This is a genomic window from Acidovorax soli, assembly GCF_014207955.1.
Lineage (GTDB): Bacteria > Pseudomonadota > Gammaproteobacteria > Burkholderiales > Burkholderiaceae_C > Acidovorax > Acidovorax soli_A.
Map to the genome: position 1 here is coordinate 1 of NZ_JACHLK010000019.1, position 57671 is coordinate 57671.

Annotated in this window: 47 protein-coding genes; 19 read left to right on the forward strand and 28 right to left on the reverse strand. The window is 67.5% G+C overall.

The annotated features are described in order from the left end of the window. Positions 1-317 precede the first annotated feature (317 nt). Positions 318-1685 carry a sigma-54 dependent transcriptional regulator gene (locus HNP48_RS30300; protein WP_184864371.1) on the reverse strand — a complete coding sequence of 456 codons (1368 nt, stop codon included), beginning with the start codon at positions 1683-1685 and terminating at the stop codon, positions 318-320. Continuing rightward, complete coding sequence (locus HNP48_RS30305) at positions 1682-3529, reverse strand: ATP-binding protein (protein ID WP_184864373.1); 1848 nt, start codon at positions 3527-3529, stop codon at positions 1682-1684. The genes HNP48_RS30300 and HNP48_RS30305 overlap by 4 nt, the downstream gene beginning before the upstream one ends. A gap of 349 nt (positions 3530-3878) precedes the next feature. Here HNP48_RS30305 and HNP48_RS30310 point away from each other — a divergent pair, with 349 nt between their 5' ends. Then, positions 3879-4865, forward strand: a complete 987-nt coding sequence (locus tag HNP48_RS30310; protein WP_184864375.1) for a tripartite tricarboxylate transporter substrate binding protein BugE — start codon at positions 3879-3881, stop codon at positions 4863-4865. A gap of 55 nt (positions 4866-4920) precedes the next feature. Here the strand turns inward: HNP48_RS30310 and HNP48_RS30315 are convergent, their stop codons facing one another. Genes HNP48_RS30315 through HNP48_RS30325 form a run of 3 tightly spaced genes read right to left on the reverse strand, consistent with a single transcriptional unit; the run spans position 4921 to position 7270 of the window. Continuing rightward, the gene (locus tag HNP48_RS30315) at positions 4921-5256 is read right to left on the reverse strand and encodes a DUF3325 domain-containing protein (protein WP_184864377.1); all 336 of its coding nucleotides are present in this window, start codon (positions 5254-5256) and stop codon (positions 4921-4923) included. Further along, positions 5249-6919, reverse strand: coding sequence for a PepSY domain-containing protein (locus HNP48_RS30320; RefSeq protein ID WP_184864379.1), 1671 nt, complete (start codon positions 6917-6919; stop codon positions 5249-5251). Before HNP48_RS30320 ends, HNP48_RS30315 begins: the two co-directional genes overlap by 8 nt. Before the next feature lie 54 nt (positions 6920-6973). Continuing rightward, complete coding sequence (locus tag HNP48_RS30325; RefSeq protein WP_184864381.1) at positions 6974-7270, reverse strand: iron uptake protein; 297 nt, start codon at positions 7268-7270, stop codon at positions 6974-6976. 213 nt (positions 7271-7483) lie between these two features. On the opposite strand from HNP48_RS30325, the gene HNP48_RS30330 reads away from it, so the two are divergent. From HNP48_RS30330 to HNP48_RS30350, 5 genes are all read left to right on the forward strand, one after another. Continuing rightward, positions 7484-8836, forward strand: a complete 1353-nt coding sequence (locus tag HNP48_RS30330) for a GGDEF domain-containing protein (RefSeq protein ID WP_184864392.1) — start codon at positions 7484-7486, stop codon at positions 8834-8836. A 40-nt stretch (positions 8837-8876) separates the two neighbouring features. Beyond that, a complete protein-coding gene (locus HNP48_RS30335; protein WP_184864394.1) occupies positions 8877-9143 on the forward strand; it encodes a hypothetical protein in 267 nt (88 codons plus the stop codon). Beyond that, positions 9143-9667: a GrpB family protein gene (locus HNP48_RS30340; protein WP_184864396.1), complete on the forward strand. Its 525-nt coding sequence runs from the start codon at positions 9143-9145 to the stop codon at positions 9665-9667. Before HNP48_RS30335 ends, HNP48_RS30340 begins: the two co-directional genes overlap by 1 nt. Before the next feature lie 89 nt (positions 9668-9756). Further along, complete coding sequence (locus tag HNP48_RS30345) at positions 9757-10224, forward strand: CopD family protein (protein WP_184864589.1); 468 nt, start codon at positions 9757-9759, stop codon at positions 10222-10224. A gap of 9 nt (positions 10225-10233) precedes the next feature. Next, on the forward strand, positions 10234-10920 hold the full coding sequence (locus HNP48_RS30350) for a hypothetical protein (protein WP_184864398.1): 687 nt from the start codon (positions 10234-10236) through the stop codon (positions 10918-10920). A gap of 12 nt (positions 10921-10932) precedes the next feature. Here HNP48_RS30350 and HNP48_RS30355 read toward each other — a convergent pair whose 3' ends face one another. Beyond that, complete coding sequence (locus HNP48_RS30355; RefSeq protein ID WP_184864400.1) at positions 10933-12207, reverse strand: arsenic transporter; 1275 nt, start codon at positions 12205-12207, stop codon at positions 10933-10935. Positions 12208-12413: 206 nt separating this feature from the next. Here HNP48_RS30355 and HNP48_RS30360 point away from each other — a divergent pair, with 206 nt between their 5' ends. Beyond that, positions 12414-14273 (forward strand): ABC transporter ATP-binding protein, encoded by a 1860-nt coding sequence (locus tag HNP48_RS30360; RefSeq protein ID WP_184864403.1) that lies wholly within the window; start codon positions 12414-12416, stop codon positions 14271-14273. Between the two features lie 107 nt (positions 14274-14380). Beyond that, positions 14381-14707, forward strand: coding sequence for an EthD family reductase (locus HNP48_RS30365; RefSeq protein WP_184864405.1), 327 nt, complete (start codon positions 14381-14383; stop codon positions 14705-14707). A gap of 2 nt (positions 14708-14709) precedes the next feature. Here HNP48_RS30365 and HNP48_RS30370 read toward each other — a convergent pair whose 3' ends face one another. Both HNP48_RS30370 and HNP48_RS30375 read right to left on the reverse strand, forming a co-directional pair. Then, positions 14710-15996: a cytochrome c gene (locus tag HNP48_RS30370; protein ID WP_184864407.1), complete on the reverse strand. Its 1287-nt coding sequence runs from the start codon at positions 15994-15996 to the stop codon at positions 14710-14712. 10 nt (positions 15997-16006) lie between these two features. Further along, complete coding sequence (locus tag HNP48_RS30375) at positions 16007-16768, reverse strand: c-type cytochrome (RefSeq protein ID WP_184864409.1); 762 nt, start codon at positions 16766-16768, stop codon at positions 16007-16009. A 285-nt stretch (positions 16769-17053) separates the two neighbouring features. On the opposite strand from HNP48_RS30375, the gene HNP48_RS30380 reads away from it, so the two are divergent. Both HNP48_RS30380 and HNP48_RS30385 read left to right on the forward strand, forming a co-directional pair. After that, positions 17054-18487, forward strand: a complete 1434-nt coding sequence (locus HNP48_RS30380) for a PLP-dependent aminotransferase family protein (protein WP_184864411.1) — start codon at positions 17054-17056, stop codon at positions 18485-18487. 235 nt (positions 18488-18722) lie between these two features. Then, positions 18723-19073, forward strand: coding sequence for a hypothetical protein (locus HNP48_RS30385; protein ID WP_184864413.1), 351 nt, complete (start codon positions 18723-18725; stop codon positions 19071-19073). 60 nt (positions 19074-19133) lie between these two features. On the opposite strand, the gene HNP48_RS30390 is transcribed toward HNP48_RS30385, so the two are convergent. From HNP48_RS30390 to HNP48_RS30425, 8 genes are all read right to left on the reverse strand, one after another. Further along, entirely contained in the window at positions 19134-20684 is a 1551-nt protein-coding gene (locus HNP48_RS30390) for a methyl-accepting chemotaxis protein (protein WP_184864415.1), read from the reverse strand. Positions 20685-20811: 127 nt separating this feature from the next. Continuing rightward, the gene (locus HNP48_RS30395) at positions 20812-21372 is read right to left on the reverse strand and encodes a sugar O-acetyltransferase (protein ID WP_184864417.1); all 561 of its coding nucleotides are present in this window, start codon (positions 21370-21372) and stop codon (positions 20812-20814) included. A 22-nt stretch (positions 21373-21394) separates the two neighbouring features. Continuing rightward, positions 21395-22570, reverse strand: a complete 1176-nt coding sequence (locus tag HNP48_RS30400; RefSeq protein WP_184864419.1) for a Gfo/Idh/MocA family protein — start codon at positions 22568-22570, stop codon at positions 21395-21397. 174 nt (positions 22571-22744) lie between these two features. Then, positions 22745-23758 (reverse strand): sugar phosphate isomerase/epimerase, encoded by a 1014-nt coding sequence (locus HNP48_RS30405; RefSeq protein ID WP_184864421.1) that lies wholly within the window; start codon positions 23756-23758, stop codon positions 22745-22747. Between the two features lie 133 nt (positions 23759-23891). After that, complete coding sequence (locus HNP48_RS30410) at positions 23892-24875, reverse strand: substrate-binding domain-containing protein (protein WP_184864424.1); 984 nt, start codon at positions 24873-24875, stop codon at positions 23892-23894. 100 nt (positions 24876-24975) lie between these two features. Beyond that, the gene (locus HNP48_RS30415) at positions 24976-26004 is read right to left on the reverse strand and encodes an ABC transporter permease (RefSeq protein WP_184864426.1); all 1029 of its coding nucleotides are present in this window, start codon (positions 26002-26004) and stop codon (positions 24976-24978) included. Further along, on the reverse strand, positions 25985-27472 hold the full coding sequence (locus HNP48_RS30420; RefSeq protein ID WP_184864428.1) for a sugar ABC transporter ATP-binding protein: 1488 nt from the start codon (positions 27470-27472) through the stop codon (positions 25985-25987). The genes HNP48_RS30415 and HNP48_RS30420 overlap by 20 nt, the downstream gene beginning before the upstream one ends. Then, a complete protein-coding gene (locus HNP48_RS30425; protein ID WP_409362592.1) occupies positions 27469-28674 on the reverse strand; it encodes an ROK family transcriptional regulator in 1206 nt (401 codons plus the stop codon). The genes HNP48_RS30420 and HNP48_RS30425 overlap by 4 nt, the downstream gene beginning before the upstream one ends. A 216-nt stretch (positions 28675-28890) precedes the next feature. Between HNP48_RS30425 and HNP48_RS30430 the strand changes: the two genes are divergently transcribed. The 3 genes from HNP48_RS30430 (at position 28891) to HNP48_RS30440 (ending at position 32963) form a co-directional block, all read left to right on the forward strand. Next, complete coding sequence (locus tag HNP48_RS30430; RefSeq protein WP_184864430.1) at positions 28891-30738, forward strand: bifunctional UDP-sugar hydrolase/5'-nucleotidase; 1848 nt, start codon at positions 28891-28893, stop codon at positions 30736-30738. Continuing rightward, entirely contained in the window at positions 30711-31865 is a 1155-nt protein-coding gene (locus tag HNP48_RS30435) for a hypothetical protein (RefSeq protein ID WP_184864432.1), read from the forward strand. Before HNP48_RS30430 ends, HNP48_RS30435 begins: the two co-directional genes overlap by 28 nt. A gap of 93 nt (positions 31866-31958) precedes the next feature. Next, positions 31959-32963, forward strand: a complete 1005-nt coding sequence (locus HNP48_RS30440; protein ID WP_184864434.1) for an endonuclease/exonuclease/phosphatase family protein — start codon at positions 31959-31961, stop codon at positions 32961-32963. Here HNP48_RS30440 and HNP48_RS30445 read toward each other — a convergent pair. Next, complete coding sequence (locus HNP48_RS30445; RefSeq protein WP_260420435.1) at positions 32960-33445, reverse strand: DUF1801 domain-containing protein; 486 nt, start codon at positions 33443-33445, stop codon at positions 32960-32962. The two genes, HNP48_RS30440 and HNP48_RS30445, sit on opposite strands and share 4 nt — an antisense overlap. 365 nt (positions 33446-33810) lie before the next feature. Between HNP48_RS30445 and HNP48_RS30450 the strand changes: the two genes are divergently transcribed. Continuing rightward, positions 33811-35115 carry a sensor domain-containing diguanylate cyclase gene (locus HNP48_RS30450; protein WP_184864445.1) on the forward strand — a complete coding sequence of 435 codons (1305 nt, stop codon included), beginning with the start codon at positions 33811-33813 and terminating at the stop codon, positions 35113-35115. A gap of 16 nt (positions 35116-35131) precedes the next feature. Here the strand turns inward: HNP48_RS30450 and HNP48_RS30455 are convergent, their stop codons facing one another. Then, on the reverse strand, positions 35132-36097 hold the full coding sequence (locus HNP48_RS30455) for a DMT family transporter (protein WP_184864447.1): 966 nt from the start codon (positions 36095-36097) through the stop codon (positions 35132-35134). An 84-nt stretch (positions 36098-36181) separates the two neighbouring features. Between HNP48_RS30455 and HNP48_RS30460 the strand changes: the two genes are divergently transcribed. Both HNP48_RS30460 and HNP48_RS30465 read left to right on the forward strand, forming a co-directional pair. Next, entirely contained in the window at positions 36182-37048 is an 867-nt protein-coding gene (locus tag HNP48_RS30460) for a LysR family transcriptional regulator (RefSeq protein WP_184864449.1), read from the forward strand. 72 nt (positions 37049-37120) lie between these two features. Next, positions 37121-38257, forward strand: a complete 1137-nt coding sequence (locus HNP48_RS30465) for a zinc-binding dehydrogenase (RefSeq protein ID WP_184864451.1) — start codon at positions 37121-37123, stop codon at positions 38255-38257. A gap of 16 nt (positions 38258-38273) precedes the next feature. Here HNP48_RS30465 and HNP48_RS30470 read toward each other — a convergent pair whose 3' ends face one another. From HNP48_RS30470 to HNP48_RS30480, 3 genes are all read right to left on the reverse strand, one after another. Then, positions 38274-38924 (reverse strand): DsbA family protein, encoded by a 651-nt coding sequence (locus HNP48_RS30470; RefSeq protein ID WP_184864461.1) that lies wholly within the window; start codon positions 38922-38924, stop codon positions 38274-38276. Between the two features lie 367 nt (positions 38925-39291). Beyond that, positions 39292-39474, reverse strand: a complete 183-nt coding sequence (locus HNP48_RS30475; RefSeq protein WP_221480412.1) for a hypothetical protein — start codon at positions 39472-39474, stop codon at positions 39292-39294. 75 nt (positions 39475-39549) lie between these two features. Beyond that, on the reverse strand, positions 39550-40416 hold the full coding sequence (locus tag HNP48_RS30480; RefSeq protein WP_184864463.1) for an MBL fold metallo-hydrolase: 867 nt from the start codon (positions 40414-40416) through the stop codon (positions 39550-39552). A 106-nt stretch (positions 40417-40522) separates the two neighbouring features. On the opposite strand from HNP48_RS30480, the gene HNP48_RS30485 reads away from it, so the two are divergent. Further along, on the forward strand, positions 40523-41422 hold the full coding sequence (locus HNP48_RS30485; protein WP_184864465.1) for a LysR family transcriptional regulator: 900 nt from the start codon (positions 40523-40525) through the stop codon (positions 41420-41422). Positions 41423-41477: 55 nt separating this feature from the next. Here HNP48_RS30485 and HNP48_RS30490 read toward each other — a convergent pair whose 3' ends face one another. The 4 genes from HNP48_RS30490 to HNP48_RS30505 form a co-directional block, all read right to left on the reverse strand. Next, the gene (locus HNP48_RS30490) at positions 41478-43616 is read right to left on the reverse strand and encodes an alpha/beta hydrolase domain-containing protein (protein ID WP_184864467.1); all 2139 of its coding nucleotides are present in this window, start codon (positions 43614-43616) and stop codon (positions 41478-41480) included. A 228-nt stretch (positions 43617-43844) separates the two neighbouring features. Then, positions 43845-44837: a tripartite tricarboxylate transporter substrate binding protein gene (locus tag HNP48_RS30495; RefSeq protein WP_184864469.1), complete on the reverse strand. Its 993-nt coding sequence runs from the start codon at positions 44835-44837 to the stop codon at positions 43845-43847. A gap of 56 nt (positions 44838-44893) precedes the next feature. Then, on the reverse strand, positions 44894-45259 hold the full coding sequence (locus HNP48_RS30500; protein ID WP_184864472.1) for a hypothetical protein: 366 nt from the start codon (positions 45257-45259) through the stop codon (positions 44894-44896). Then, the gene (locus HNP48_RS30505) at positions 45256-46635 is read right to left on the reverse strand and encodes an acyclic terpene utilization AtuA family protein (protein ID WP_409362593.1); all 1380 of its coding nucleotides are present in this window, start codon (positions 46633-46635) and stop codon (positions 45256-45258) included. The genes HNP48_RS30500 and HNP48_RS30505 overlap by 4 nt, the downstream gene beginning before the upstream one ends. Positions 46636-46730: 95 nt before the next feature. On the opposite strand from HNP48_RS30505, the gene HNP48_RS30510 reads away from it, so the two are divergent. Continuing rightward, complete coding sequence (locus HNP48_RS30510; protein ID WP_184864476.1) at positions 46731-47636, forward strand: LysR family transcriptional regulator; 906 nt, start codon at positions 46731-46733, stop codon at positions 47634-47636. A gap of 123 nt (positions 47637-47759) precedes the next feature. Next, positions 47760-50393, forward strand: coding sequence for an ATP-binding protein (locus HNP48_RS30515; RefSeq protein ID WP_184864478.1), 2634 nt, complete (start codon positions 47760-47762; stop codon positions 50391-50393). 504 nt (positions 50394-50897) lie between these two features. Here HNP48_RS30515 and HNP48_RS30520 read toward each other — a convergent pair. The 3 genes from HNP48_RS30520 to HNP48_RS30530 form a co-directional block, all read right to left on the reverse strand. Then, entirely contained in the window at positions 50898-51203 is a 306-nt protein-coding gene (locus HNP48_RS30520) for a hypothetical protein (RefSeq protein WP_184864480.1), read from the reverse strand. A gap of 9 nt (positions 51204-51212) precedes the next feature. After that, positions 51213-55673, reverse strand: a complete 4461-nt coding sequence (locus HNP48_RS35730) for an RHS repeat-associated core domain-containing protein (RefSeq protein ID WP_221480411.1) — start codon at positions 55671-55673, stop codon at positions 51213-51215. Positions 55674-56320: 647 nt separating this feature from the next. Next, the gene (locus tag HNP48_RS30530; protein WP_184864484.1) at positions 56321-57496 is read right to left on the reverse strand and encodes an esterase-like activity of phytase family protein; all 1176 of its coding nucleotides are present in this window, start codon (positions 57494-57496) and stop codon (positions 56321-56323) included. Between the last annotated feature and the right edge of the window lie 175 nt (positions 57497-57671).

Here is a 57671-nt window from a genome sequence, read left to right on the forward strand (position 1 = left end):
TTTAAGTATCGTCAAACTTTTTTGAAGTTTTTGAAACCGCTCAGCGCTTTCAACCACCCCAACACACCTTCAAGCTCAACCACCTTTCGGCAACCCACTCTTGTCAGCGCAGCCTTAGATTGTATACCGAGAATCCGGTGACTTTTCTAAAACTTCGAAAGTTTTTTCAAACCTTCTTCTTCAACCACCCAGAACCCCCAACAAGGACCTCCGTGCAGCGAAGCCCTCAACTATAGCACCACTTGGAGGGCCTCGCAGGGAAAACCCGAAGAATTTCGCCCAAGGAGTTCTGTCGCCTCTGGGAGCATCCCCTGTCCTTATATAGAGGGGCTCCCTGCCCCAGGGCGCACCGCAAAGTCCCCGGGCGTCAGCCCATGGCGCTGCAGTTTGTCGTAGACCGTCTTGCGGGGCATCTGCAGCATCTCGGCCGCGCGCGCCACATTGCCCTGGGTGAGGCGCAGGGTGTCGCGCAGCAGCTTGCGCTCGAAGGCATCCACGCGGGCCGCAAGCGATGGGGCCGAGGCATCGCCCTCGCCCAGCGGCTCCGTGGGCAGGCCCAGGCACAGGCGCTCTGCGGCGTTGCGCAGTTCGCGCACGTTGCCGGGCCAGTCGTGCGCCAGCCAGGCGGCCAGGTCGCGGCCGGTCCAGGCAGGGGCCGACCGGCCATGGCGGGCTGCGGCCTGGGCGATGAAGTGGGCCATGAGCACGGGAATGTCCTGCGGGCGATCGCGCAGCGGCGGTATGGCAATGTGGGCCACATGCAGGCGGTAGTACAGGTCGGTGCGGAACCGCCCTTCTGCGGCCAGCGCCTTGAGGTCCACCTTGGAGGCAGCCACCACGCGGCAGGTGATGGGTACGCTCTGGTTGCTGCCCAGGCGCTCGAGCTCGCGCTCCTGCAGCACGCGCAGCAGGCGCATCTGCAGGGGCTGGGGCATGGACTCGATCTCGTCGAGCAACAGCGTGCCCTGGTTGGCATGCTCGATCTTGCCGATGCGCCGGCGCGTGGCACCCGTGAAGGCACCGGGCTCATGGCCAAAGAGTTCGCTCTCGATGATGCTTTCGGGCAGCGCGCCGCAGTTGATGGCCACGAAGGGGCCGCTGCGCCCGCTGGCCGCATGCAGCGCGCGCGCCACCACCTCCTTGCCGGCACCGGTCTCGCCGTGCAGCAGCACATCCACGCCAAGCGGCGCCAGGGCGGCCACCAGGCGGCGCACCTCGGCCATGCCGGGCGAAGGGCCGACCAGCGTGCCCAGCGCATCGCGGGGGTTGCGCTCGCGCAGCTGCCGCAACTCGTCGGCCAGGGCCCGGCGCTCCAGCGCGCGCCGCACGGTGGCCACCAGGTGTTCGGAGGAGAACGGCTTTTCGATGAAGTCGTAGGCGCCATCGCGCATCGCGTCCACGGCCAGGGCCACATCGCCATGGCCGGTGACCAGCACCACGGGCAGCTCGGCGTCCTGCGCGCGCAGCGTGCGCATCAGCTCCATGCCGTCCATGCCGGGCATCTGGATGTCGGTGACGAGCACGGCGGGCCGGTCCTGGCCGAAGGCATCGAGCGCGGCCTGCGCGTGGGCGAAGGCGCGCACCTCGATGTCGGCCAGCGACAGGGCCTGCCCATAGGCGCGGCGCACCATGGCGTCGTCCTCGACGAGGTAGACGGTCGGGTTGCCGCCTGGAGAGGGTGTCATGCTGTGTCCTGGTTCGCTGAAGTGGCTGTGGGACTTGGCGCACCGGGCAGGCCCACGGTGAATTCGGCGCCGCCTTGGGGCAGGTTGGCAGCCACCAGCGTGCCCCCCATGCCTTCCACGATGATGCGCGAAATGGCCAGTCCCAGGCCCAGGCCCTCGCCGGCCTTGGTGGTGTAGAACGGCTCGAACAGATGGGTCTGCACCTCGGGGTCCATGCCGCGGCCGGTATCGGCCACACGCAGCAGCACCTGGCCGCCGGCCTGTACCTCGGCGGCAAAGCGCACCTCGCGCACGGCCTGGTGCTGCACCGCATCGAGCCCATTGCGCAGCAGGTTGACCAGCACCTGCTCGAGCCGCGTGGCGTCGGCCAGCACGCACAGGCGCTCATCGAAGGCAGCGACGGCGATCCGCGCATCCACCGCCTGGCAGCGCGGGGCCAGCAGCAGCAGGGCATGGTCCAGGGCCTCGCGCACGCTGCAGGGGTGCAGGGCCGGCGGCTCCTTGCGCGCAAAGCTCTTGAGCTGGCGCACGATGCGGCCCATGCGCTCGGCCAGCTGGCTGATGAGGCGCAGGTTCTCGGCCACGTCCTCCCCGCGCTGGCGCTGGTGCAGGGCCATGGCATTGTCCGACAGGGTCTGCAGGGCCGCCAGGGGCTGGTTGAGCTCATGGCTCATGCCGGCCGCCATCTGGCCCAGCACCGCGAGCTTGCCGGCCTGCACGGCCGTGTCGCGCGTGCCGCGCACGATCTGCTCGGCCTGCTGCAGCGCCTGCACGCGCTCTTCGAGGGCCGTGTTGGCGGCCGTGATCTCGCGCGTGCGCTGGGCGATCTGCGCCTCCAGCATGCCATGCGCTTCGCGCAGCCGCTCGGCGCTGGCGGCACGCTCGGCGCGGCCCAGCCGGTCGATCCGGCGCAGCAGGGCCAGGCCCAGCACCAGGGCCGCGCACAGGCCACCGGCCAGGCCCGCGACCAGCGCCTCCTGCCGGGCCGGGCGCTGGTCGGCCAGCAGCAGCATCTGCCAGCCCAGCGGGCCGACCGTGCGCGCCGCCACGCTGAAGTCGCGCTGCTGGCCCGCCTGCTGCAGGCGCAGGGTGTCGCCATCGACGGGCCGGGGGCCGTGGCCTTGCAAGGGCGTCAGCGGGTAGTTGCCATACTGCTGCACGCCCTGCAGGCGGGTGCGCACCGGCGTGGGGATGGGGGCCAGCGTGCGGTAGCGCCAGGCGGGCTCGGTGCTCACGAAGACCACGCCCTCCCCATCCGCCAGCAGCACCGTGTCGCCGCCCTCGGCCAGCGCCGCCTCGAAGGCGTCGAGCGAGATCTTGACCGCCACCACGCCGGGCGCAGGCGCCTCGGGCGGCAGGGCCGAGGCCATGAAGTAGCCGGCGCGGCCGGTGGTCACCCCCACACCGAAGAAGCGGCCGATCTGCCCCTGCATGGCGGCCTCGAAATAGGGGCGAAAGCGGTAGTTCTGGCCGACGAAGCTGCTCGGCAGGTTCCAGTTGCTGGCCGCCAGGGTCAGGCCTTCGGTGTCCATCACATAGGCTGTGTCCACGCCGGCCAGCGCCACGGCCGAGGCCAGATAGGCATTGGCGGCCTGCAGGTTCTGCGGCGTGGGCTGCTGCAAGGCCAGGTTGGTCCGGCTGTTGAGCGCCAGCAGTGCGGGCAGGGCCTCGTTGCGCTGCAGCAGCGACTCCAGGCTTTGGGCGGCAAACGCCAGGCGCTGGCTGGCAGCGCGCTGCTGCGCGGCCAGTTGCGCATCGAGCGACCAGCGGTAGGTCAGCGCGCCAGCGAACACGCAGGCCAGGAGCGCGATGCCGGAGCTCAGGAGGGAACGGGTAGGTTTCAAACGGGGGAAGGGTTCAACAGCGCGGCCCCACGCGGGGCGGCCAGGGCCGCCATTGTGCGCGGGCGGCGGCATGCCGGCAGCGCGGCTATGCCCGCTTGACAGACGGGGCTGTCTGGAAATCCGCACAAAACGCCGGCTGGTGTGTGGAAATCCGCCGCTTTTCCGGTACCCGGGCGACCGTTTCGCAGGTCGTCCCGAGGCCACCCATCCAAGGCTGGCGCGGCCTGGCGGACGGTCCATGCCTTCTTTGCGCCGCCTGGCACGCAAGCTGCAAAACCGCAGCACGGGCATTGCGGCCAACGCGGCCCGGTTTTCTCTTTTCTCGACACAACCTCTCCCGGAGACAAGCATGACGACACCCCCTACCCTCAAGCTCTGCAGCGCCGTGGCCGTTGCCGCCGGCCTGCTGGCCGCAGCTGTGCCCGCCCAGGCCCAGGACTACCCCAACAAGCCCGTGCGCCTGATCGTGCCCTTTGCCCCCGGCGGCACCACCGACATCGTGGCCCGCGTGGTCAGCCAGTCCCTGGGCACGGCCCTGGGCCAGCCTGTGGTGGTGGACAACAAGGCCGGTGCTGGCGGCGTGGTCGGCGCGACCGAGATCGCGCGCTCTCCGGCCGACGGCTACACCCTGGGCGTGGCCACGGTGTCCAGCGTGGCCTCGGCCCCGGCCATCAACCCTGCGGTCAAGTACAACCCGCTCACGGACTTCACCTCCATCGTCAACATGGCCGCCACGCCCAATGTGCTGGCCGTGCACCCCAGCTTCGTGGGCAAGGACTTCAAGGGCTTCATGGCTGCGGTGAAGGCCAGCCCGGGCAAGTACGCGTTCGCCACCTCCGGCACGGGCGGCATCGGCCACCTGCAGATGGAGCTGTTCAAGTCGCTCTCGGGCCTGGAGCTCGAACACATCGGCTACAAGGGCGCGGGCCCGGCCCTCAATGACGCGGTGGCCGGCCAGGTGCCGATGATCTTCGACAACCTGCCCTCCGCCCTGCCCTTCATCAAGGAAAAGCGCCTGATCGCGATTGCCGTGGCCGCGCCGCAGCGCCTGCCCTCGCTGCCCGATGTGCCGACCTTCAAGGAAGTGGGCTTCGAGCCCGTGAACCGCATGGCCTTCTATGGCATCCACGGCCCCAAGAACCTGCCGCCCGCCGTGGTGGAGCGCATCTCGCAGGCCGTGCGCAAGACGCTGGAAGACCCGGCTGTGAAGAAGCGCATCGAAGACACCGGCTCGCTGGTGGTGGGCAACACCCCGCAGGAGTTCACGGCCCAGACCAAGGCCGAGTTCGAGCTCTACAAGGGCGTGGTGGCCAAGCAGAAGCTCAAGCTGGACTGATCGCCCGGCCTGCCAGAAAGAGCCCGCCCGCGCCGTCCCGGTGCGGGCGGGTTTGTCATTTCAGCGGAGAAGAGGTCGCCGGCACCCAGGCCACCAGGGGCGCCAGCAGCCGCGGCTTCCAGGCCAGGGTGAGGGCGATGGTCAGCGCCGAGCCGGCCAGCACCATGAACCAGACCAGCGAGGCCATGGAGCCGTGGTCCACCGACAGGCACACGGCCAGCGAGGCGACCACCACGGCGGCGCCCAGCCAGCGCAGCAGCACCACCGTGCCACGTGTCAGGGGCGCCGGGCCGCGCACCTGCTCCCAGTGCACGTCCATCGACAGCGCCAGCCAGGCCAGGCCGGTCACATTGGCCAGCAGGGCCACGACATAGAGCAGCGAGTCAGGCATTGGCCACCTCCGGCGACGAGCCACCCGCGGCCAGGGCTGTGGCGCCCGCCTCGCGGCGCCGCAGCCTGCGCGCGGCGACCACGGCCAGCGCGGCGGCGGCCAGCAGCGACAGGTCCACGCCGGCCACGGGCCAGTAGCCGTTGCCCAGGGTGCGCAGCAGGTGGTCGCCCGTGGTCACCCAGTTGAGCAGCACGGCCGCCACGGCCAGTACGGCAGCGGCCCAGCACTGCTCGGCCCAGGCGGGCGACATGCGCCCCTCGGCCATGGGCGCGGTGCGCCAGATGGCGTGCGCACAGGCCAGCACCCAGGCGCCCCAGAAGAGGTACTGCTCCACACTGCCGCGCGCCGGCAGGTCGGTGGGCAGCAGGCGGTTGCCGATGAGCATGGAGAAGGTGGCGACCAGCATGCCCGTGACGGTGGTGACCGCAAACGCATCCACCCAGCGCGCACCGCTCACACCCTGTTTGGCGTGGTTGCGCTTGCGCTTTTCCACAAAGAAGATGAAGCCCGTGGCAATGCACACGCAGCCCGAGAGGCCGCCCAGCACGTACAGCCAGCGCAGCAGCCAGTGGCGAAAGTGCTGCAGGTGCAGCCCGGTGAGGAAGTTGTTGATGCCGGCCACCACGGTGACGGGCAGGTCTTCGCGGATCAGTTCGCCCGTCGATCCCTTGAAGTGCATGCCCTCGCCCGTGAGCGTCACGCGGTCGGTGCCGGCGCGGTAGATGCTGACGTAGGCGTTGGTATCGCCCACGTGCTGCACGGCCAGAAAGCCCACATCGCCGGCCATGCCCTTGGCGGCCCAGCGGCGCTGCGCCTCGGCCACCATGGCGTCTACCGACGCCAGCGTGCCAGGCACGCCGGCCTTCTCGTGCGGCAGGCCGGTTTCCTTGGCTTCGTGCTTTTCGTGCAACTCGTGCAGCGGATCGAGCTGGGTGTGCGTGACCGGGAAATAAATGCCGCCGAAGATCACCAGCCCTGAGAGCGCGAAGATGAAGTGGAACGGCAGCGCCACCACGCCCGTGAGGTTGTGCAGGTCCAGCGCGCTGCGCTGGGTGTGCTTCTTGGGGCGGAAGGTGAACAGCTCGCGGAAGATCTTGCGGTGCATGACCACGCCACTGACCAGTGCCACCATCATGATGAGCGCGGCAAAGCCCACGATCCAGTAGCCCAGGTTCTTCCACTCCAGGTGCAGGCTGTAGTGCAGCGGGTAGAAGAAGCGGCTGCCGATCTTGAGGTGGTCGTCGGGCAGCGCGGCGCCGCTGCGCGGGTCGATGGTGCGGATGCCGAAGACCTCATCGTCCTTGGTCTTGGCATTGGGCAGCTCATGGCCCGAGAAGATGCCCAGCACCGGGTCGCGGTGGGTGGTGTACGCACCCCAGCGCTTGACCGGAAAGCTCTCGGCCATGGGGCCGTTGACGCGGCTGCGCGCCTGCTCGATGGCCTCGGGCGTGGGCTTCATGTCCTGGAACACGGGCAAGAGGATCTTGTCGAACGAGGGCATGGGCTGCGGCTCGAAACGCGTGCCGGGAATGGCCCAGCGGTCGATCTCCCGGTCGAAGACCGAGAGCGAGCCGAAGAAGAACACCACCATGAGCACAAAGCCCAGCACCAGGCCAAACCAGGTGTGCAGCCAGGCCATGGTCAGCCGGAAATTTTGGAACATCGACAGGTCTCCAGGTGGGCCACCCCTGCCCCGGGGCGGCGCGGCAACAAGGGATCAGAGCAGAGCGTGCTGGACCAGCGAGGCCGCTCCCGCCATCAGGGCACCGCCACCAGCCAGCACCAGCCACACGCGCCACAGGCTGGCAGAGCAGAAGGCCCACAGAAAGGCCACCAGCAGCACCAGAAAACCCAGGATATAGCTCAGCGCCTCGGCGTCATGGAAAGGCATGCCGGCCGCAAACATCGTGCCCACGACCAGCGCGATGAAGCCCCAGGTGAATGCATAGCTGCCCAGCGTGCCCGCGGCGATGCGCGAGACGAGGTGCAGGCGGGAAGCAGTGCTGGTGGCCATGGAATGCAGTACGGCAAATCAAGGAATGCGAGTGATTCGCGATTATGCAATGCAAGCGCGGGTAACCCCTTGGGGCGTAGGGACTGGCCTCCTCCTTCTCTCACCAGCCCGCAACACTTTGGAACTAACATTTGGTCACACATCACCCAATCCACGGCACAATGGTCGCAACGCAGCACCTGCGGCCCTGCCCCTGACGGCCGCCCCGCTTCCATGCACAGCATCTCCTCAGAGAAAGTCGTCGATCTGCTGCTCGACGCCATCTGCATCGTGGACCCCGACAGCCGGGTGCTGTTCGTGAGCCCGGCGTTCGAACGCATCTTCGGTTACCGGCCCGATGAAGCCGTGGGCCTGCGCATGCTGGACCTGGTGCACCCCGAGGACCGCGGCACCACCGAACGCCAGGCCCAGGCCATCATGCGGGGTGAGCTGCAGCTGCATTTCGAGAACCGCTACGTGCGCAAGGATGGCGGCATCGCACACATCCGCTGGACCGCCCGCTGGCTCGAAGAACGCCAGGTGCGCCTGGCCGTGGCCCATGACATCACCGAGCGCAAGAACACCGAGTCCATGCAGGCGGCCATCTACGCCATCTCGGAGGCGGCCCATACCGCCAAGGACCTCGGGGCGCTGTTCGAGCAGGTGCACCAGATCATCGGCCAGCTGCTGGCGGCAGCAAACTTCTCCGTGGTGCTGTACGACGCCGACACGCAGCAGCTGAGCTACCCCTACCACGTCGATGAACACCATCCCTGCCCGGGCACCCGGCCGCTCGCCGACGATGCGCTGTGCGCCCAGGTCGTCCGCACGGCACAGCCGCTGCTGCGCACGCCCAGCGCCGGTGCCCCGGACCATGTGGTCGGGCGCGTACCGCTGTACTGGCTGGGGGTGCCGCTGCTGGCCCGCGATGGCCCCATCGGTGCGCTGGTGTTGCAGGGCTATGCCGCGCACGCGCCCTACACCGACCGGGACAAGGAGCTGCTGCAGTTCGTCTCCACCCAGGTGGCGGCCGCCATCGAGCGCAAGCAGATGCACCAGCGGCTGGCCCACATGGCGCAGTACGACCAGCTCACCCAGTTGCCCAACCGCCAGTTGCTGCGCGACCGGCTCAAGACCGCGCTGGCCCGCGCCCGGCGCGAGCAGGGCCTGCTGGCCCTGCTGTTCATCGACCTGGACCGCTTCAAGGACGTGAACGACACCCTGGGCCATGCCATGGGCGACCTGCTGCTGCAGGCCGTGGCCCAGCGCCTGCTGCAGTGCGTGCGGGGATCAGACACGGTGGCGCGCATCGGCGGCGACGAGTTCGTGGTGCTGCTGGAGGGGTGCCAGGCACGGGAACATGCCTGCACGGTGGCCACCAAGATCCTCGCGGCCTTCGGCCCCGCGTTCGACCTGGCCGGCCTGCCGGTTCCCATGCAGCCGAGCATCGGCATGGCGCTCTACCCCGAGCATGGCGAGGCGGAAGACGTGCTGCTCGGCCACGCGGATGCGGCCATGTATGTCTCCAAGAAGAACGGCGGCAACCGGGTGCACACGGCAGCACCGCCGCAGGGCCCGGCCGGCTGACAGCCCTCCCCCTGGCGGCAGATCCTCCAGAATGGAGGGCATGCAGCCCCCCATCGAACGCCCGCCAACGCCACCGGCCAGACGCAACCCGGTACTGCGGCTGCTGGGCCATCTCGCCTGGGTGGTCCCTGCGGGGCCGGTGCTCACGCTGCTGCTGGACCCCTTCTGGAGCTGGCTGGAAACGGCCACGGGCTGGGAGTCCATCGGCCACTCGGGGCCTGCGGGATGGTGCTTTCTGGCGGTGTGGGCGGGCCTGCTGGCCCTGGCCGGGCTGCTGTCCCTGCTGGCGCACCGCGGGAAGGGCTGATGGCAAGCTCCCCCGCTCCATTGGCCGACGCATGGGTCGAGATCGTGGAATACGATCCCGGATGGCCTGCCCTTTTCGATGCCGAGCGCCTGCTGCTGCAAGCGGCCCTGGCGCCCTGGCTGGCGGGGCCGGTGGAGCACATCGGCAGCACGGCCGTGCCAGGGCTGCCCGCCAAGCCCGTCATCGACATCATGGCGCCGGTGCACTCGCTGACCGGGTCCATGCAAGCCATCTCCGCAGTGGCCCCATGGGACTACCTGTACGCCCCCTACAAGCCGGAGCAGATGCACTGGTTCTGCAAGCCCAGCCCGGCCCACCGCACGCACCACCTGCACCTGGTGCCGTTGGGCAGCGCCCTGTGGCACCAGCGCCTGGCCTTTCGCGACGCGCTGCGCGGCAGTGCCGAGCTGGCCGCCGGCTATGCGGCGCTCAAGCGCCAGCTGGCGCTGCGGTACCGGCATGACCGCGAGGCCTACACCGAGGCCAAGGGGCCATTCATCGCAGCGGTGCTGGCAAGGGCGTAATCCCCTCGGCCTGCATGGCCTGCAGGGAAGTCGCCGCACAATCGGACCACTACAACCAATCCCGGGGCCCCACGCCCTGTTCGTCCGCCATGCTCTACGCCGCGCTCAAGTTCGTCCATGTCCTGTCCCTCATCGTCTGGATCGGCGGCATGGTGTTTGCCCATTTCTTCCTGCGCCCGGCCACCCTGTCGCTGGAGCCTCCGCAGCGCCTCAAGCTGATGCACGACGTGCTGCAGCGCTTTTTTGCCGCCGTATCGGTGGCCGTGGTGCTGGTGCTGGGCTCGGGCCTGTGGATGATCGGCAATGTGGCCAAGGCCGCGGCCCAGTCGGGCGGGCGCTTTGCCATGCCGCTGTCGTGGACCCTGATGGCCACCATCGGCCTGGTGATGATGGCGATCTTCGGCCACATCCGCTTTGCGCTGTACAAGCGGCTGCGCGTGGCCGTGGCGGCCTCGGACTGGGCCGCGGGCGGCAAGGCGCTGGCGTCCATCCGCACCCTGGTGGGCGTGAACCTGGCGCTGGGCGTGCTGACCGTGGCGATCGTGTTCCTGCTGTAATCTGTACCCATGGTCCTGCCCCGCACCCTGCTGCGCGTCGCCCTCGCGTTCACCGTGGGCGGCCTGCTGGCGGCGGGCATCGTGGGGTGGATGGCACGCGAGCGGGTGGCCCTGCTGCAAAGCGAGGTCCGCACGCAAAGCCAGGAGCTCCTGGGCTACACGCGCTACACCAGCTACCTGACGGTGGGCAAGCAGTCGCTGGCCGAGCAGATGAAGCTGCTGTCGGCCACCGTGGTGCGCGAGGAAGGCAGCACGCAGATCATCGAGAAGTCGGTGCTGGGCCTGGCCTCCACCGGCGTGGTGGCCGTGACCTACACGGCCGAGTACGCCTTCGGCTTTGACCTGGCACCCGGCCAGTACGACCTCAAGGCGACGGACAAGGGCATCGAGGTGCACGTGAACCCGCCCCGGCTGGTGGCCACCCCGGCCGTCACGCAGTTGCGCCACCGCGTGGTCGCCGGCGGCCTGCTCACCGATGAGAAGGCTGCCATCATCCGCCTGCAGGAAGAAGCCGCCAGGCGCGCCCAGCAGCAAGGCCAGGCCATGGCCTCCGAGCCGGCGGTGATGGCGCTGTGCGAGAAGAGCCTGACGGCGTTTCTCTACGCCTTCCTGGAAAAGCAGCCCGGCGTCAAAAGCGTGCCGCGCATCACGGTGGTCTACCGCCAGCCGCCCAAGGCCGCCTCCACGGCGCAGTAGGCGGCTGCCCACTCAAGGGGCGAGCAGGTGCAGCGAATGCGCGGCCTGCAGCACCAGCAGGGCCGACAGCAGTGCGGGCGGCATCACGACCAGCCCGAGCTTGAGGAACTGCCAGGCCCCCACATGCAGGCCCTCGCGCCGCAGCGCCGACAGCCACAGGATGGTGGCCAGGGAGCCCGTGACCGAGAGGTTGGGCCCCAGGTCGATGCCGATCAGCGCTGCCGCGCGCACGGTGCCCGATGCAGCGGCGGCATCCAGCGAGGCCCCGGCCAGCAGGCCCGCCGGCAGGTTGTTGACCAGGTTGGTCGCCACGCCCAGCAGGGCCCCGAGCACAGTGCCGGCGCCTTGCGGCCAGGCGGCAGCGGCGCTGCGCAGGCTGGCGGCCAGCAGGCCCACCACTCCCGTGTGTTCCAGCGCCTGGACAAAGATGAACAGCCCCGCCACCAGCGGCAGCACATCCCAGGACACGGAACGCAGCGCCTGCCAGGGCGCCCGGCCGCAGGCAAAGGCCAGCAGCGCCAGCGTGCCCAGCGCTGCACCCAGCGTGGGCCAGCCCAGCGGGATGCGCAGCCAGGCGCAGCCCACCAGCACCAGCACCGACACCGCCAGCCCCCCGGCGGCCACGCGCCCGCCCAGGCCCAGCGGGTGCTCGGGCACCGTGCTGGCAATGGTCTCGGGGATGGTGCTGCGCAGGATGTAGCGCAAAGCCAGGTAGGTGGCAGCGATGGAAGCCAGCGAGGGCAGCGCGAACAGCGCCAGCCAGTGCGCGAGAGACGGCATGCCACTGCCCCAGACCACCAGGTTGGCCGGGTTGGAGATGGGCAGCACGAAGCTCGCCGCATTGGCGATGAAGGCGCAGATGAACAGATAAGGCAAGGGCGAGGCCCCGACCGCGCGCGCCACGGCAAACACGGCCGGGGTGAGCACCACGGCCGTGGCATCGTTGGACAGGAACACCGTGACCAGGGTGCCCACCGCATAGACCCAGGCGAACAGGCGCCGGCCCGAGCCCCGGGCCTGCTTCGCGGCCAGGGTGGCCAGCCAGTCGAACACGCCCTCGCGCCGCGCCAGCTCGGACAACAGCATCATGCCGGCCAGGAACAGGTAGACGTCGTGCCCGCGCATCACGCCTTCCCAGGCTTGCGCCGGGCTGATGAAGCCCAGGGCCAGCAGCGCCAGCGCGCCGGCCACGGCCCAGACCGCCTCGGGTAGGCGGAAGGGGCGCACGATCACGGCGGCGGTGGCCACGCCGATGATGGCCCAGGTCCAGGGGGCTGCGGCGGTCATGCGGCGGCGCGCCCGGCGGGGCAGGTCAGGTAACGGAAGATCGCAGCAGTTACGAAGCAGCATTGCATGGGGGCGGATTCTATGCAGTGCCGAGACGGGGTCGCCCCCCCTCAATGCCCCTCTTGGTGCGGCGGGTCACAAGGCGGGCTTACCATGTGGTCAAAAGGGCGCGCCCGCAAGCGCCTCCCTTTCTAGGAGCAATGACTTTGTTCGGATTTTTTGAGAAACGCGTCGCCCCCTACCCGGCCCCGGAACCCCATCTCCCGCCCAAAGGCTTTCTGGCCTTCGTGTGGCACTGCGCGCAAGGCATGCAGGGCTATGTGCTGGTCATGGCGGCGCTGTCGGCCGCCATCGCCATCTATGAGGCCCTGCTGTTCGCCGTGCTCGGCCATGTGGTGGACTGGCTGTCCAGCGTGCCGCCTGCCGCCCTGTGGGCCGAGCGCAAGGGCCAGATCGTGGGCATCACCGTGCTGCTGCTGGCCTCCATCGCGCTTGTGGCTGTGCAGACCAGCGTGAAGCACCAGGTGCTGGCCATCAATTTCCCGCTGCGCCTGCGCTGGAACTTCCACCGGCTGATGCTGGGCCAGAGCATGGCCTTCTATGCCGACGAGTTCGCGGGCCGCATCACCACCAAGATCATGCAGACCGCGCTGGCGGTGCGCGACATGATCTTCACCACCACCGACGTGGTGGTGGGCATGGGCGTGTACCTGGTGACCATTCTGGTGCTGCTGGCCGGGTTCGACGCACGCCTGCTGGCGCCCTTTGCGCTGTGGATGGTGGCCTACGGCCTGGCCTGCTGGTACTTTGTGCCGCGTCTGGGCAAGGTGGGCAAGGCGCAGGCGGACGCGCGCTCGGCCATGACCGGGCGCATCACCGATGCCTACACCAACATCGCCACGGTGAAGCTGTTCTCGCACACGCGGCGCGAGTCGGAGTTCGCGCGCGCGGCGATGGACGCCTTCAAGCTCACCGGCTATGCGCAGATGCGCCTGGTGAGCCAGTTCGAGATCGTCAACCACATCCTGGTGGTGGGCATGATCCTCGGGGCCTGCGGCACGGCGCTGTGGCTGTGGTCGCTGGGCGAGGTGGGTGCCGGCGCCGTGGCCGCCGTGACCGCGATGACGCTGCGCGTGTCGGGCCACGCCCACTGGGTGATGTGGGAGATGACCACGCTGTTCGAGAGCGTGGGCACCATCCAGGACGGCATCAACACCCTGACGCGTCCGCGCGCCGTGGTGGATGCGCCCGATGCCAGGCCGCTGCTGGTGACGCAGGGCGAGGTGAAGTTCGAGGCCGCGACTTTTGCCTACGGCAATGGCCGGCCTGTCATCGACGACCTGAATCTGACCATCCGCCCGGGCGAGAAGATCGGACTGATCGGCCGCTCGGGCGCGGGCAAGTCCACGCTGGTGAACCTGCTCTTGCGCTTTCACGACGTGCGCTCGGGCCGGGTGCTGATCGACGGGCAGGACATATCGCATGTCACGCAGGACAGCCTGCGCCGCTCCATCGGCATGGTGACGCAGGACACCTCGCTGCTGCACCGCTCCATGCGCGACAACATCCTCTACGGCCGCCCCGATGCGAGCGAGGAGGACATGCTGGCTGCAGCGAAACGCGCCGAAGCGGCGGACTTCATCGCCAGCCTGACCGACCTGCAGGGCCGCAGCGGCTTCGATGCCCATGTGGGCGAGCGCGGCGTGAAGCTCTCGGGCGGGCAGCGCCAGCGCGTGGCGATCGCGCGCGTGATGCTCAAGGACGCGCCCATCCTGCTGCTCGACGAAGCCACCAGTGCCCTCGACTCCGAGGTGGAGGCGGCCATCCAGCAGAGCCTGGACGGGCTGATGCAGGGCAAGACCGTGATCGCCATTGCCCACCGCCTGTCCACCATCGCCGCCATGGACCGGCTGATCGTGCTGGATGCCGGGCGCATCATCGAGGAAGGCACGCACGCGCAGTTGCTGGCGCTGGGCGGTGTCTACGCGCGGCTGTGGGGCCACCAGAGCGGCGGCTTCCTCGGCGAGACCGATGAAGAAGAGCAGAGCGCACTGATGCCTGGGTGACAAGCGCGAGCGGCTGTGTCGCACAGGCGGCTGCTTGCCCAGGCTGTGCGCCCTAACGTGCAGGACACCGCGGCGATACCGGCCGCGCCCTCATCGGAGACCCCTGCATGATCAAGATCACCGCCCTGTACCGCTGGCACGAAGGCGCCCGCTTTGACCACGACTACTACCATGGCGAGCACATGCGCATTGCGCGCGAGGCCCTGGGCCCGCTGGGCCTGGTGCGGCTGGAGAGCGACCGCGTGATGTACCCCGGCCCACCGCGCCCGGGCCAGGTGGTGGCGCTGACGAATGCCTTCTTCGAGACGGTGGAGCAGGCCCAGGCGGCGGCGCAGAAGACCGCCCCTGTGCTGACGGCCGACGTGCCCAACTACACCGACATCCAACCCGACTCGTACATGGCGAAGATGAAGGCACACCCCCTGGCGGGCTGAGCCTACATCCCGCGCCGTTCCTTGGCGCGGTAGACCTCGATGGCGCCGACGGTGCTCGCCCGGTTGCCCCAGCTGTTGCGCACGAAGGTGGCGACGGCGGCCACGTCCTCGTCGCTCAGCACGTGGCGGAACGGCGGCATGCCATGGGGGCGAGGGTTGCCGGCCGTGGCCGGCAGGTAGCCGCCCTGCAGCACCACGCGCACCAGGTTGGTGGTATCGGCCAGCAGCACGGCGCGGTTGCCCGCCAGCGGCGGGAAGGCGCCGGGCTGGCCCTGCCCCTGGTCGCCATGGCACTGGGCGCACTGCTGCTCGTACACCTTGGCGCCGCGTGCCATCGCCGAGTCAGCGGGCAGCGTCGCAGGCGGCAATTCCACCGTGTGCTGCGGCAGATCCTGCAGGTAGACGGCCATGGCGCGCGCATCGGCATCGGTGAGGTACTGGGTGCTGCGGAACACCACCTCGGCCATGGGGCCCATGACCGAGCCATGCGGCGCCGTGCCGGTTTTGAGCAGGGCCACCACGTCCTGCACGGGCCACTCCTTCACGCCGGCCTCGGCCGCGGCATTGAGCGCCGGGGCATACCAGTTCTGCACCGGAATCAGGCCGCCACTGAAGGCCTGGGCATCCGAGGTGGCGCCCAGGGCATTGCGCGGTGTATGGCAGGCCGTGCAATGGCCCAGGCCGTTGACCAGGTAGGCGCCGCGGTTGTACTCGGCCGTCTGCAAGGATGCCACCACAGGCTCGCCCGGTGCAAAGAACAGCGCCCGCCATACGGCCAGAGCGGCCTGTGTGCTGTACGGAAAGCGCAGCGCGTGCGGCCGGTTGGCCTCGCCCACCGCGGGCTGGCTCTGCAGGTAGGCGTAGATGGCGTCGGAATCTTCGCGCGTGACCTGGGTGTAATTGGGGTAGGGAAACGCCGGGTACAGCAGGCGCCCGTCGCGCGAGCGGCCGTGGTGCATGGCACGCCAGAATTCGGCCGATGACCATTGGCCGATGCCATGGGCCTTGTCGGGCGTGAGGTTGGAGCTGTGCACCACGCCAAACGGCGTCTCGATGCCTCGCCCGCCGGCAAACGCCGCCCCGCCCTGCGTGGTGTGGCAGGCCATGCAGTTGCCCACGCGCGCCAGGTATTCGCCGCGGGCCACCAGCTCGGGGGTGGAGGCAACGGTCTCAGGGGCCGTGGGCAGCGGCTCCTCGCCACGCAGGTTCAAGGTGACCACCGCAGCAGCGGCAATGCCCAGCGCAGCCAGGGAGGAAGAGATCGTCCAGAGGATGGTTCGTGCGTTCATGCCATGCCCTTCAGCGCCCGGCCACGGGTACGCCGTCCACCCCGCCGCAGCGCATCGGCATGGTGCCGGCCAGGCTGGCGGCCGGCTTGCCGCCACCGGGCACGGGCTGGGCCGCCAGCCAGGCCGATACGGCACTCACATCGTCGGGCGTGAGCTGGCGCGCGATGTCGGCCATGCAGTCGGGCGCATGGGCGCGGCGTTGGCCGGTCTTCCAGGCCCCCAGCTGGCTGTTGAGGTAGTCGCGCGGCAGGCCCAGCAGGCCAGGGATGAAGGGGTTGACGCCGGTCATGGCCGGGCCGTGGCACTGGACGCAGGCGGGAATATTGCGTGCCGCGTCGCCCTGCTGCACCAGCAGGCGCCCGCGCTCCAGCGTGGCGGGCGGTGCCTGCGGTGCGGGGGGCGGCGGGTATGGCAGGTCCAGCGCGGCGAAGTGCGCGGCCATCTCGCGCAGGTAGTCGTCGGTCAGATGCTCGATGAGGCTGGTCATCTGCGGGTAGCTGCGCCGGCCTTCGCGGAAATTGAGCAACTGGTTGGCCAGGTAGCCCGCCGGCTTGCCCGCGATGCGCGGAAAGTAGCCCTCCTGCGTGGCCCGGCCCTCCTTGCCGTGGCAGGTGACACAGGCCAGCACGCGCGGTGCCATGCCGCTGGAGACAGTGGCGGGGGCCACAGGGGCCGAGGGCGCCGCAGGCTGCGCAACCGCAGCGCCCAGGCCTGCGGCCAGCCACAGCGGGACAACAAGAGGGCGCAGCAGGCTGCGCAAACGATCGATCATGGGGATGGCGGCTTCTTTTTTGGGGATGTGACGGACTCTACGCCTGGCCCGAAAAACAGTACAGATTCAGTTTCAGGCTAAAAATACGGATCAGTTTGTATGATGGCAACGCTGAACAAGTCTCTCGCGCGCCGCGCGCCCCGCTTTGGGCGGTCTGCGTCGCAAGCAAATGCTCGCCATAGCACGGGCTATGGCTGCGCTTTGCGCCGGGCAGCCCATCCCAAATCTGGGCACGCGCCATCGCGAAGACTGATTCAACGTTGCCCAGATCAAAATCCTTTCTGTATGAAACGCTATGAGCGCCATGCCGACACGATCGCCCAGCTGATCCACAGCGGCGCGCTGCGCCCGGGCGACCGCGTGCCTTCGGTGCGCGAATCCAGCCGCACGCGGGGCATCAGCCCCTCCACGGTGTTCGAGGCCTACTACCTGCTGGAGGCCCAGGGCCTGATCCATGCGCGCCCGCGCTCGGGCTACTACGTGAGTGCACGGCTGCCCGCGGTGCCGGGCCAGGTGCCCCCGGCAGAGCCCCTGCCCTCGCAGCCGGCGGCTGGATCGATCGGCGTGGCCATCAGCGACCTGGTGTTCGAGGTGCTGGGCTCGGCGCGCGAGCGCGGCCTGGTGCCACTGGGCTCGGCCTTCCCGGGGCTGGAGCTGTTCCCGCTGGAGCGCCTGGCGCGCTGCCTGTCGGGTGGCATGCGCCGGCTCGACCCCTGGAACATCGTGCAAAGCCTGCCGCCGGGCGACGAACGCCTGCGCCAGCAGATCGCGCTGCACTACGGGCTGCATGGCACGGCGGTCGATGTGGGTGAGCTCATCATCACCAACGGCGCCATGGAGGCACTCAACCTGTGCCTGGAGGCCGTGACCCGGCCGGGCGACATCGTGGTCGTGGAGTCGCCCACCTTCTATGCCGCCCTGCAGGCGCTGGAGCGGCTGAACCTGCAGGCCGTGGAGGTGGCGACCCACCCGCGCGAGGGCATCGACCTTGCCGCACTGGCCGAGGCCCTGGCACGCCACCCGGTCAAGGCCTGCTGGCTGATGCCGAGCTTTCAGAACCCGCTGGGCAGCCTGATGCCCGAAGAGAAAAAGCGCGCCCTGGTGGCCCTGCTGGCGCGCCACCAGGTGCCGCTGATCGAGGACGATGTGTATGGCGAGCTGCACTTCGCCCCTGAACGCCCGCCCCCGGCCAAGGCCTTTGACACCGAGGGGCTGGTGATGCACTGCAGTTCCTTCAGCAAATGCCTGGCCCCCGGCTACCGCGTGGGCTGGGTGGCCGCAGGCCGCTTTGCCACGGCGGTGCAGCGGCTCAAGCTCATGACCACGCTGGCGGCGGCCGTGCCCTCGCAGCAGGCGCTGTCAGAGTATCTGGCCCAGGGCGGGTACGACCGGCACCTGCGCCAGTTGCGGCGCAGCCTGGCTCGGCAGCAGGAACGCGCGCTGGCGGTCATCGCCCGGCATTTTCCGGCCGGCACCCGGGTGTCGCGGCCCGAGGGTGGCTACTTTCTGTGGGTGGAACTGCCGCCATCGGTCAACGCCCTCGCCCTGCACCGCCAGGCCCTGGCCCAGGGCATCAGCCTGGCGCCGGGGCAGATCTTCTCGGCCGACCAGCGCTTTGCCCACTGCGTGCGCATCAACTACGGGCACCCGGCGCAGGAACGCTTCGAGGAAGCACTGGCCACCGTGGGGCGGCTGGCAGGGGCCTTGGCACCGGGCTGAGGGCCAGCGCCACCTTTTGGTGCAATGCAGCACGCATTCTGCAGCACACTGCGCAGAAAACTTGTACGACAAGTCCTTGCATTTTGCTGACAAATCTGGGGCGGCGTTGGATACACCCAACTTCGGGTTCGCCCCTCTTCTGGCATGGCTATTGCACGGCATACTGACCGCCGCCCGGCCTGCGCCCTCTGGTCCAGGCCAGCCGCAGGCACAGAGTCACCCAACACCACCCACCATGCCACCACCCCAGCGCGTCCCGATCCTGACCGTGGAAGACGAAGACGATTGGATCGTCTCGTTCGCGTTCGGCCCCCAGGGCACCGACCGCCTGACGCTCAAGCGCACCCCCCGGCTGGAGTTCATGCTCCGCCCCGAGCAGCGCGGCGTGTTCGTCGGTGCGGGCATGGGCAGCCGCCCTGCCCCGCTGGTCGCCGTGCAATGGGGCACCAAGAGCGTGGACGTGGTCTCCACCGAGCGCCGCTACAGCCTCGACATCAGCAAGGTGGACGGCAACCTGCTGGCGGCGGCGCTGCAGGTGCTGGGGAAGATGAACTTTGACCAGAGGTTTCAGCTGGCGGGGGTGTGAGGCCGCGGGGATCTCTCGCCCCAGGCCGCAGGGCCGACGATTCTTCGCGCTGTATTGGGTTCACGCGCCCTTGAGCCGAAAGCGCGCCACCACCTCGGTGAGGCGGCCCGCCTGGTCGCGCAGCGACTCCGATGCCGCGGCCGATTGCTCCACCAGCGCGGCGTTCTGCTGCGTCATGCCATCGAGCTGCGAGATGGCGGTGTTGACCTCGCCCACGCTCTGGCTCTGCTCCTCGATGGCGCTGGCAATCTCGCCAATGAGGCTGCTCACGCGCTGCACCGAGCCGACCACCTGGTCCATGGTCTGGCCCGCCTCGCCCACCAGCTTGGCACCGCCCTCGACCTGATCGACCGAGCTCACGATCAGTTGCTTGATCTCGCGCGCTGCCTGGGCGCTGCGCTGCGCCAGCGTGCGCACCTCGGTGGCCACCACGGCAAAGCCACGGCCCTGCTCGCCCGCGCGTGCCGCCTCCACGGCGGCGTTGAGCGCCAGGATGTTGGTCTGGAAGGCGATGCCGTCGATGACGCCGATGATGTCGCCGATCTTGCGTGAGGATGTCTGGATGCCGTCCATGGTGCTCACCACGCGCGCCACCACCTCGCCACCCGCCACCGCGACGTCGGACGCTGCCGACGCCAACTGGCGCGCCTGCTGGGCCGATGCCGAGCTCTGGCGCACGGTATCGGTCACCTGCTGCAGCGCGGCCGAGGTCTGCTCGATGCTGGCGGCCGCAGCCTCGGTGCGCACCGACAGGTCATGGCCGCCGCTGCTTACCTCTTGGCTGGCCACGGCAATGCTGTCGGCACTGCGCCGCACATCGCTGACCGAGGCATTCAGCGCGCCCTGCATGCGCGCCAATGCCCGCAGCAGATCGCCCAGTTCATCGCGCCGCACGGAATGGAGTTCGCCCGTCAGGTCGCCATCGGCAATGCGGTCGGCGGTGCTGGCGGCAAAGCCCAGCGGCACGGTGAGCGAGCGCGTCAGCAGCCAGCCCACGGCCGCCCCCAGGGCCAGCGCCGCGGCCATCATGATCCAGATGCCCCAGAGCACCGTGCGGTAGCTTTGCGCGCCGGCCACATTGGCCTGCTCCACGCCCGCATCGTTCACAGCCCCCAGCTTGCCGATGGCATCGGTGGTGGAGCGAAAGGCCACGCGCGAGTCGCCGCGCAGGTAGGCCATGGCCTCGTCGGTCTTGCCATCGCGCAACAGTGCCAGCAGCTTGGCCTGGGAGTCCTTGTAACGGCCCACGGTGGTCTTGAAAGCCTCGAAGAGCTGCTTTTCCTCGCCGTCGGAGAGCGTGGCGGCGTAGGCGTCGAGCAGCTTGGGCACCAGGGTCCATTGTTTGTCGATGCGCGCACTTTCATCCTGGATGGCCTTGGCGTCGCCGCCCAGCATCATCTGCAGCTCGGCGCGCCGCATCTGGTTGAGCGCTTCGTTCAGGCCCGCGAGCTGCTGCGTGCTCGGCAACCAGTTGGTGGCCAGGTCGACCACGCTGCCCTGCACCCGGTTGACCCGGTTCACCGCGAACAGGCCCATGGCCAGCACCAGCAGCAAGAGCAGGCCAAAACCCAGGCCCAGACGCAAACCGACACGCAGATTCGACAGGGGCATGCTCGTCTCCCGACAAGGTGGACGTGAAGAGCCCCGCTGCGCGCAGGAGGCTCAGGGAACAGTGCTCGAATCAATATAGTTCATAAGCCGCGAATGTGCCAATTTGTAATGGCAGGCCGCCCGCAGGCTACTGCGGCAATTCACGGATCACCCGGCAGGGGTTGCCCGCGGCCAGCACGCGGGCCGGCACATCGCGCGTGACCACACTGCCCGCGCCGATCACGGCACCATCGCCGATGGTCACGCCGGGGCAGATGATGGCGCCGCCGCCAATCCAGACGTCGTCGCCAATGGTCACGGGCAGGCATTGCTCGATGCCGGTGGCACGCTCCTCGGGCGACAAGGGGTGCGAAGCGGTGTAGATCTGCACGCCCGGCGCACACAGGGTGCGCGCGCCGATGCGCACCGGCGCGCCGTCGAGCACCACGCAGTTGAAGTTGAAGTAGGCGCCCTCGCCCAGCGTGATGTTGTAGCCGTAGTCGCAGTGAAAAGGCGGCGTGATCTGCACGCTGGCGGGCTGGCCGGGCAACAGCTGCGCCTGCAGGGACTGCAGTTCGCCCGCGGCCTCGGGCGCCACATGGTTGATGGCGTGGCACAGCTGGCGTGCGCGCAGGCGGTCGGCCACGAGTTCGGGGTCGGCGGCCTGGTACAGGGCGCCGGTGATCATCTTGTGTTTTTCAGAGCTCATGGGACCATTCTGGCCCCGGCACTCATGCCCGCTCGCCGGCCAGGGCCGTCCACTTGCGTTCGCTTTGCGCGGACTCCAGCACGCGCTCGATGAAGCGCACGCCACGCGCACCGTCTTCCACGCGCGGGTAGTCGGCCGCCAGCGGATCGGCCGGCTGGCCCGATGCATGGGCACGGACGTCGGCCGCCACGCCCAGGTAGACATTGGCAAAGGCCTCAATGAAGGCCTCGGGGTGGCCCGAAGGAATGCGGCCCGCCTGCAGTGCCGAGGGGCTGAGCCAGGGCGATCCGCGCGTGAGGATGCGGCGCGGCCCGTCCACCGGCGAATGCACCAGGTGGTTGGGGTCTTCCTGCCGCCAGGTGATGGTGCCCAAGGTGCCCGAGACCTGCAGGCGCAGGTCGTTCTCCAGGCCTGCGGCCACCTGCGATGCCACGATCACGCCGCGAGCGCCGCTGGCATAGCGCAGCAGCATCTGCGTGTCGTCGTCGAGCCGGCGGCCCGCGCCGAAGGCCGTGAGGTCGGCGCACAGCCACTCGGGCTCCATGCCGGTCACGGTGGCGGCCAGGTTCTCGGCGTGGGAGCCGATGTCGCCCAGGGTGCCCGCCGCGCCGCTGCGCGCAGGGTCCAGGCGCCAGTCGGCCTGCTTGTTGCCGCCGCCCTCTTCCACCGCCGTCGCCAGCCAGCCCTGGTTGTATTCGACCGTGATCTTGCGCAGCGTGCCCAGAGCACCACTTTGCACCAGGTGGCGCGCCTCGCGCACCATGGGGTAGCCCGTGTAGTTGTAGGTCACGCCGAACACGGTGCCGGCCTGGCGCACTGCGGCCACCAGCTCGTCGGCCTGCGCGCTGGTGTGCACCAGCGGCTTGTCGCACACCACATGGAAGCCCGCCTGCACAAAGGCCAGGGCCACCGGGTGGTGCACGTGGTTGGGGGTGACGATACTCACCAGGTCGATGCGCTCACCCAGCGGGCGGCGCAGCTCGTCGGCCAGCAGGTCCTGCCAGCTGCCGTGGTTGCGGTCGTCGGCCAGGCCCAGGGCGGTGCCCGAGGCGCGGGCCCGCTCGGGCGAGGATGACAGTGCTCCGGCCACCAGCTCGAACTGCCCGTCCAGCGCCATGGCCTTGCGGTGCACGGCGCCGATGAAGGCGCCGTTGCCGCCGCCCACCATGGCATAGCGCAGCTTGCGTTCAGAGGACATGGAAAACCTTATTGGTGTTGATTTGACTGCACTTCATCAGCAGCCTGCGGAATAGGCATGACCCAAACGAGTGCCCCCGCGCAAGGGCCGCCCCGCCGCGCTGGGGGAGTCCCCCTCCCGACTCGCGCAGCGAGGAGAGAGAGGGGGAAGGCGCGAAGCGACTCAGGGGGTGCCTCATCTCGGTTGCTCGTCGCGAGCGAAGACGGCGTCGAAGGCTCCGGCGGCGGGCTTGAAATCGAGCCGCTTGCAAAAGGCTGCGCTCTCGGTGGCGCCGTGCACACGGTCCATGCGGCTGTCCTCCCACTCCACGGAGAGCGGGCCCTGGTAGCCGATGTCGTTGAGGGCGACGATGATGGATTCGAAATCGATCATGCCGCGGCCCACGCTGCGGAAGTCCCAGTGGCGGCGTGCGTCGCCAAAGCTGGTGTGCCCGCCGAACACGCCCACCGTGCCGTCGCCCTTGCCCCACCACACATCCTTCATGTGGGCGTTGTAGACGCGGTCGGCAAACTGGCGGATGAACTTGACATAGTCCACGCCCTGGTAGGCAAGGTGGCTCGGGTCGTAGTTGAAGCCGAAGCGCCGGTGGCCCTTCACGGCGGCAATGGCGCGCTCGGCCGAAGCGATGTCGAAGGCGATCTCGGTGGGATGCACCTCCAGCGCGAAGTTGATGTCGTGCTCCTCGAACACATCGAGGATGGGGCCGAAGCGCTGGGCGAAGTCGGCAAAGCCCTTGTCCCAGTACGCCTGGCTGGTGGGCGGGAAGGCATAGATGGCATGCCATACCGATGAGCCGGTGAAGCCCGTGACCGTTTTCACGCCGAACTTCGCCGCGGCGCGCGCCGTGTCGGCCAGCTCGCTGGCCGCGCGCTGGCGCACGCCCTCGGGCTCGCCATTGCCCCATACATGGAGCGGCAGGATGGACTGGTGGCGCTCGTCGATGCGGTCGCAGACGGCCTGGCCCACCAGGTGGTTGCCGATGGCAAAGCATTGCAGGCCATGCTGGGCCAGCAGCGCATGCTTGTCCTTCACATACTGCGGGGAGGCCAGTGCCTCCTGCACATTGAAATGGTCGCCCCAGCAGGCCAGCTCCAGGCCGTCGTAGCCCATGCTGCGTGCCAGCGGCGCGAGCTCGGCCAGCGGCAGGTCGGCCCATTGGCCGGTGAAGAGGGTGACGGGTCTTGGCATGGTGGGGCTCCAGAAAATGGGGGCAGCGCGTGGTTGATCCAATCCGCTGCCCATCGCAACAATCGACCTTCGCAACGGCCGGCCCATGGCTCGGCCGTTGCGATGGGGGCCAAGGCCCCATCAGGCTTTCCGATCAGAAGGGGGAGTCAGGGAAGTAGAAGCTCTTGGCGTTGTCCTTGGTGATCAGCACCGAAGGAATGATGGTCGTGGGCGGCAGCTTGTCACCCTTGATGCGTGCCTCGGCCGTGAGCTTGATCGAGTCGTAGATGAACTTGGGGCTGTACGACACGTTGGCCTGGATCAGCGGGTTGCTGCCGTCGGCCAGCGTCTTGATCATGCCCTTGGCACCCGCGCCGCCGAACACCAGCTTGATGTCCTTGCGCTTGGACTGCTCGATGGCCTTGAGCACGCCCACGGCCATGTCGTCGTCGGCAGCCCAGACGGCGTCGATCTGCGGGAAGCGGGTCAGGTAGTCCTGCATGACCTTGAAGGCGTCGTCGCGGTTCCAGTTGGCGTACTTGGCGTCCAGCAGCTTGATGTCGGGGTGGTTCTTGAGCACCGCGTTGAACGCGTCCATGCGCTCGTTGTCCAGCGTGGTCGCAATGCCGCGCATGGCCACCACATTGCCCTTGCCGTTCAGCGCCTTGGCGATGTACTCGGCCGGGATCTTGCCGAAGGCGGTGTTGTCACCGGCCACGTAGGCATCCTGCGCGCTGGTGTCGGTCAGGCCGCGGTCCACCACCGTCACGTAGACGCCCTTGGCCTTGACCTGGGCCACGGGCTTGGTCAGCGCGGCCGATTCGAAGGGGAAGATCACCAGGGCGTTGATCTTGTTGACCGTGACCAGGTCCTGCAGCTGGTTGGCCTGCTCGGGCGCGCCGCCGGCTGTCTTGACGATGACCTGCAGGCCGGGGTGGGCCTTCTCCAGGTCCTTCTTGGCCTGATTGGCCCAGTACACGATGCCACCCGTGAAGCCGTGCGTGGCCGAGGGAATGGCCACGCCCACCACGACCTTGTTGGCCTGCGCCATGGCAGGGCCGGCCAGTGCCAGCGCGGCGGCAGCGCCCACGGCCGAGAGGGCCAGGCGGCGGGTGAACGAAGAAAGTTGGCTGTTCATGCGTTGTCTCCTGTTGCTTTGAAAAATGGCCATGGAAGCTGGCCGGCTGGGGAACACGAAAGTCAAACGACCTACCGAGAAAAACGATTCCGACGACACATCACCGCTTGCCGCGCTGCATGAACGCAACGGCGATGATCACGAAGCCCTGCACCGCCGCATTCAGGTACACGCTGATGATGCTGGTGAGGTTGAGGATGTTGCTGATGACCGACAGCAGGATGGCACCCACCACTGTGCCGGTGATGCTGCCCGCCCCGCCCTTCAGGACCGTGCCGCCCACGATCACCGCGGCAATGGCCTCCAGCTCCCACAGCAGGCCCGTGGTGGGCGATGCCGAGCCCAGGCGCGGCACGTAGAGCAGCGTGGCGATGCCCACGCACACGCCCAGCAGCATGTAGGTCAGGATCTTGATCTTGTGCACATCCACCGCGGCGTACTGCGCCACCTGCTCGTTGGAGCCGATGGCCTGCACATAGCGGCCATAGGCCGTGCGGTTGAGGATGACGCCACCCACCACCGCCACCAGCAGAAAGATCCACACCGGAATGGGCACGCCCAACAGGTTGGCGTAGTACACGGGGCTGTAGAGGTCCGACAGATCGTTCTCCAGCGTGATGGCTCCACCGTTGGAGAAGTACGTGAGGTAGGCGCGGAAGATGCCCAGCGTGCCCAGGGTCACGATGAAGGGCTCGATGCGCCCCTTGGTGATGAGCAAGCCATGCACCAGCCCGAATACTGCACCCAGCACCACGGCCAGCGCCATGCCGACGATCACCGCGGCCATGGGCGAACCCAGCACGGGCGCCATGGCGTTCATGAACAGGATGACCGAGCCCGCGATCAGCGCCGCCATGGAGCCCACGGACAGGTCGATGCCGCCCGAGATGATGACGAAGCACATGCCCACCGCGATGATGCCGATGAAGGCCGTGCGCGTGAGCACGTTCATCACGTTGTCGTAGGTGGCGAAGTTGCTGTTGAGCAGCGTGCCGGCAATGCACAGCAGCACCAGGCCGATGACCGGGCCCATGCCGTGCAGCTTGCCCCACCAGGCGGTTGCGGCACCGTGGCGGCTGCCGCCTGCCTGGGGTGCGGCGGCGGTGTTCTCAGCGGGTACCTGTGGCATGGACGATCAACTCCTCTTCGGTCAAATGGGGTTCCTGGAGCGTGGTCTGCAAGCGGCCGGCGCGCATCACCGCCACGCGGTGGCACAGGCCGATCAGCTCCATCAGTTCGGACGAAATCACGATCACCGCCAGGCCCTCGCCCGCCAGGCGCTGCACCAGGTGGTAGATCTCGCGCTTGGCGCCCACGTCCACGCCGCGCGTGGGCTCGTCGAGCACCACCACGCTGGGGCCGGGGTGCAGCACCTTGGCCAGCGCGAGTTTTTGCTGGTTGCCCCCCGACAGGGATGAGGCCCGCACGTCGAGCGAACCGGTGCGTATGCCGAACTCCTGCACCGCATCGCGCAGCGCCGCTTGCTCGGCCGCGGGGTCGAGCCAGGGCTTGGCGTAGCGCTCCAGCGCCATCAGCGTGAGGTTGGGGCGCAGGCTGAAGTGCACATGCAGGCCCTTGCCCTTGCGGTCTTCGCTCAGGTAGGTGAGGCCGTGGTGTGCCGCATCGCGCGGGCTTTTCAGCTGCACGGGCTTGCCTGCCAGCTCCACTGTTCCTGCAGTGCGCGGGCGCAGGCCCAAGAGGCCTTCGAACAGTTCGGTGCGCCCGGCGCCCACCAGGCCGGCAAAGCCCAGGATCTCGCCGCGCCGCACCTCGAAATCGATGTCCTGCGCCCACCCGGGCACGGTGAGCCCACGCACCTTGAGGGCGGGCTCGCCCGCCGGCGCAGGCAGCTTGGCAGGGAACAGGTCGGCCAGCTCACGGCCCACCATGAGGTTGGCCATCTGCCGCCGTGTGACGCTGGCCGTGGGCTCGCGTGCCACCAGCAGGCCGTCGCGCATGACCACCACCTCATCGGTGGTGCGCTCCACCTCGTCGAGCTTGTGCGAGATGTAGATGATGGTCACGCCCGCGGCCTTGAGCCCGGCCATCAGCGTGAACAGGCGCTCCGTCTCGCCCGGGGTCAGCGTGGCGGTGGGTTCGTCCATGATGAGCAGGCGCGCATTGCGGGCCAGCGCGCGGGCGATCTCGACCAGCTGCTTTTCAGCCACGATGAGCTTCTTCACGCGCGTGTCGGGGTCCAGCGGCAGGCCCACCTGGGCCAAAGCCGCACGGGTCTTCTCGCGCATGGCCGCATCGTCGAGGAAGAAGCCCTTCTTGATCTCGTGTCCGAGGAAGATGTTCTGCGCAATCGTCAGGTCGTCCGCCAGGTTGAACTCCTGGTGGATCAGCACGATGCCCTGGACCTCGGCCGCGCGCGAGCCGCCGCCGGGGGCGCGCACGGCGCCGTCCACCACCACCTCGCCGGTGGTGGGGCTTTCGTAGCCGGCCAGTATCTTCATCAGCGTGGACTTGCCCGCGCCGTTCTCGCCCAAGAGGCCGTACACCCGGCCCGGCTGCAGCGCGAAGCCCACGCCGTGCAGCACGCGCACAGGGCCGAACTCTTTGGTGACGTTGCGGAACTCGACGGCGACGCTCATCGTGTGCTCCCTCCTGCGCGTGCCATGCTCTCCTGCATGGCCAGCACACCGGCGCCCACCACGCCGGCATCGTCGGCCAGAGGGGCGTACTGGATCTCAAGGTGGCGCGTGGACAGGGCCAGCGAGCGGTGGTACACGCTTTGGCGCACCGAGGCCAGGAACAGCGGGCCCATGTCCGTCACGCGCCCGGCGATGAACACGTGCGAGGGGTTGAAGAAGTTGACCACCGAGGCCAGCATCTGCCCCACCAGGTTGCCTGCGCGCTGGATGATGGCATTGGCCACCACATCGCCCGCGCGGCTGGCCTGGGCGACATCTTCGGTGGTCAGTGTGCCGCTGGCCTGCAGGCGCTCGGCCAGCAAGGCACTTTCGCCGGCCTGGGCCGCGGCCAGTGCCATGCGCGCCATGGCGGGCGCGGCGGCCATGGCCTCCACACAGCCCTGGTTGCCGCAGTGGCAGCGCGGGCCGGCCTGGTCCACGCAGATGTGGCCCACGTCGCCGGCCGAGCCATTGGCGCCCCGGTACACCTGGCCATGGCAGACAATGCCGCAGCCAATGCCCGTGCCGACCTTGATGACCAAAAAGTTGGGCAGGTTGCGCTGCAGCCGCCACAGCTCGCCCAGCGCCATCAGGTTCACGTCGTTGTCCACGAAGACGGGCGCGGCAAAGGCCTCGCGCAGGTAGTCGCGGATGGAAAAGCCGTCCCAGTCGGGCATCAGCGGGGGGTTGACGAGCTGGCCGCTTTCAAAGTCCACTGGCCCCGGCACACCCATGCCGATGGCGATGACCTGCGAGGCCGGCAGCCCGCAGCGCGCCATCAGTTCGCGCATCAGGCCGCGCAGCCGCGCCAGGATGACGCCCGGGCCCTGGCGCACGTCGATGGGTTCGCGGTGCCGCGCCAGCACGGTCATGTCGGGCCGCATCACGGCCACCTGCATGCTGGTGGCGCCCAGGTCGGCGCCGATCACCACGCCCAGGGTCTCGCTCAGGCGCAGGGTTTCGGCCCGGCGCCCGCCGGAGGACTCCTGCAGGCCCACTTCGTCGAGCAGGCCTTCGTCCAGCAAGGCCGCCACCATGGCGTTGGCCTTGCTCTTGGAATAGGCCAGCCGCTGCGCCAGCGCATGCCGCGACGCGCCTGCCGACCAGAAAATGGCCTGCAGAACGTCCAGGTCTTCGGTGCCGCAGTTGTGCCAGCGTGCCAAGGCTTGTCTCCTGTTCTTGTCATGGGATCCCAGGGGTCGTAACCGGCCTCACCTGGGTCGCCTGCGCCTCGAAGGGACGCGTTGGGCAAATACTATGCGGCCCACTTAGGCCACACAAGACTTAACTTAGACCTAATTTTGGCCAAAGTGCTTCACGGCATTGTCACGCGGACCGGATCCACTCGGCAGCAGACCCATCTCCAACACGAGGGACCCATGACATTGCGATGGATTGCCGCGGCCTCTGCCGCCCTGGCCGTTACCGTGGTTGCGTGCAGCAGCGGGGGCAGCGAACCGCCGTTCACCGTCAAGCTGATCGGCTTCAACGACTACCACGGCAACCTGGAATCCCCGGGCACCTTCGGCACCAGTGCCGCGGTGCCGGCGGCCGAGCGCCCCCCCGTGGGCGGCGCCGAGTTCATGGCCGCCCATGTGGCCAAACTCAAGGCGCAGAACCCGAACAACGTGGTGGTGGGCGCGGGCGACTCGATCGGTGCCTCGCCGCTGATCTCGGCCCTGTTCCAGGACGAGCCCGCAGTGGAAACGCTCAACCGCATCGGGCTCGAATTCAACTCGGTGGGCAACCACGAGTTCGACAAGGGCTCGGCCGAGCTGCTGCGCCTGCAGAACGGCGGCTGCAAGAGCGGCGAGCCCAACAGCTGCAAGGGCGCGACGGCAGGCACGCCCGTGCCCTTCGAGGGCGCGAAGTTCAAGTGGCTGTCGGCCAACGTCATTGCCACGGCCACGGGCAAGACGCTGCTGCCGGCCTATGGCATCAAGGAGTTCAAGGGCGTCAAGATGGCCTTCATCGGCATGACCTTCAAGGCCACGCCCACCGTCGTGACCCCCACCGGCGTGGCCGGCCTGGAGTTCCGCGACGAAATCCAGACGGTGAACAACCTCATCCCCGAACTCAAGAACCAGGGCATCGAAGCCATCGTGGTGCTGGTGCACGAGGGCGGTTTCCAATCGGGCACGGTGTCGGACATCAACGGCTGCGAGGGCGGCCTCGCCGGCTCGGCCATCGCCACCCTGGTCAAGGGCCTGGACAACGCCGTGGACGCCGTCGTCAGCGGCCACACCCACGCTGCCTACAACTGCAAGCTGCCCAATGCCACGGGCCGCGCTATTCCCGTGACCAGCTCCAGTTCGTTCGGCCGCGTGCTGACCGATATGGACCTGACCATCGATCCCTCCACACGCGACATCACGGCGATCACCACCACCAACCGCCTGGTGGTGCGCAACGACCCCGCCGTGCCCGCCGATGCGGCCGTTGCCCGCATCATTGCCGGCTACAACAGCCTGGTCTCGCCGATTGCCAACACCGTGATCGGCTCCATCGCCGCCGAACTGCCCAACACCCGCACCGACGCCGCCTGCAACATGCCGGCCGGCGATCTGGTGGCCGACGCCATGCTGGCGGCCACGCAGGGCCCCACCTTCGGCTCCGCCGTCATCGCGCTGATGAATGGCGGCGGCGTGCGCAACCCCGGCTTCACCTTTGCGAGCAGCACCGTGGGCGAAGGACCTGGCAACATCACCTATGGCGAAGCCTTCACCACCCAGCCCTTCGGCAACAGCTTGGTGACCATGTCGCTCACGGCGCAGGACCTCAAGGACGTGCTGGAAGAGCAGTTCGCGGGCTGCAAGGGCCAGTCGGCCACTGCCACGCGCGTGATGCTGCCCTCCAACGGCTTCAAGTACACCTGGGACGGCGCCAAGGCCTGCGGCGCGCGCGTGAGCAATGTCACGCTGCGCAACGGGTCTTCGACCGAGACCATCGTCGACGCCTCGGGCACGGTGGCCAACCCCACCAAGACCTACCGCGTCACCATGAACAACTTCATGGCCGACGGCGGCGATGGCTACTCCACCTTCCTCAAGGGCACCAACCGCCTGGGCGGCGCGCAGGACATCGATGCACTCGTGGCCTACCTGTCGGGCTTCAAGGCGCCCAAGGCACCGTACACGCTGGGCAGCAACCCCAACGACGCGGGCAGCGTGCGCATCCAGCGCAGCGGCACCAACACAGCATGCCCCACCGGCGCCGTCACGTCCTGACGGGCCTGCTGGCGCTGGCCGCCAGCCCGCTGGCAGCCTCACCGGCCACCGAGGAGAAGCTCCGGGCCATCATGCAGGCGTCGGCGGCCCGGCCGCCCGACGCCGAGCGCCTGCGCGAACGCGAAGCGCTGCTGCGCGAAGCCGAGGCCGCGCTGGCGGCCGGCAATGCGCACAAGGCCGAGCAGGGCTTCGACCGCGCTGCATTGATCCTGCACTCGGCCGACACCGAGATGGGCCTGGTGCGCAGCTACATGCAGGCGGGCCAGTACCGGCGCGCACTGGCCTTTGGCGCGCACACGGCAGGCGCACACCTCGACGCGGTGGGCGGCGCGGCCCTGTACGCCTGGCTGCTGCACGCGGGTGGGCAGGACGCCATCGCCCGCAAGCTGCTGGCCGATGCGCAGGCACGCGCGCCATCGCAACCGCTGGTGGCCGGCGTAGGCCGTGCGCTGGCATCGGGTGCGCCGCATGCGAGCGGCGACATGCTGCTGCCGCCCGCGCGGCTGGCACCGTACAGCCATGCCGCCTTGTTGCCGAACGGCGCACGCCTGGTGGCCACCGGCACGCTGCTCGGCGAAGGCCGTGCGGCCCTGGTGCCCGCGCAGGCCATCGCGGCCAGCCGGCGCCTGTGGGTGCGCAACGGGCTGGGGCAACTGGCCCCCGCCTCCGCCGAGCCGGGGCGAACTGGCGAGCGTGCGCTCGCCCTGCTGCGCCTGGGCAGCCCACTGCCCGCACCGTCTCTGGGCAGCGTGCCCGCGAGTGCATTCCCCGGGGCCGTGGCGTTTGCGGTGGCGTACGCCCACACCAGCGATGCGGGGGCAGCATGGCCGCTGCTGCGCACCGGTTTCGTCGGTGCCGCCCGGGGCGCGGACGGGGACCGCGAGCTCGATGCATCCCTGCACCAGGGCCTGGCGCCGGGCGGCCCCGTCTTCGACCAGGCCGGGCGGCTTGCGGGCATCGCACTGGCCGACAGCACCGGCGCACGCTTGCTGGCCGCGCCCCGCCTGCGCGAGGCGTTCGCGGGGCGGGTGGCACTGCCAACGTCCAGCGAGGCGGCGCGCCTGGGGCCCGATGCGGTCTACGAAGCAGCGCTGCGCAGCACCTTGCAGGTGATCGCCGCGCGCTGAGGGCAAGGCTTGCCCCCTGGGAGCTGGGGAAACACCAAGGAAATTCCCGCCCGGAGCAGCAAGCGGTGCCGCCCGGCCGATACCATCGGCCGCATGCCACGACAACGTTTTCCGAGAACTGCCAATTTCATCACCGCACGCGCACGCTGGCTGGCCTGGCTGTGCGCCCTGGGCTCCCTCTCGGCCCCGGTATCGCGCGTGCTGCCGGTGGATCAGGTGCCCACGCTGCAATGGCTGGTGGAGCTGGCAGCCCATTGGCAGTGGCTGTACCTGCTGGTGGGGGTGCTTGCACTGGTGCTGCTGGTGCTTGCGCGGCCCAGTGGCCGCGTAGGCCATGGCTGGCTGGCCCTGGCCGTGCTGGCGCTGGGCGGCAGCTTTCTGTGGCAGCCTGCCACCCTGCCGCGCGGCGCAGAACCATCGGGCCCCGGCGCCGTGCTGGCCGTGGGCAGTGCCAACCTCAACCTTGCAACCACCGACTTCGGCCCGCTCACGGCCTGGCTGGCTTCGCCCGATGCGCCCGACGTGGTGTTTCTGCAGGAGTTCACCGCCCTGGCCCAGCAGGCCCTGACCGGGCACCCCGGCGTGGCGGCCCGCTACCCGCACCGGCTGGAAGCCCCCGATCCCAGCCCGTTTGGCCTGGCCGTGCTCTCGCGCCACCCCTTGTCCGACCTGCAAACCCTCCAGCCGCAGGACCTGCGCGACACCTTGCGGCTGCGCGCCGCCATGGCCTGGAACGGCAAGGCCGTGCAACTGAGCGCGCTGCACCCCATGCCACCGCTCGACGCCGGCTTCGCCCAGGCCCGCGACCGGGCCCTGGTGCAGGAAGCCGAACGCTTTGCCCAGGCAGGCGGGCCGGCCCTGCTGGTGGGCGACCTGAACACCACTCCCTGGGCGCGCAGCCTGTTCGCAGTGGAGGCCACCTTGCGCCGTACCACTGGCGCGGCCCCCAGCTGGCCCAATGCCTTTGGCTGGCTGTCGGTGCTGCCGCTGGACCATGTGCTGGCCTCGAACGGCTGGCAGGTGCTGGACTCGCGCACCGGGCCTGATCTGGGGTCGGACCACCGGCCCATGGTGGTGCGGCTGAGGCTTGCGCCTTAACCTGCGTTCCTTGCCGCAGGCGCCTTGGTCTTTGTTTTTTTCTGCGCGGCCTGCAGGCCATTGAAGTCCGCCGCTGCCCGGAACAGCGCCTTGAGTGCTGCCTCGTTGACCACTTCGCCTTCGCGCACATCGATGGCACGGCGCGTGTTGCCCTCCAGGCTCGAATTGAACAGGCCTTTGGGATCAGGCAGCGAGGCGCCCTTGGCAAAGGTCATCTTCACGGCCTGCTTGTAGGTCTCGCCCGTGCACAGGATGCCGGCATGCGACCAGACGGGCACGCCCATCCACTTGACCTCCTCGACCACCTCGGGCACGGCCTCGTGCATGAGCTTGCGCAGGTGCGCCAGGGTTTCGCCGCGCCAGTCAGCGAGGCCCTTGATCTTGGCGTCGATCAGGGCCGACGCCGGATCCCCAGGTCCTTGGGTAGCTGCCTTGGGTGAGGCGCGGCCCAGAGAAGATGCGGGCTTGGTCGGTGTGCTCATTCCTGTGTCTCCTCGTGCCGGACGGCTGTACATGTTCTGCCAGTCTATCGACTCTGCGGCGCGCCGCTTGCCGCCACGCCTTCCATGTTGCACATGGCCACACTGCAAACAACTGCAAACAAGCCGCCTTCGCGGTGCCAGCGCGGCGGCAACATGTAAAGAAACGTATCAGATAGCTTATGCTGCGAAGCATCCGGTCCAGCCCCGCCAGGAGACAGCGAATGACCAGAGCACCCGCGCACCCGCATGCGGCGGTAATGCCTATGCCCCGTGCTCTTCGATCACCCCAGGTCGGAGCCCTTTTTGTGGGCGCCTTGGTCTTCGGCTTCGCCCTTCTGGGTATCTTCACCCGACCAGTGGGGGCCTTGGCGGCTTTCTGGCCGGCGAATGCCGTGCTGCTGGGTGTGCTGGTGCGCTGGCCCACGCTGGCGCGACCTTTCGCATGGTGCGCGGCAGCCATTGCCCTCGTGTCCGCAGACCTGCTGACGGGGGGCACCTGGGCCAAGGCGACCCACCTGTCAGCAGCCAACCTCGTGGGGGTGGCGGTCGGCTACCTGCTTTTTATGCGCCTGTCCCCCGAACACAGGACGCTGCGCAGCACGCAGTCAATGGTCTATTTCCTTTTGATCGTCACGCTGGCCTCGTTGGCGGTCGGTTTGGCAGGCATGTTCATCAACCCGCGGCTGTTTGGTGGCACGCCGGTCTCGGGCCTGTGGTTCTGGTTCACGTCCGAGCTGGTGGACTACCTGGTGATCCTTCCCGTGGTGCTGACCATGCCCGCCTGGCAGCGTCCACGCCTGATCAACCGGCGCGGGTCGGTGCTCCAGGGCCTCGCAGCCCGGCAACTGCTTCCAGTCTGCACCCTGCTCCTGGGCGCACTCCTGACCAAGGTTTTCAATGGCCCGGGCGCCATTGCCTACCTGGTGCCGGGCCTGCTGTGGTGCGCACTGTCGTACAGCCTGTTCGCCACGGCCGTGCTGATCCTGATCAGCAGCGCCTGGGTCCTGATGGCCGTCTCCGCAGGGCAACTGCACTTCGGCGCGGATTTCAGCGCGCCGTATGCCCTGCAAAGCTTCCGCATCGCCATCGCGCTCATCGTCATGGGCCCGCTCACGGTGGCCACGGTCATGGATGCGCGCAACCAGTTGCTCAGGCAATGGCTGCATGCGGCCACACACGACCCGCTCACGGACTGCCTGAACCGCAGCGGGTTTGCCGACCAGGCAGCATCGTCGCTGTCAGCGCTGCGCGGCACCGACCGCCCCGCGGCGGTGCTGATGCTGGACATCGACCATTTCAAGATGGTCAACGACCGCCACGGACACGCCATCGGCGACCAGGTGCTGGCGGCCACGGCAGCTCAGATAGCCCGCTCGCTGCGCAGCACCGATCTGCTGGGCCGCTGGGGCGGCGAGGAGTTTGCCATCCTCCTGCCCAACTGCAGCCCCGAGGAAGCCTTGCAGGTGGCACAGCGCATCTGCGGGCAGTGCGCGCAACAGCGCGTGCCGTTGCCGGGTACGGACACGCTGGGCATTACCGTCAGCATTGGCTTGGCCAGTTTTCCCACGACGCCCGAATCGTTGGAAGCCGCCCTCGCCCAGGCGGATGAGGCCCTGTACCGCGCCAAGGGCCAGGGGCGCAATCGCGTGGCTGTGGCGCCGCCTCCGTAGCGGGGCACGCCCTTCACTAGCCCCTTTTCGCCCGGCTTGCCGGCCGCCGTATGGTCCACAGCGCCGCCGCCATCAGCAGCACACCCCCCAGTTGCACCGGGCTCAGCGTGCGCCCGTACACGGCCCAGTCCACCAGCACGGCGGTCAGTGGGTAGACGAACTGCAGCACCGCCACCTTGCCCAGCGCCAGCCGGGCCATGCCCGCGAACAGGATCACATAGGCCAGGCCCGTGTGCAGCACGCCCAGGCCCGTGAGCCAGGCCCAGGCAGCCACCGTGTGCGGCCAGCCAAAGGCCAGCGGTGCCCAGGCCAGCAGCAAGGCCCCCACCAGGCACTGCCACAGTGCCAGCGCAAACGGGCTGATGGGTGCAGGCGCGCGGCTGGCCAACAGCGTGACGGCGGCATAGCAGAACGAGCCGCCCAGGCACATCAGCACGCCAGCCACATAGGCCCCGCCATCGGCCGTGCCGGCAGGGATGCCGTCGAGCAGGCCCGTGGTGAGCACCAATCCAGCCAGCGCGGCCAGCGTGGCCGCCCACTGGGTGGGCGAAATGCGCTCGCGCAGGAACAGTGCGCCGAAGACGATGACCCAGATCGGCTGCACGTGGAAGATGACCGTGGCCACCGCAATGGAGGTGCGCGGTATGGCCGCGAAAAACAGCGCCCAGTTGAGCACCATGAACACGCCCGTGGCGCAGGCCACCCAGCGGCTTGTCGCCTGGTGGCGCAGCAGCAGCTCGCGCCCCCGGCCCGTGGCCAGGCACCAGGCCACCAAGGCGAGCGCGCCAAACACGCAGCGGAACCACACCGTGACCAGCGGGTGCTGGCCGGCCTCTTCGACAAAGACGCCAATGGTGCCGAGCAGCATGCCGCCGGCGATCATGAGCCATTGGCCTGTGCGTTCGCGGGCTTGGCCTGCCGGGTCCCCCCCCATGGAAAGAATGGCGGGAGATGCGGGCAATGCGGAGGCCTTGTTGTTCATGGCGCCAATGGTCGTTGCTCCATCGCTTGAGGTAAAGCGCATAGTTCGCAGCACAGCCATTCGATAATCGAATACATTGCACGCATGAACTACCCCGACCTGCAGATCGACTGGCTGCGCGCCTTTGTCGCCGTGGCGGACGCAGGCTCGCTCTCGGCAGCGGCGCCGCTGTTGCACCGCTCGCAGTCTGCGGTGAGCATGCAGATCAAGAAGCTTGAATCCGCGCTCGGCCGCCCGGTGCTGCTGCGCGGCCCGCGCCACCTGGAGCTCACGCCCCTGGGGCAGGAGCTGCTGGCCTATGCCCGCCGCATGCTGGAGCTGCAGGCCGAAACGCAGGCGGCGCTGTTCGGCCCGCGCCTGGCAGGCCGCGTGCGCCTGGGCGTGCCGGACGACTATGCATCGACCTACCTCACGCCCGTGCTGCGCAGCTTCTCGCACCGCTACCAGGGGGTGGAGATCGAGCTGACCTGCGAGCAATCGACCTCGCTGATCCCGCGCGTGGGGCGCGGCGAGCTCGACCTGGCCCTGGTCTCGCGCGACAAGCCGCAGCGCGGGCGCTTTCTGTTCCAGGAGCCGCTGGTCTGGGTGGGCGCGGCCCAGTTCGAGGCCTGGCGGCGCGACCCGCTGCCGATTGCGGTGTACGAATCGGCCAGCCTGGCGCGCATCGCCACCATGAAGGCCCTGGCCGCACGGCGCCGCGCCTACCGCATCGTGTACCACAGCTCCAGCCTGGCGGGCCAGCTGGCCGCCGTGGAAAGCGGCCTGGCCGTGGCCGTGCTCACGCGCTGCAGCGTGCCGGCCAACCTGCAGATACTGCAGAACCTGCCGGCCGAGTTCGACCTGCCCGCGCTCGATTCGATGGACGTGTCGGTGCTGCGCAGCAGGGAGTCGCAGCGCTCACCGGCCGTGGATGCGATGTACGATCAGATGGTGCGCACGCTGGCCCAGTGAGCAAGCCAAGTGGGTGACAGCGGAGACCGCTCACAAGGGCGAGAATGCAGCACATTTCCCCCGGAGACACCCATGACCATCCCCTCCACTGCCCTGCAACTGCGCTCGCTCGTGCAGCCCGACGGCACCCTGCAGATCAGCCTCGAACCCACGCCCGTGCCCACACCGGGCCCCGACGAGGTGCTGGTGCAGATCCAGGCCACGCCGATCAACCCCTCGGACATCGGCCTGCTGCTCGGGCCGGCCGATCTGTCCACCGTGCAGGTGGGCGGCAGTGCCGAGCGGCCCGTGGTGACCGCGCGCATCCCCGAGCGCGCCATGCCCGGCATGGCCGCGCGCCTGGGGCAGAGCATGCCCGTGGGCAATGAGGGCGCGGGCCTGGTGGTGGCGGCAGGTTCTTCGCCCGCAGCCCAGGCGCTGCTCGGCCGCACGGTGGCCCTGATCGGCGGGGCCATGTATGGGCAGTACCGGGCCATGCCGGCCGCGCAATGCCTGCCGCTGCCGGCGGGCACCACGGCGGCCGAGGGGGCTTCGTGCTTCGTCAACCCGCTCACGGCGCTGGGCATGGTGGAGACCATGAAGCGCGAAGGCCACACCGCCCTGGTGCACACCGCGGCGGCCAGCAACCTGGGCCAGATGCTCAACAGGATCTGCCAGAACGACGGCATCGGCCTGGTCAACATCGTGCGCAAGCCCGAGCAGGCGGCCCTGCTGCGCGAGCAGGGCGCGCAGTACGTCTGCGACAGCAGTGCGCCCGGCTTCATGGCCGAGCTGACCGATGCGCTGGCCGCCACGGGCGCCACCATTGCCTTCGACGCCACGGGCGGCGGCACGCTGGCCGGGCAGATCCTGCAATGCATGGAAGCGGCCATCAACCGCAAGGCCACCGAGTACAGCCGCTATGGCTCGGCCGTGCACAAGCAGGTCTACCTGTACGGCCACCTGGACACGCGCCCCACCGAGATTCAGCGCACCTTCGGCATGGCCTGGGGCGTGGGCGGCTGGTTGCTGTTCCCGTTTTTGCAGAAGATCGGCAACGAAGCGGCGCAGGCCCTGCGCCAGCGCGTGGCGGCCGAGCTCAAGACCACCTTCGCCAGCCACTACGCGCGCACGGTGTCGCTGGCCGGGGCGCTGAGCGCGGATGCCATTGCCTTCTACGGCCCGCGCAATACCGGGGCCAAGGTGCTGATCGATCCGTCGATGGAGTGAGCTGAGCGGACGGCGATCAGGCCGCCGCAGCCTGCACCAGCGCCACCAGCCGCTCGCGCGGCCCCAGCAGCGCATCGCCGCCCATCAGGCGCAACGCCCCGCCCTGCCCCGTTACCACCAGTTGCGGCACGCCGCGCGCACCGACGGCGCGCAGCAGCGCCTGGGCGTTGGCCACGCGCTCTGCCGTGGCGCGGTGCAGCGCGGCATCGGGCGCCCGGGCCAGTGCAGCGGCATCGGCCAGGCCGAGTGCCGCCAGCACATCCGCCAGCACCGCCGCATCGGCCGTGTCGCGGCCATCGACGTAACGGGCGTGCTGCAGCGCGTGCAGTGCTTCCAGCTCGCGGCCCGGTGCGGTCTGGGCCACGGCGGTCAGCGCCAGCGTGGCGGGGCCGGAGTCGAAGCGACCGCCCTCAGCACCCAGGATGTGGTCGCGGTAGGCCTGGGTGAAGGGCTGGCCGGTAAGCTGCTGGATGCGCTGGTCGTTGGACCAGGCGTACGCGGCAAACTGCGCATCCATGGGCCGGGCACCCTGCCCGGCAAACAGGCCTGATGGGGCCAAGGACACATCCAGGCCTTCCACGCCCTGCAGGTGTTTCAGCGCGGGCGCGGCGGCGTAGCACCAGCCGCACAGGGGGTCGAACAGGTAGGTCACCGAGATGAGGGGCATGGGTCAGGGTCTTTCAGATGCAATGTCAGGCGGTGGTACGGCTTGGGCGAGCGCGGCCTCGAACAGCGCCAGCTCTTCCTGCAGCGTGCCACGGCTGCGAAAGCGACGGCAAGGGCCTGTTGACACTAATTTCGGGGTCGCGAAGGCCCTTGCCAGCGTGCCAATCTAGGCGCGTGACGCAGCGTGTGCATGTGCACACGCAAGGAGCGCAACGACGAGTGGCGCGCCGGCAAGAGCCTTCCCTTCGGGTTGCCCGGCCTGGGGGCCGCCTGCGGCGTTGCCCGTGCTTGCAAGGTGCACACCTTGCTGCACACGGGCGCCTTGCATCCAGCCCCCAGGCCGGGCAACGCGATCCCCGAAATTAGTGTCAACAGGCCCTCGCCCGGTCGTACCAGTTCTCGGCGTCCTCCAGGTCGCCCTCCTGCACATGCAGAATGCCATGCAGCCAGGCGCCCAGCAGGGAGCTGTCGTGTTGGACCAGGTCGTGTGCCGCATTCCAGCGCCCGGCGCGCAGGTGCTGCAGCACTTGCTCAAGGGGATGTGTCGGCACGATCTGGCTCCTTTCGATGGGCGGGTGATTGGCAAGGCGCAGGCCCCATGGGAGCCTGGGCGCCCTGCCTCCCGATTACCACTTCATGTCGCCCTTGTTGACCTTGGCACCGATATCGAGCGACAGGCCCATGGGCGCTGCGGGGTAGGCCTTCTTCATGGCCTCGATCAGTTCCGCACTGGTCTTGGTGGCGGCGGCATTCTTCTCGAAGGCCTGCAGGTAGCCCTTGGTGTAGCTCACGTTGGCGGGCGTCAGCGGCGTGCCGGCGGCCATGTGGCCGGGCACGACCACGACGGGCTGCAGCGCGGCCATCTCGTCGAGCTGGGCCACCCAGGCGCTGCGCTCGGCCACGGTCTGGGTGTCGGCGGTCCACACATGGGTGTTGGTGCCGAACACGCCGATGTTGCCCACCACGGCCTTCACCGAGGGGATCCAGGCGTAGGGGCGGTGCGCCAGCAGGCCGGTGGTGCCGCGGATCTCCACCACCTGGCCGTCCACCGTGAGGGTGTTGCCGGTGAGGGCCTTGGGCAGCACGGGCGTGCGCGGTGCATTGGCGCCCATCTTGGGGCCCCAGAAGGCGAGCTTGCCTTGCAGCTTGGCGTTGATCTTTTCCAGCACAGCGGGGGTGGTCACCACCTCGGCCTGGGGAAAGAACTCCTTGAGCGTTTCCACGCCGAAGTAGTAGTCGGGGTCGGCCTGGCTCACGTAGATGGTCTTCAGGGCCTTGCCGCTGTCGAGCACATTGGCGGCAATGCGCAGCGCGTCGGCGCGGGTGAAGCCGGCGTCGATGACCATGGCCTCCTTCTCGCCATAGACCAGGGTGGAATTGACGTTGAAGCTGTTGCCGTCGGCGTTGTAGACCTTGAGCTGCAGCGGCTCGGCGGCGTGGGCACCGGCAAAGGCGATGGACAGGGTGGCAGCGAGGACGGTGGTGCGGAACATGCGGATTCTCCAGAGGATTTGGGTTGTGATGGCTGCAGTTTATTTTCATCAATCGATCCAATAAACCGCTTAAACTGCGCATATTTGTTGCATCAATAGAGCAAATATGGACCGCCTGACCGCCATGCGGGTGTTTGTGGAAGTGGCCACCAGCGGCAGCTTCAGCGCCACGGCCGACAAGCTGGAGATGTCGCGCGCCATGGTCACGCGCTACGTGGGCGAGATGGAGCAGTGGCTGCAGGCCCGCCTGCTGCAGCGCACCACCCGCAGCGTGACGCTGACCGATGCCGGCGAGCAGGCCCTGCGCCGCTGCCAGCAGATGCTGGCGCTGGTGGAAGACATCGAGGAGGAGACCACGGCCACGAGCGAAGGCGAGCTGCGCGGCCAGCTGCGGCTGACCTGCAGCGTCTCGTTCGCCTATGCGCAACTGGGCGCGGCGATTGCCGACTTCCTGGCGCTGCACCCGCAGCTCAAGATCGACCTCGATGCGAGCGAGGGTTCGCTCAACCTCGTTGAGCGGCGCATCGACCTGGCGATCCGCATCAGCAGCGGGCCCGACCCCATGCTGATCGCCCGGCCGCTGGCGCACTGCGACTCGGTGCTGGTGGCGTCGCCTGCCTACCTGGCGAAGCACGGCATGCCCCATCTGCCCGCAGATCTGGAACGCCACCGCTGCCTGAGCTACGCCAATTTCGGCAAGAGCGTATGGGAGCTGTCCCAGGGCGGCCGCACCGAGCGCGTGGCCGTGTCCGGCCACTTCAGCGCCAACGAGGCCACCACCCTGCTGCGCGCAGCCCTGGCGGGCGCCGGCATTGCGCTGCAGCCCACCTACCTGGCCAACCCGCACATTGCCAGCGGCGAGCTGCAGGCGCTGCTGCCCGGCTGGGAACTGCCCGTGATGGCGATCAATGCGCTGTACACCTCGCGCCGGCACCAGTCGCCGGCGGTGCGGGCCTTGCTCGACTTCCTGGTCGAACGCTTCGAGGGCGCGCCTTGGTCACTCTGAAATGAAAAAGGCCGAGGCGCCAGCCCCGGCCTTTGCATCACAGGGTCAACCCACCTCAGGGAAGGATCACCGTCGCCTTGGCCCGGTCGATCTGGGCCTGGGCATCGCGCGGCAGCAGCAGGCGCTGGGCCACCAGGGCGTTGGCCGCCTCGGTCACCGCGGCCACGTAGCCGGCCTGGTTGCCGTACAGCTCTTCCAGCGACACCCGGCCGTCACCGGCGGCCAGGCGCGCGGCCCGCGTGGTGTGGAAGGGGATGTAGCCGCCCGTGAGGTTGGCCAGGTCGGTGATGCCGGGCGTGGCCACGTAGTTGAACTCGAAGCTCGTGCCCAGCGGGGCGCGCGCCTCCACGCTCTGGATGCCGGCGCGGGTCAGGCCCGTGCGCGCGTCCACCTGGGGCACCAGGATGGCGTAGTCGCGGTTCAGGTTGCGCGGGGGCAGCACGGTGGCGATGCCGGCTTCGTCCTGCGGCACATACTGCGGGCCGAAGTCGAACAGCGGAAAGTTGTTGTGCCAGCCCAGGTAGTTGAAGTCGGGGATGGCCGTCTGCACGCCATTGACCGCCCAGGTCAGCCCCTTCATGGCCGGGAAGGCCACCTGCGCGGGCCGCACCAGCGTGCCGTCGGCCACCTTGGGCACCTGGCTGGCGGGCGGCAGCGTGCCGCGTACCACCCAGTCCTCCAGGTTCAGGAACAGCGCGCGGAAGGTGTCGTTGAACTGCACCACCGTGCCCGTGGGGTAGGTCGCGCGGCTGGGCGCATAGCCAATGCTGGCCGTGCCGCCGGCCCCGCCGTGCTGGGTGCTGGCGTAGTAGTAGATGCGCGCGTTGTCGGGCTGGGTCAGATCGCGCAGGCCATTGGCATCGGTCAGCACGGGCGAGCCCTGCAACTGCCAGAACTCCGTGCCCGACAGGCCCAGGAAGAATTTGGGGCAGGTGTTGGTGGCGGCGCAGCGCTTCATCACACCGCCCTGGCGGCCGCTCACGTCGTCCATGTAGTCCTTGTCCAGCCCGCGCGGTGCCGTCTGGCCAAAGGCCGTGTGGTCGGTGCGCAGCCCGCCGCCGCCACCGGGCACGGCAAAGCGGGTGTTGATGTTGGTCTGGCGCGCGGCCACATGGGCGTACATGCCGTCGAACACCTTGCTGCCATCGAGCGCCTGGTTGAAGCCCAGGTGCAAAAAGGTCTTCATGGCGTTGCCCGACTGCGAGGTGCCCTGCCCCAGCGCATGCGTGATGCGCCCGGCCACCGGGTTGGCGGTGCCGCTGGCATCGGCCGCCTTGCTGCGGAAGAAGCTCACCGTGTCGCGCAGCGCGGCCAGGCCCACGCCCATGACCTTGGGGTCCTTGGCCACATAGACCAGCTCATACAGGTAGGCCGGGTCGAACCCGCCCTTGAGGCAGACGCTGGCGCCGTTGGGCGTGCCCGGGAAGGCATTGGTGCCCGTGGCATCGCAGGTGGCGAACTTCCAGTCAGCGGCGGGGATGGCCACGCGCGGGTCGGTCTCGTTGGCGCGGCGCGTGAGCGAGTAGCCGGGCTGGGTGTTGTCCAGGCTGGCGGGTTCGTACGGGATCATGGTGCCGTTGAACACGCCGCCCGGCAGGGTCATGGCCGGGCTGGCGGCCGTGGGCACCAGCTCGGCGCGGTAGGGGCCGGTGATGCTGGTGCCGTCCTTGTTCTTCGCCACGGGCACCGTGGCCGTGAGGCGCGCGGCGGCGCTCTTGGGCACATCGCCCTGCCAGGCGGAGTAGAGCATCACATAGCCGCGCTCCAGGTACACGGCATCGCTGGGCGTGGCCGTGGGGTTGAGCATGGTGAGGATGTTGCCGCGGTTGGGCGCGTCGTAGCGCAGCACCCCGCTGGCCTTGGCCATGTCCTTGGGTTTGAGCATCACGAACTCGGTCTTGTACTCCGCCATGCCCCGGGCATTGACGGGTGCGAGCGCCAGGTCCTGGATGGTGGCGTTCTTGGGGTCGGCCGGGTCCACTTCGCCCGACAGCGTGCCCGTGAGGCGCTCGTAGGCGCCCACCGTGCCGTAGGTGCCCGGGAAATCCTCGCGGGCGGTGATCTCCAGCTTCATGACCGGGGCCTTGCCGGTCAGGCCGTCGTCGTTGCTGCTGCCACCGCAGGCCGTGAGGGCTGCTGCGGCTGCGGCCGTGAGGGCTATGGCGCCCATGGTGGGAAGAAAATGCTTTCTCATGTCGCTTGTCTCCTGGTGGTTGATTGCTCTTGTGGCCTTGCTTGCGGAAAAAATCGGGCATGCAGCGGCCCTGCACCTCGCCCGGGCTGGGCAGGCTTGTCGGCATGGCTGCGCCCACACCGGCTGCGCGCAGGCAGCCGATGGGCTCAAATCAGGGATGGGCTGTGCGCGCCGTCAACGCGCGGCACAGGGCTGCGCGCGGAGGGGCGCGCAGGTAAGCAGCAAGGCTTACTCGGCTTCGATGCCGGCGGCCTTGATGACCTTGCCCCACTTCACCGTCTCGGCGGCCTGGAACTTGGCCAGCTCGTCGGGGGTGGTGGTCCAGGCTTCGGAGCCTGCGGTGTCGTAGAAGGACTTGGCGGCGGCGCTCCTGGTCGCGGCGGCCATCAACTCGTTGAGGCGCGCCACCACGGCGGGCGGCGTGCCGGCAGGGGTGTAGGCCGCGAACCAGTAGCCCATGTCGTAGCCTTTGACACCGGCTTCGTCGATGGTGGGCACCTCGGGCAACTGCGAGCTGCGCTTTTGCGTGGAGTAGCCCAGGGCGCGCAGCTTGCCGGCCTTGACCTGGGGCACGCCGGTGGAGGTGTCGGTGATCATCATGTCGATCTGCCCGCCCAGCAGGTCGGTGATGGCCAGGGGGTTGCTCTTGTAGGGCACGTGCAGGATGTCCACGCCCGCCAGTTGCTTGAGCATTTCACCGGCCATGCGGCTCGACGAACTGCCGCTGCCAAAGCTCAGCTTGCCGGGCGTCTTCTTGGCTGCAGCCACCACGTCGGCCACGCTCTTGTAGGGCGATGCAGCATTCACCACCATCACCTGCCCGCCCTTGCCCAGGCCGCTGATGGGCGCGAAATCCTTCACCGGGTCGTACGAGAGCTTCTTGTACAGGTGCTCGTTGGCCGCGTGCGTGGTGTTGGTGGTGATGAGCACGGTGTAGCCATCGGCCGGCGCCTTGGCCACGGCCTGCGCGGCGATCATGCCGCTGGCGCCCGCCTTGTTGTCGATGACCACGGGCTGCTTGGTGTCGGTGGTGATGGACTGGCCGATGGCCCGCGCCAGCTGGTCGGTGGCGCTGCCGGCCGCAAACGGCACCACGAAGGTGATGGCCTTGGCCGGGTAGGCCTGGGCCAGGGCCGTGCCGGCCAGGCCCAGCGATGCGGCCAGCGCCACGGCGGCGGACAGGGCCTGTCGGCGCGAAGGAAGAAGGTGGAATGCGGTCATGGTGTCTGTCTCCTGGTGTTGTTGATGGTGAAAGAAAGCGAAGAAAGAAAAACGGATCAGCCCGGCCCGGCCAGGTGCCCCTGCAGCACCGCAGGCACCTGCACCGGCAGGTCCAGCAGCCAGTAGCTCAGCGCCTTGCCATGGCTGTCGAGGTTGAGGGCGTCGTTCACGCCGCCGTCGAGCACGTCGTCGAGCACGAAGTTCATGGCCTGCAGTTGCGGCAGCACATAGCGCACCACCCGGCCCGGCTGGCGGTGTGCGAAATGGCGCGCCACGGCGGCTTCGGTCACCTCGGCCAGCAGCACGTCCCACAACGCGGGGTGCCAGGCGATGACGCTGATGTTGGAGCGGTTGCCCTTGTCGCCCGTGCGGCTGTGCGCCAGGCGGTACAGGGGGACGGTGATGGTGGTGGTGTCGGTCATGCTGCGGCCCTCCCCTGCCCTGTGGCGTCGTCGAACATGCGGTAGCCCGTGGGCACGGCCTCGCGCGGCACCAGGCACGACACGGTGCCCAGGCGTGGCCGCATGGCCGTGCGCACCCCCCCGCCGCCTGCGGGGCCGCAGGTGTACAGGGCCGTCACCTCGCGCAGCAGGCGCTGGGCGCTGGCGTGGTCGCGGTGCTGCAGGGCCACGCGCAGGCGCACGTCGCGGGCATCGCCGCCCGCTCCATCGAGCCAGCGGCCGGCATCGTCGCCCAGCACGCTGGTCACGCCGATCAGGTCGATGCGCAGCGGGCCCAGCCCCGCCAGGCGCTCGCGCAGCACCTCGCCCGCCAGGCGGGCGCGGGCCTCGGCGCGGGCGCCGGCGTACGAGATCTCGCCCTCGGCGAACCAGCCCGACTCGAAGCACACATTGACCTTGAGCGTGGCGGGCCGCGCATGGCCGCGCACGCCCTCCAGGCGCACGGCATCGGGGCCCACGGCGGTCACGCGGGTTTCGGTGATGTCGGCCACCACGTCGGGGGTCAGGTAGGCGGCGGGGTCGTGCAGCTCGTACAGCAGTTGCTCCTTGACCGTGCGCTCGTCGATGCGCCCGCCCGTGCCCGGGGGCTTGGTGATCGTGCAGTGGCCGTCGGCGTCGATCTCGGCAATGGGGTAACCCAGGCGGGCCATGCCGGGCACGTCCTTGTAGCCTGGGTCGGCAAAGTAGCCGCCCGTGACCTGGGCGCCGCATTCGAGCAAATGGCCGCACATGGTGGCGCGGGCCAGGCGGTCCCAATCGTCGTGGGCCCAGCCGTAGTGCGCCAGGGCCGGGCCCAGCACCAGCGAGGGGTCGGCCACACGGCCACAGACCACCACGTCGGCCCCCTCGCGCAACGCGCCGGCAATGGCCTGGGCGCCGATGTAGGCGTTGGCGCTGGCAATGGTCTCGGTGGGCATGGCATCGCCCAAGGCGCCCTGCAGCAGCGCGCGGTGGGCGGGGCCGCTCAGGTCATCGCCCTGCACCACGGCCACGCGCGGGCGGCGCAGGCCCAGCTCGGCCGCCAGTTGCACGATGCGCCGGGCCGCACCCTCGGGGTTGGCAGCGCCGAAATTGCTCACGATGCGCACGCCGTGCGCCAGGCAGTCGCCCAGCACGGGGCGCAGCATGTCCACCAGCAGGGGTTCGTAACCCGCATCGGGGTCGGTGCGGCGGGCCAGTTGGGCCAGGGCCAGGGTGCGCTCGGCCAGGGTCTCGAAGATCAGCACAGCGGGCTTGCCGCTGGCGACCAGGGCCTGCACCACGGGTGCGGCAGCGTCCGTGCGGTCGCCCGAGAAGCCGGCGGCACAGCCGACCAGCAGGGGGGGTTGCTTGTTCACCATGGGGTGTGTTTGTCTCCTGGGCCGCACTGTAGGCAGCGGGTGTTATTCTGTGAAATAGATTGTTGGTATCAATCCATCCGTTTCGCAAATCAATGAGCAGCCAGCACCACCTGTCTACCCGCCAGCTCGACGCCTTTCTGGCCCTGGCCGAGCAGCGCAACTTCACGCGCGCCGCCGCCCAGTGCCACCTGTCGCAGCCCGCGTTCAGCGCCCTGATCCGCGCGCTGGAGGACGACCTGGGCCTGCGCCTCTTCGACCGCAGCACGCGCCATGTGGACCTGACGGGCGAGGGCCAGAACTTTCTGGAGTCGGCCCGGCGCATCCGCGGCGAGATCACGGCCGCGCTGGCCGCCGTGCGCGATGCCGCCACTTTGCAGCGCGGGCGTGTGGCCGTGGCGCTGCTGCCCTCGCTGGCCGCGGGCTGGCTACCCGGGGTGCTGGCGGCCTACCGCAGCGCCCACCCGGGCATCGAGATCGACATTGCCGACGTGCTGTCGGAGCCCTGCATCGAGCGCGTGGCCAGCGGCAAGGCCGACTTTGCGCTGGCCGCCATCCGCGCCGATACGCCCGAGCTGCAGGCCGAGCCCTTTTGCAGCGACGACTTCCACCTGGTGTGCCCGGCCGACCACCCGCTGGCCCGGCGCAAGAAGCCCATCACCCCTGCCGACCTTGCGGGCTACCCCTTCATCCACCTGGCGCGCACCAGCAGCGTGCGCCAGTACCTGGAGGCGGCCTTTCACCCGCAGGGCATGCACACGCTGATGGAGCTGGAGCAGCTGGCCAGCGTGATGGGCATGGTGCGCGCGGGCCTGGGCATCAGCGTGGTGCCGGCGCTCACGCTGTTCCACTTCGACCAGCCGGGTCTGGTCACCCGGCCGCTGGCCCTGCCCGGCCTGCTGCGCCAGATCTACCTGGTGCGCCGGCGCGACCGCAGCCTGTCGGTGGCGGCGCAGGCGCTGTACACGCTGGTCATGGCGCGGCGGCCGGGCACGGGGTAAACCCGCGCCCTGGTGGCCGGGCGGCATAGGCGCGCGCCTACAAGATTTTTGGACAAGTGTCTTTATCATGGCCCGGAACCACGGTGCCACCCACCACCCCATCCCCCAGACCCACCGGCACCCATGTCCATCGCCCTACCCACGATTCCGGCAACGGCCCAGGCCTCCCTCCTCTCCGCCGGTGGCGAAATGGCGGGGCTGATCGCCCGCTTCGACTGGTCCCGCACCGAGCTGGGCCCCATGGACCAGTGGCCCGCCCACCTTACGCTGGCCCTGGCCAACATGCTGCGCTGCCCCATGCCCATTGCCACACTGTGGGGCGAGGTGGGCGTGCTGATCTACAACGACCCGTATGCCAAATTTGCCGGCGGGCGCCACCCGGGCCTGCTGGGCATGGAGATCCGCGAGGCCTGGCCCGAGGCAGCCGACCTCAACGACCGGGTGCTCAAGGTCTGCATGGCCGGAGGCACCCTGAACTACGAAGACCAGGAACTGAGCCTGAACCGCGACGGCGTGCACAAGCCGCTGTGGGTGGACCTGAACTACTCGCCCCTGGTGGACGACCAGGGCACCCCCGTGGGCGCCATGGCCCTGGTGGTGGAGACCACCGACAAGGTGCTGGCCGACCGCCGCCTGCTGATGGAGCGCGAGCGCTTTGCCCAGCTGTTCGAGCAGTCGCCCAGCTTCATGGTGCTGCTGCAGGGGCCCACCCACCGCATCGAGCTGGCCAACCCCGGCTACCAGACGCTGGTGGGCGAGCGCAACGTGCTGGGCCGCACGGTGGCCGAGGCCCTGCCCGAAGCGGCCGAGCAGGGTTACGTGGCCATGCTCGACGGCGTGTACGCCAGCGGCAAGGCCGCCACGGCCTATGGCGCGCGCTTCGACATCCGCCAGCATGCGGGCGAGCCTATCAGCGAGCGCTACCTGGACTTCGTGTACCAGCCCATCCGCGACGCGGCCGGCACCGTGACCGGCATCTTCGTGGAAGGCCTGGACGTGACGGAGCGCGTGCTGGCCGAGACCAAGCGCGACGCGCTGATCGGCTTTACCAACGAGCTGCGCGTGCTGGGCAGCGTGGACGCCATCAGCCTGGCGGCCGCGCGCATTCTGGGCGAAACGCTCAAGGCCTGCCGCGCAGGCTACGGCACCATCGACCACGATGCCGAGACCTTTTCGGTCGAAAGCGACTGGACCCAGCCCGGCGTGGCGCCCTTGCAGGGCCTGCTGCACCTGCGCGACTTCGGCAGCTTCATCGACGACCACAAGCGCGACGAATTCGTGGCCATCGACGACGTGCGCGCCGACCCGCGCACGCTGGCCCAGGCCGCGCGGCTGGAGCCACTGCACGCCCGCGCCTTCATGAACACCCCGCTGGTGGAGCAAGGCCGCCTGGTGGCCATGCTCTTTGTCACCAGCGACGAGGTGCGCCACTGGACGCAGGAGGAAATCGGCTTCATGCGCGAGATCGCCGGGCGCACGCGCATCGCCACCGAGCGCGTGCGCAACGAACTGGCCCTGCGCGAGAACGAGGTCGCGCTGCGCGAGATGAACGAGTCGCTGGAGCGCAAGGTGAGCGAGCGCACGCACGAGCTGATGGAGGTGGAGGCCAAATTCCGCCAGTCGCAGAAGATGGAGGCCATAGGCCAGCTCACGGGCGGCATTGCGCACGACTTCAACAACCTGCTGGCGGGCATGAGCGCCAGCCTGCAGGTGCTGGAAAAGCGCCTGAACGCGAAGAATTTCGACAACACCGAGCGCTACATCGGCATGGCGCAAAGCTCGGTGCGGCGTGCGGCCTCGCTCACCCAGCGCCTGCTCGCCTTCTCACGCCGCCAGACGCTGGACCCGCGCCCCACCGACGTGAACCGCCTGGTGGGCGGCATCGAGGAGATGGTGCGGCGCACGGTGGGCCCCTCGGTCGAAGTGGAAGTGGTGGGCGCTGGCGGCCTGTGGCTCACCCAGGTGGACCCCTCGCAGCTCGAAAACGCCGTGCTCAACCTGTGCATCAACGCACGCGATGCCATGGCCCCCAACGGCGGGCGCCTGACCATCGAAACCGCCAACAAATGGCTGGACGACCGCGCCGCCGCCGAGCGCGAGCTGCCGCCCGGCCAGTACATCTCGCTGTGCGTGACCGACACCGGCGTGGGCATGGCGCCCGAGGTGATCGCGCGCGCCTTCGACCCGTTTTTCACCACCAAGCCCATGGGCCAGGGCACGGGGCTGGGTTTGTCGATGGTGTACGGCTTTGTGCGCCAATCGGGTGGGCAGGTGCGCATCTATTCCGAGCCCGGCCAGGGCACCACCATGTGCCTGTACCTGCCGCGCTATGTGGGCGATGCCGAGCAGGCCGGCCAAGACGCACCGCCCAGTTTCGACCACCGCGCCGACGGCGAGGTAGTGCTGCTCATCGAGGACGAGGCCACCATCCGCGGCCTGATCGCCGAGGAGCTGGAAGACCTGGGCTACAACGTGATCTCGGTGGGCGACGGCCCGGCCGGCCTGCACGTACTGCAGTCCGGCCGCCGCATCGACCTGCTGCTGACCGACGTGGGCCTGCCGGGGGGATTGAACGGCCGCCAGGTGGCCGACGCGGGGCGGGTGACGCGGCCGGATCTGAAGGTGTTGTTCATCACCGGATATGCGGAGAACGCAGCCGTGGGCAATGGGCTGCTGGCGTTTGGGATGGAGGTGATCACCAAGCCGTTTGATGTGGCTGCCCTTGCCGCCAAGGTGCAGGAGATGATTGAGAGGTGAACAATCAATGCTGCCGGTCAATCCCAACCATGTGTCACCTTGAATTGTGGAAGGTCTGCAGATCTCCAAGGCTGACCTGCAATACACCCAAGACAATAGCGCTTAGGTGAATGCATCCGGGACCTGGCCCCACCTCCCAACCCCGCCAAAGAGAACCTTCTTGATGAGATGACTCAGGTCGTCCCCTGGGCGGCGCTGGCGACTTAGGGCCGAGCAGCATGAACGCGAATCAGCCAAAGCAAAAAGGCCACCCCGAAGGGTAGCCTTTGTACTGCCAATGAATGGCTCCTCGACCTGGGCTCGAACCAGGGACCTACGGATTAACAGTCCAGATGGCCGGCCGGGATGTCCCCTCGCAAGCTGAAGTTTGGAAGGGGTTTTGGCAATCCCTTGCGGCGGCCATTCCTCAGCCGACCCTATGCCGACCCTGACCGCTATATGCTGCTTCCAAAGAGCGGAAAACTCGATCTGAACAATGGGCTAGGCGCGTCCGTGCCGAGCCTTTCACGAGCGTCCAGCAGCTCGTACATCTGACTCGTGCTTTACGCCACCTCCGTCAATACGGCAGCACCACTTTGCAACTCTTCCCCAATTTACGCCGTCCGGTCTTCTTTCTACTAGCCCTTGAGCAATCAAATTATCAGGCAAACCGTCATCATCGATATCAGCCTCATAGATGTAGACAAGAAGGCCTTCGCTTAAATGCACTGTCTTACCCGAAGAATCCTCTCGAAAATCCGTCTTTGACAGCAAAACCAAATCAGGTGCCAGCATCTCATTGAAATCCACACTAATACGATTTTCCGTCATTTTAGACCCTTACTTTCGCTGATCTTTAGGCACAGGATTTTTTACTACTGGTGTAAAAAGAAGCTCTAATTGCCGGGCAGTCAATCCATCCACAGTGGCATGATTTGGGTTATAAGGTGTCCCATCAAGAGTTATTCTGCCACCAGCAGCGCGAATACTATCAACAGTGGTCACTCCGACTTGGTTATTTTTAAATCGGGCGGCTAATTCTTCAACTGTCGCCCCCGGTCGGCATTGCGTAGAAACTCCACTCAAAGTCCCATCTGCTGAGCGCGAAACTCCGGAGCCATTCGCGAAGAGGTCTGCAGTGCACTGTCCCCCACGGCAAACAAGTGCAGAGCCGGGAGGGGACTGGATATCGGATCGACCGCTACGACTGGGTAACTGTGGTGGAGGCAAGACAGCACCGCCCCCTCCGCCCTCAAGAGTCATAAGAGCCTGAGGATTTAATCTTACCAGCCCATCAGGGTCGATCAAGTTCAGGGCATTTGCATCTACATATCCGAATCGATTGAACCCACCCTCCAGCCCAATCGGATCGGCCTGCGTATACCTCCCCCGCTCCGCACTGTAGCTGCGGAAGTAGTTGTAGTGAAGCCCGCTTTCTTTGTCGTAGTACTGCCCCGGGTAGCGCAGGTTGAAGGTCACCTCGGGAATGGTCGTCGCGCCCGTGGTGGGGTTGGTGGTTGCGTCGGTGAAGCGCTTCGATCCCAGGGTGGGCTGTTCGTCGCCGAAGGCGCTGTAGGCCCATTGCCAGGCCACCTGGCCGTCGGGCTGGGTCAACTTGCGGGGCGTGTTCAGGTGGTCGCTGTGCACGGCATACGCCACTCCATTGACGATGGCGGCAATGGGCATGGGGCCGTTGGCCGTGGGCAGGTAGATGTACTGGGTGGTGCCGCTGCTGGCACTGCCGCCCATGCCGTATTCGCCCAGCAGGGTGCCGTCTTGGCCGTAGACATATGCGAAGCCAAGCTTTTGCGCGTCGCTGCTGCCGGGGCTCCACAGGCGGGTGAAGAATTCATACGCGGTCTGGATGAAGCCCTTGTCTTGTTCCTTCTCTGCCTCCTCCTGGTCTTCGGGGTCGGCCAGGAGGTTGTTGAGATTCTTGCCGCTGGTGGTCGATCCTGACCCGCCGCTGGCGAACAGCGGTTCGGTCTTGAACACGCGCTGGCCCAGGGCGTTGTGGGCGTACTGGGTGCTGGGGGCGTCTGCGCCTGTGCCGGTGGTGACTTTTTCCAGGCGTTCCTGGCTGTCGTATTGGAAGGTACGCAGGCCGTCGTTCAGCAGGTCGCCGGCGGCGTTGTATTGGTAGCTGACGCTGGTGTTGGAAGTGCTGGCGCCCGTTTGCGTTTGGCTGAAGCCGGTCTGGCGGTTGGCCGTGAGCGTGTAGGTGCGGTTGGTGGTGGTGCCTGCGCGCTGTTGGCTGCTGGTGGTGCGGTTGCCGTTGGCGTCGTAGGTGTAGGTGACGGTGTTGGCGGCATTGCCGGCGGCCACCTGTTTGGTGAAGCCGGTGATGCGGCCTGCGCGGTTGTAGGTCACCGTCCACGTGGCCGGGGCCTGGGTGACGGTGTTGGCCTGGGCATCGGTGCTGGCCGGTTGCATCAGGCTCTGGGTGAGGCTGGTGATGCGGCCTGCGGCGTCGTAGGTGTAGCTGCTGAACTCGGTGTTGGTGAGTTGGCCTGCGGTGTTGTAGCTGCGGCTGGCGGGAATGGCGGCTGCGCCGCCGGGCAGGCTCCAGCTCCAGCCGGTGGGCTGGCCCAAGGGACTCCAGGTGATGCCGCTGACCAAAGGCTGGCCGGCCCAGGTGAGGCCGGTGAGCTGACCGGTGGTGTCGTAGACGTTTTGCAGCACCTGGCCACCGGGATAGGTGGTGGAACTCAGCAGGCCCGTGGTGGGGTGGTAGCTGTAGGCCAGGGTGCGGGTGTCGTTGTTGATGAGCTTTTGGGTCTGGCTCACCACGCGGCCGTGCACGTCGCGCTGGTAGGTGGTGGTACCGCTGGCGTCTTCAATCTCGCTCAGGTAGCCCTTGCTCGTCGGGCTCTGGTCGTAGCGCAGGGTGGTGGTGCCACCGCTGTGCGTGATCGACGTGGGGCGGCCCAGCAGGTCACGCGTGATGGTGGTGGCCTGGCCCAGGGCGTTGGTGATGCTGGCGGGCAGGCCCAGGGCGTCGTACTGGGTGCTCTTGCTGCCGCTGTCGGGGCTGGATTCGCTGGTGGCGTTGCCCAGGGCGTCGCGGGTGTAAGTGGTGGTGACCTTGTTGTAGTCGATGACACCGGTTACCGCATCAAGTCCGTTGTAGACAAGCTGAGACCAGGAATTGGGTTGATCGCCAACATAGTTGACGCGGGCCAGGGCATCACGCCAATAGTCGTTCTGGATGGTAGACCCATTGACTGCCTGGGTGCTGGTCTGCAGGCGGCCCGAACGATCATAGGCATAGTTGGTCGGCGCGTTGCCCGCCCCGGTGGTCAGCGATGCCAGTCGATTGATATTGTTGATGCTGCGCGAAAGCTTCCACGCCAGTTGCCCTTGGCTGTTGACCACTTCCTCGCTCAGGCGGTTGCCCATGTTATCGAGCACGTAGCTGCCGCTGTTGCCCCGGTTATCGGCCCAGCCGGTCAGGCGCTGCGCAGCGTCGTAGCTGTAGGTGATGGTGTGGCCATGGGGCAAGGTGGCCGTGAGCACCTGGCCACTCGGACGGTAGGCGAGCGTAGTGACCTGGCCGCCCTGGTTGCTGGTGCGTATGCGGCCACGCGGGTCGTAGGTGTAGGTAGTGAGCAACCCGTTGGGGGCGGTGTGGGTAAGCACTCGGCCAGCACCGTCGTAAGTGTAGGTATCCAGATGACCCAGGGCGTTGGTGGTCTGGGTGAGGTTACCCTCGGCGTCATAGGCGTAGCTGGTGACACCACCGTTGGACTCGGTTTGCGTAGCAACGAGTTTGCTGGGGTGGTAAGTCCACTCGGTGGTGCGCACTGTGCCAGTGGCGGCATCGGTGACCGATTGGCTGAGAGGGTTGCCGGAACCATCGTAGGTGTAGCGTGTAACCCGACCAGGTTCGGTTACGGTTTCAGGTGAGCGCCATTGGGTGCTCCATACCGTGCTCGTGGTTCTAGCCTCGGGGTAACCGTACCCCTCTGTGTGTTTGATCGGCAGTTGGCGAACGGTATCCCATTCGGTCCTGTCTTGGACGTCAGCCAAGTCGGTGACGATCTCATCCAATCCGAGGCTATTGAAAATGGTTCGCCTTCTCGGGCGACTCTTCTCGTAAGCCAAGGGCAGATCAGCCCCATAGTATTTCAGATCATTATTCAGAGCAAAATGGTTAAAAACACGCACCGTGCCCAATGGATCTTTTACCCTGGACTCGACAGTAGCACCACTTCTCGTTGTTAAAACAATTTCATGGCGATTGACACCGTTGGCAAGCTCCGTTGCTGTCGCCCAGCCATCGCCATCGTAGCTAAAGGAGCTGTAGCGCACTCCATTTTCGTCCATAACACCCGACAACAGGCGCGGCGCTCCTCCGTCGCCATAAATATACCGGCGAGTGCTTGCATCTGCTTGACGGACCGTCGTCAGCCCGTTTTCTCCGTACTCGAACTCAACTTTGCGCCCATCAGAGCCCGTGACGCTGACCAAATTGGAACTGAAGTAAGAAAGGTGAATTTTTTGACCAAAAGAGTTCGCCACCATGATAAGGCGTTCTTTATTACGCAACAAATCCAGCTCATAGAAATACTCAAGATACCAGCCATTTCTAAAAACCTGACGAAGCAATACACCTTTTTTACTAAAATAATAAGTTCGCTCATTCTGCCTGTCATCAAAGACATAGCCATCCTCCTGCGCCGTCAGTTGCTGGAGTTTTTGCCTTGCAAGATACGCACCCGAATTGATTCGATCAAAGTAATGGAATGACCCATCCTCTGTCTGTATGCGAACCTGCTCGAAGCGCTCGCCACTCGCGGGATCTCCCTCGGCTGTCGTGTACGAGAGCTGAATATCGTGGTTGTGCACCCACCCAGAACCAAGGTAGCTTTTGTTGTGATTTATATAATCCCCATTGTTCCAAAAACGCTCATCGCGCGCACGGAGGCTGCGGTAGACGCGCTTGAACTCCAATGGCATGGGGCCACTGCCAGCCAAATCAATGGCGGTCTCCACTTTCTCCCTGGCAGGAGCCAGGATAGGGTTGCCGTGGCAACCGTTCTCGCATTTCAAACTTGCCGCAATCGGGACCGTAGTGACAGGCACGAGGCAGCCAAAAGAAGAAAGCCCCCCCGACGTTATTCCCGTAATAAACTCAGCCCGATATGGCGAGCAAGAAACATCTCGCACCCCATATATTGCGGCAGCAGTGCGATTTATTACATCAACACATCCACCATCGCTTTTAAAGCCATAAAAAACAGTCAAATCATAACGAACGCGGACATTTTGCCTTGACTGAATAAAAGTATCCTGATCCACCACAACCTCAGGACCCAGGGTATAGCGCCCCCCACACCTGATGCTGCCAGGCCCTGGGTTGTACAAGTAATTAAAGGTATTTTCAGCAGCAGCATTCAATGTAGGAGCTCGATCTCCATACCCCGAACCATAAGACCATTCAGAAAACCCTGTGGGCTTCAGCAGGCAATGATAATTTCCATTTGAAGTGGCTTCAACACAATGCAGCCTGTAAGGTATTTGCGCATATGCAGAGTGCGCACAGAAAAGCAAGATTGCAAGCAATGCCTTTATGAAAATTCCGTACTTCAAAAATCTCTCCCTCATTTTCTCAATTTATTGATATGGGTCGCAAAGCACCTGCAGGTGCACCACCAGAGATGGTGCTTATATACCGGATATTGCAATACATTGCCCACTGAAAAAAGCATGCCAGCCCCGATGCAATCCTCAAACTCTCCTGCATCTCTCTGGTTCAACAATCACGTCGCGAATGCTGGTCTCGTCGTGGCTGCAGATAGCTTGCGAAGTCTTACACAAAGGGGGGGCTGTAAGAAATTTTTACACGAACGGCGGTGCCCACTCGGGTGGCCTTGCCTGACATATCTTGCTCCCTCTACACACCCGAGCACGCCCGGAAGATCCACAGCAGATCGCGCGCCGCGCCCCTACTCCGGCAACACCTCAAACACCACAAACTGATTCGCCTGCGTATCCGCCGTGAAGTTGTTGTCTGCCGCCAGCACAAGGGTGCGGTGGCCGTTGGGCAGGGTCTTGCCCCAGGTGATGGCCTCGATGTTGTCGAGCTTGACGCCCTGGTAGGTGATGGGCATCTCGAGCAGCAGTTTGCGCGTCATGGGCGTGTAGACGGCAGCGCCTGCCAGACTGGCCATGCTGCCCACATTGGTGGTGGCGTCGGTGATCTCGGTGAGCACCAGGCGGATGGTGTTGCCGATGCCCGAGGCAAAAGCGCGTTCGATGGCGATGAATTTCTTGTTGCCGATGGCCAGCATGTCCGACAGGCCGTTGTCGGGGCCAAACGGTGCACCGGCCGGTGCATCCACGGGGATCTTGGGCAGTTGGTAGGCGTATTGGGCCTTGGCGTTGCCGGTGGCCGGGTCCAGGGCGGTCACGCGCACCACGCTGCCGGCCTGCACGGTGGTGAGGGAGCCGTCCTGGATCAAGGCATCTTCGTTGGCCACAAAGACCGTGCCATCGGGCGCCACGGTCAGCGCCTCAAAGAGCTTGTTGCTGCGCGCGCCGGTGGTGGTGTTGTCCACGTAGTTGTAGATCGCGGGCGTCTTGAACTCGCGCACGAACTTGCCGGCGGTGGTCATTTCACGCACAAAGGGCTGGAACAATGTGGCGGCCGTGGTGCCCCAGTTGCCCTCGGACGACCAGTACAGGTTGCCGTTGGGTGCCAGGCGGATCGCCTCGGGGTCTACCGTGCGCGCATTGGCGGGGAAGTTGCTGCCGTCTTCGCGCTGCATGTAGGTCTGGCGGTTGACCTTGACCGTCACCGGGCCCGTGGCCTCGTAGTCGATGCTCAGGTTGTAGAAGCGCGGCGTGCCGCGCTCGCCGCCCCGGTCGTCGGAGATGGCCCAGTAGCTGCCGTCGGTGGCCCGGTCGAGCCCCGAGATGCCGCCAAACTCCACGCCCTCGAACATCGTGCCGGTGGGCAGGGATGCGGTGCCGATCAGCTTGAGGGATGCGACACGGGATTCGCCATTGTTGTCGTCATCGCTGCCGCCGCAGGCGGCCAGGGTGGCGGCCGTGAGCGCTGCCAAGGTGAAAGCGGTGGCCGTGCGGCGCCAGGCGGAGGGGGTGGTACGAGCGAAACCCATGTTGTGCGTCTTTCAGGGGGATTGAGACAAGAAGCACGGGAGATTGGGGGGCGAATGCGTCAGGTGCGTGACGCGCCGTACCGTTGAAGGCAGATGTTGCGGCGGTGAAACACCGCACATCCAACCAAAAAGCAGCGTCTCACATCAAAAGTCCGTTGACTCCCGCAATTGCCCT

Bases quoted from the DNA above. Each gene is read 5' to 3' on its own strand.
- HNP48_RS30300 (WP_184864371.1), bottom strand. From the start codon at position 1,685: ATGACACCCTCTCCAGGCGGCAACCCGACCGTCTACCTCGTCGAGGAC.
- HNP48_RS30365 (WP_184864405.1), top strand. From the start codon at position 14,381: ATGATCAAGATCACCGCCCTGTACCGCTGGCACGAAGGCGCCCGCTTT.
- HNP48_RS30420 (WP_184864428.1), bottom strand. From the start codon at position 27,472: ATGAGCGTCGCCGTCGAGTTCCGCAACGTCACCAAAGAGTTCGGCCCT.
- HNP48_RS30445 (WP_260420435.1), bottom strand. From the start codon at position 33,445: ATGAGCACACCGACCAAGCCCGCATCTTCTCTGGGCCGCGCCTCACCC.
- HNP48_RS30315 (WP_184864377.1), bottom strand. From the start codon at position 5,256: ATGCCTGACTCGCTGCTCTATGTCGTGGCCCTGCTGGCCAATGTGACC.
- HNP48_RS30405 (WP_184864421.1), bottom strand. From the start codon at position 23,758: ATGCCAAGACCCGTCACCCTCTTCACCGGCCAATGGGCCGACCTGCCG.
- HNP48_RS30350 (WP_184864398.1), top strand. From the start codon at position 10,234: ATGGTCCTGCCCCGCACCCTGCTGCGCGTCGCCCTCGCGTTCACCGTG.
- HNP48_RS30435 (WP_184864432.1), top strand. From the start codon at position 30,711: ATGCCCCACCGGCGCCGTCACGTCCTGACGGGCCTGCTGGCGCTGGCC.
- HNP48_RS30390 (WP_184864415.1), bottom strand. From the start codon at position 20,684: ATGCCCCTGTCGAATCTGCGTGTCGGTTTGCGTCTGGGCCTGGGTTTT.
- HNP48_RS30480 (WP_184864463.1), bottom strand. From the start codon at position 40,416: ATGTTCCGCACCACCGTCCTCGCTGCCACCCTGTCCATCGCCTTTGCC.
- HNP48_RS30510 (WP_184864476.1), top strand. From the start codon at position 46,731: ATGAGCAGCCAGCACCACCTGTCTACCCGCCAGCTCGACGCCTTTCTG.
- HNP48_RS30455 (WP_184864447.1), bottom strand. From the start codon at position 36,097: ATGAACAACAAGGCCTCCGCATTGCCCGCATCTCCCGCCATTCTTTCC.
- HNP48_RS30320 (WP_184864379.1), bottom strand. From the start codon at position 6,919: ATGTTCCAAAATTTCCGGCTGACCATGGCCTGGCTGCACACCTGGTTT.
- HNP48_RS30415 (WP_184864426.1), bottom strand. From the start codon at position 26,004: ATGCCACAGGTACCCGCTGAGAACACCGCCGCCGCACCCCAGGCAGGC.
- HNP48_RS30410 (WP_184864424.1), bottom strand. From the start codon at position 24,875: ATGAACAGCCAACTTTCTTCGTTCACCCGCCGCCTGGCCCTCTCGGCC.
- HNP48_RS30380 (WP_184864411.1), top strand. From the start codon at position 17,054: ATGAAACGCTATGAGCGCCATGCCGACACGATCGCCCAGCTGATCCAC.
- HNP48_RS30340 (WP_184864396.1), top strand. From the start codon at position 9,143: ATGGCAAGCTCCCCCGCTCCATTGGCCGACGCATGGGTCGAGATCGTG.
- HNP48_RS30465 (WP_184864451.1), top strand. From the start codon at position 37,121: ATGACCATCCCCTCCACTGCCCTGCAACTGCGCTCGCTCGTGCAGCCC.
- HNP48_RS30400 (WP_184864419.1), bottom strand. From the start codon at position 22,570: ATGTCCTCTGAACGCAAGCTGCGCTATGCCATGGTGGGCGGCGGCAAC.
- HNP48_RS30345 (WP_184864589.1), top strand. From the start codon at position 9,757: ATGCTCTACGCCGCGCTCAAGTTCGTCCATGTCCTGTCCCTCATCGTC.
- HNP48_RS30440 (WP_184864434.1), top strand. From the start codon at position 31,959: ATGCCACGACAACGTTTTCCGAGAACTGCCAATTTCATCACCGCACGC.
- HNP48_RS30500 (WP_184864472.1), bottom strand. From the start codon at position 45,259: ATGACCGACACCACCACCATCACCGTCCCCCTGTACCGCCTGGCGCAC.
- HNP48_RS30355 (WP_184864400.1), bottom strand. From the start codon at position 12,207: ATGACCGCCGCAGCCCCCTGGACCTGGGCCATCATCGGCGTGGCCACC.
- HNP48_RS30335 (WP_184864394.1), top strand. From the start codon at position 8,877: ATGCAGCCCCCCATCGAACGCCCGCCAACGCCACCGGCCAGACGCAAC.
- HNP48_RS30495 (WP_184864469.1), bottom strand. From the start codon at position 44,837: ATGACCGCATTCCACCTTCTTCCTTCGCGCCGACAGGCCCTGTCCGCC.
- HNP48_RS30485 (WP_184864465.1), top strand. From the start codon at position 40,523: ATGGACCGCCTGACCGCCATGCGGGTGTTTGTGGAAGTGGCCACCAGC.
- HNP48_RS30395 (WP_184864417.1), bottom strand. From the start codon at position 21,372: ATGAGCTCTGAAAAACACAAGATGATCACCGGCGCCCTGTACCAGGCC.
- HNP48_RS30460 (WP_184864449.1), top strand. From the start codon at position 36,182: ATGAACTACCCCGACCTGCAGATCGACTGGCTGCGCGCCTTTGTCGCC.
- HNP48_RS30375 (WP_184864409.1), bottom strand. From the start codon at position 16,768: ATGATCGATCGTTTGCGCAGCCTGCTGCGCCCTCTTGTTGTCCCGCTG.
- HNP48_RS30515 (WP_184864478.1), top strand. From the start codon at position 47,760: ATGTCCATCGCCCTACCCACGATTCCGGCAACGGCCCAGGCCTCCCTC.
- HNP48_RS30520 (WP_184864480.1), bottom strand. From the start codon at position 51,203: ATGACGGAAAATCGTATTAGTGTGGATTTCAATGAGATGCTGGCACCT.
- HNP48_RS30310 (WP_184864375.1), top strand. From the start codon at position 3,879: ATGACGACACCCCCTACCCTCAAGCTCTGCAGCGCCGTGGCCGTTGCC.
- HNP48_RS30530 (WP_184864484.1), bottom strand. From the start codon at position 57,496: ATGGGTTTCGCTCGTACCACCCCCTCCGCCTGGCGCCGCACGGCCACC.
- HNP48_RS30430 (WP_184864430.1), top strand. From the start codon at position 28,891: ATGACATTGCGATGGATTGCCGCGGCCTCTGCCGCCCTGGCCGTTACC.
- HNP48_RS30325 (WP_184864381.1), bottom strand. From the start codon at position 7,270: ATGGCCACCAGCACTGCTTCCCGCCTGCACCTCGTCTCGCGCATCGCC.
- HNP48_RS30385 (WP_184864413.1), top strand. From the start codon at position 18,723: ATGCCACCACCCCAGCGCGTCCCGATCCTGACCGTGGAAGACGAAGAC.
- HNP48_RS30470 (WP_184864461.1), bottom strand. From the start codon at position 38,924: ATGCCCCTCATCTCGGTGACCTACCTGTTCGACCCCCTGTGCGGCTGG.
- HNP48_RS30490 (WP_184864467.1), bottom strand. From the start codon at position 43,616: ATGAGAAAGCATTTTCTTCCCACCATGGGCGCCATAGCCCTCACGGCC.
- HNP48_RS30370 (WP_184864407.1), bottom strand. From the start codon at position 15,996: ATGAACGCACGAACCATCCTCTGGACGATCTCTTCCTCCCTGGCTGCG.
- HNP48_RS30330 (WP_184864392.1), top strand. From the start codon at position 7,484: ATGCACAGCATCTCCTCAGAGAAAGTCGTCGATCTGCTGCTCGACGCC.